At 39.7% G+C, this 46,213-nt stretch carries 43 protein-coding genes and 1 other RNA gene; 27 read left to right on the top strand and 17 right to left on the bottom strand.

Annotated elements, in window-relative coordinates; all coding sequences use genetic code 11:
* The first annotated feature begins 203 nt into the window (after nt 1-203).
* From WA249_RS18010 to rimI, 3 genes are all read left to right on the top strand, one after another.
* A complete protein-coding gene (locus tag WA249_RS18010) occupies nt 204-1,085 on the top strand; it encodes a metal-dependent hydrolase (RefSeq protein WP_336170758.1) in 882 nt (293 codons plus the stop codon).
* A gap of 240 nt (nt 1,086-1,325) precedes the next feature.
* On the top strand, nt 1,326-2,201 hold the full coding sequence (locus tag WA249_RS18005) for a metal-dependent hydrolase (protein WP_336170756.1): 876 nt from the start codon (nt 1,326-1,328) through the stop codon (nt 2,199-2,201).
* Between the two features lie 107 nt (nt 2,202-2,308).
* On the top strand, nt 2,309-2,764 hold the full coding sequence (gene rimI / locus WA249_RS18000) for a ribosomal protein S18-alanine N-acetyltransferase (protein ID WP_013198774.1): 456 nt from the start codon (nt 2,309-2,311) through the stop codon (nt 2,762-2,764).
* A 41-nt stretch (nt 2,765-2,805) separates the two neighbouring features.
* Here rimI and WA249_RS17995 read toward each other — a convergent pair whose 3' ends face one another.
* The 3 genes from WA249_RS17995 to trxB form a co-directional block, all read right to left on the bottom strand.
* Nucleotides 2,806-3,621: an arginyltransferase gene (locus WA249_RS17995; protein ID WP_336170755.1), complete on the bottom strand. Its 816-nt coding sequence runs from the start codon at nt 3,619-3,621 to the stop codon at nt 2,806-2,808.
* Between the two features lie 18 nt (nt 3,622-3,639).
* Nucleotides 3,640-4,371, bottom strand: a complete 732-nt coding sequence (aat, locus tag WA249_RS17990) for a leucyl/phenylalanyl-tRNA--protein transferase (RefSeq protein ID WP_336170753.1) — start codon at nt 4,369-4,371, stop codon at nt 3,640-3,642.
* 117 nt (nt 4,372-4,488) lie between these two features.
* Nucleotides 4,489-5,436, bottom strand: coding sequence for a thioredoxin-disulfide reductase (gene trxB / locus WA249_RS17985; protein ID WP_336170751.1), 948 nt, complete (start codon nt 5,434-5,436; stop codon nt 4,489-4,491).
* Nucleotides 5,437-5,705: 269 nt separating this feature from the next.
* Between trxB and WA249_RS17980 the strand changes: the two genes are divergently transcribed.
* A complete protein-coding gene (locus tag WA249_RS17980; RefSeq protein ID WP_336170749.1) occupies nt 5,706-8,750 on the top strand; it encodes a DNA translocase FtsK in 3,045 nt (1,014 codons plus the stop codon).
* 163 nt (nt 8,751-8,913) lie between these two features.
* Nucleotides 8,914-9,534 (top strand): threonine export protein RhtC, encoded by a 621-nt coding sequence (gene rhtC / locus WA249_RS17975; protein ID WP_336170747.1) that lies wholly within the window; start codon nt 8,914-8,916, stop codon nt 9,532-9,534.
* 41 nt (nt 9,535-9,575) lie between these two features.
* Here rhtC and WA249_RS17970 read toward each other — a convergent pair whose 3' ends face one another.
* The 6 genes from WA249_RS17970 to WA249_RS17945 form a co-directional block, all read right to left on the bottom strand.
* Nucleotides 9,576-9,863 carry a PA4642 family protein gene (locus tag WA249_RS17970; RefSeq protein ID WP_336170745.1) on the bottom strand — a complete coding sequence of 96 codons (288 nt, stop codon included), beginning with the start codon at nt 9,861-9,863 and terminating at the stop codon, nt 9,576-9,578.
* Nucleotides 9,864-9,947: 84 nt separating this feature from the next.
* A complete protein-coding gene (minE, locus tag WA249_RS17965) occupies nt 9,948-10,220 on the bottom strand; it encodes a cell division topological specificity factor MinE (protein ID WP_003653273.1) in 273 nt (90 codons plus the stop codon).
* A gap of 2 nt (nt 10,221-10,222) precedes the next feature.
* Entirely contained in the window at nt 10,223-11,035 is an 813-nt protein-coding gene (gene minD / locus WA249_RS17960) for a septum site-determining protein MinD (RefSeq protein WP_004794144.1), read from the bottom strand.
* Nucleotides 11,036-11,101: 66 nt separating this feature from the next.
* On the bottom strand, nt 11,102-11,830 hold the full coding sequence (gene minC, locus WA249_RS17955; RefSeq protein ID WP_336170743.1) for a septum site-determining protein MinC: 729 nt from the start codon (nt 11,828-11,830) through the stop codon (nt 11,102-11,104).
* Nucleotides 11,831-11,951: 121 nt separating this feature from the next.
* Nucleotides 11,952-13,004 carry a preprotein translocase subunit SecA gene (locus WA249_RS17950; RefSeq protein WP_336170741.1) on the bottom strand — a complete coding sequence of 351 codons (1,053 nt, stop codon included), beginning with the start codon at nt 13,002-13,004 and terminating at the stop codon, nt 11,952-11,954.
* Nucleotides 13,005-13,018: 14 nt separating this feature from the next.
* Nucleotides 13,019-13,945 (bottom strand): acyltransferase, encoded by a 927-nt coding sequence (locus WA249_RS17945; RefSeq protein WP_336170739.1) that lies wholly within the window; start codon nt 13,943-13,945, stop codon nt 13,019-13,021.
* Between the two features lie 245 nt (nt 13,946-14,190).
* Between WA249_RS17945 and WA249_RS17940 the strand changes: the two genes are divergently transcribed.
* From WA249_RS17940 to WA249_RS17895, 10 genes are all read left to right on the top strand, one after another.
* Nucleotides 14,191-14,844, top strand: coding sequence for an OmpA family protein (locus WA249_RS17940; protein ID WP_336170738.1), 654 nt, complete (start codon nt 14,191-14,193; stop codon nt 14,842-14,844).
* Between the two features lie 193 nt (nt 14,845-15,037).
* A complete protein-coding gene (locus WA249_RS17935; protein ID WP_336170736.1) occupies nt 15,038-17,077 on the top strand; it encodes a UvrD-helicase domain-containing protein in 2,040 nt (679 codons plus the stop codon).
* A 24-nt stretch (nt 17,078-17,101) separates the two neighbouring features.
* A complete protein-coding gene (dut, locus tag WA249_RS17930) occupies nt 17,102-17,554 on the top strand; it encodes a dUTP diphosphatase (protein ID WP_336170734.1) in 453 nt (150 codons plus the stop codon).
* Nucleotides 17,555-17,751: 197 nt separating this feature from the next.
* Nucleotides 17,752-19,170: a phosphomannomutase/phosphoglucomutase gene (locus tag WA249_RS17925; RefSeq protein WP_336170732.1), complete on the top strand. Its 1,419-nt coding sequence runs from the start codon at nt 17,752-17,754 to the stop codon at nt 19,168-19,170.
* 14 nt (nt 19,171-19,184) lie between these two features.
* The gene (argB, locus tag WA249_RS17920) at nt 19,185-20,093 is read left to right on the top strand and encodes an acetylglutamate kinase (RefSeq protein ID WP_336170730.1); all 909 of its coding nucleotides are present in this window, start codon (nt 19,185-19,187) and stop codon (nt 20,091-20,093) included.
* A 118-nt stretch (nt 20,094-20,211) separates the two neighbouring features.
* The gene (locus WA249_RS17915; RefSeq protein WP_336170728.1) at nt 20,212-20,994 is read left to right on the top strand and encodes a GNAT family N-acetyltransferase; all 783 of its coding nucleotides are present in this window, start codon (nt 20,212-20,214) and stop codon (nt 20,992-20,994) included.
* Nucleotides 20,995-21,101: 107 nt separating this feature from the next.
* Nucleotides 21,102-21,950, top strand: coding sequence for a class II glutamine amidotransferase (locus tag WA249_RS17910; protein ID WP_336170726.1), 849 nt, complete (start codon nt 21,102-21,104; stop codon nt 21,948-21,950).
* A 250-nt stretch (nt 21,951-22,200) separates the two neighbouring features.
* Nucleotides 22,201-22,656 (top strand): bacteriohemerythrin, encoded by a 456-nt coding sequence (locus tag WA249_RS17905; RefSeq protein WP_336170724.1) that lies wholly within the window; start codon nt 22,201-22,203, stop codon nt 22,654-22,656.
* Between the two features lie 151 nt (nt 22,657-22,807).
* A complete protein-coding gene (locus WA249_RS17900; RefSeq protein ID WP_336170722.1) occupies nt 22,808-23,875 on the top strand; it encodes a hypothetical protein in 1,068 nt (355 codons plus the stop codon).
* Complete coding sequence (locus tag WA249_RS17895; protein ID WP_336170765.1) at nt 23,875-24,186, top strand: RnfH family protein; 312 nt, start codon at nt 23,875-23,877, stop codon at nt 24,184-24,186. Before WA249_RS17900 ends, WA249_RS17895 begins: the two co-directional genes overlap by 1 nt.
* Before the next feature lie 67 nt (nt 24,187-24,253).
* Here the strand turns inward: WA249_RS17895 and WA249_RS17890 are convergent, their stop codons facing one another.
* Nucleotides 24,254-24,652, bottom strand: a complete 399-nt coding sequence (locus WA249_RS17890; RefSeq protein WP_336170720.1) for an outer membrane protein assembly factor BamE — start codon at nt 24,650-24,652, stop codon at nt 24,254-24,256.
* A gap of 111 nt (nt 24,653-24,763) precedes the next feature.
* Here WA249_RS17890 and fur point away from each other — a divergent pair, with 111 nt between their 5' ends.
* Entirely contained in the window at nt 24,764-25,201 is a 438-nt protein-coding gene (gene fur, locus WA249_RS17885) for a ferric iron uptake transcriptional regulator (protein WP_004794120.1), read from the top strand.
* 69 nt (nt 25,202-25,270) lie between these two features.
* Here fur and WA249_RS17880 read toward each other — a convergent pair whose 3' ends face one another.
* A complete protein-coding gene (locus tag WA249_RS17880; RefSeq protein WP_336170718.1) occupies nt 25,271-26,389 on the bottom strand; it encodes a PilT/PilU family type 4a pilus ATPase in 1,119 nt (372 codons plus the stop codon).
* Between the two features lie 19 nt (nt 26,390-26,408).
* Entirely contained in the window at nt 26,409-27,446 is a 1,038-nt protein-coding gene (locus tag WA249_RS17875; RefSeq protein ID WP_336170716.1) for a type IV pilus twitching motility protein PilT, read from the bottom strand.
* Between the two features lie 126 nt (nt 27,447-27,572).
* Between WA249_RS17875 and WA249_RS17870 the strand changes: the two genes are divergently transcribed.
* Both WA249_RS17870 and WA249_RS17865 read left to right on the top strand, forming a co-directional pair.
* Entirely contained in the window at nt 27,573-28,265 is a 693-nt protein-coding gene (locus WA249_RS17870; protein ID WP_336170714.1) for a YggS family pyridoxal phosphate-dependent enzyme, read from the top strand.
* Between the two features lie 107 nt (nt 28,266-28,372).
* The gene (locus WA249_RS17865; RefSeq protein WP_336170713.1) at nt 28,373-29,215 is read left to right on the top strand and encodes an undecaprenyl-diphosphate phosphatase; all 843 of its coding nucleotides are present in this window, start codon (nt 28,373-28,375) and stop codon (nt 29,213-29,215) included.
* A gap of 121 nt (nt 29,216-29,336) precedes the next feature.
* On the opposite strand, the gene WA249_RS17860 is transcribed toward WA249_RS17865, so the two are convergent.
* The gene (locus tag WA249_RS17860) at nt 29,337-32,933 is read right to left on the bottom strand and encodes an AAA family ATPase (protein ID WP_336170711.1); all 3,597 of its coding nucleotides are present in this window, start codon (nt 32,931-32,933) and stop codon (nt 29,337-29,339) included.
* A gap of 9 nt (nt 32,934-32,942) precedes the next feature.
* Complete coding sequence (locus WA249_RS17855; RefSeq protein WP_336170763.1) at nt 32,943-34,211, bottom strand: exonuclease SbcCD subunit D; 1,269 nt, start codon at nt 34,209-34,211, stop codon at nt 32,943-32,945.
* Nucleotides 34,212-34,374: 163 nt separating this feature from the next.
* Between WA249_RS17855 and WA249_RS17850 the strand changes: the two genes are divergently transcribed.
* The gene (locus WA249_RS17850; RefSeq protein WP_336170710.1) at nt 34,375-34,851 is read left to right on the top strand and encodes an OsmC family protein; all 477 of its coding nucleotides are present in this window, start codon (nt 34,375-34,377) and stop codon (nt 34,849-34,851) included.
* A gap of 72 nt (nt 34,852-34,923) precedes the next feature.
* On the opposite strand, the gene WA249_RS17845 is transcribed toward WA249_RS17850, so the two are convergent.
* On the bottom strand, nt 34,924-35,301 hold the full coding sequence (locus WA249_RS17845; RefSeq protein WP_336170708.1) for a VOC family protein: 378 nt from the start codon (nt 35,299-35,301) through the stop codon (nt 34,924-34,926).
* A 380-nt stretch (nt 35,302-35,681) separates the two neighbouring features.
* Here WA249_RS17845 and WA249_RS17840 point away from each other — a divergent pair, with 380 nt between their 5' ends.
* Nucleotides 35,682-36,134, top strand: coding sequence for an ABZJ_00895 family protein (locus WA249_RS17840; protein ID WP_336170706.1), 453 nt, complete (start codon nt 35,682-35,684; stop codon nt 36,132-36,134).
* An 83-nt stretch (nt 36,135-36,217) separates the two neighbouring features.
* On the top strand, nt 36,218-37,123 hold the full coding sequence (locus tag WA249_RS17835; protein WP_336170704.1) for a TIGR01777 family oxidoreductase: 906 nt from the start codon (nt 36,218-36,220) through the stop codon (nt 37,121-37,123).
* Here the strand turns inward: WA249_RS17835 and WA249_RS17830 are convergent.
* Together WA249_RS17830 and hemB are read right to left on the bottom strand one after the other, a co-directional pair.
* Nucleotides 37,115-38,230 carry an NAD(P)/FAD-dependent oxidoreductase gene (locus WA249_RS17830; RefSeq protein WP_336170702.1) on the bottom strand — a complete coding sequence of 372 codons (1,116 nt, stop codon included), beginning with the start codon at nt 38,228-38,230 and terminating at the stop codon, nt 37,115-37,117. The two genes, WA249_RS17835 and WA249_RS17830, sit on opposite strands and share 9 nt — an antisense overlap.
* Nucleotides 38,231-38,255: 25 nt before the next feature.
* Nucleotides 38,256-39,269 carry a porphobilinogen synthase gene (gene hemB, locus WA249_RS17825; RefSeq protein ID WP_004794101.1) on the bottom strand — a complete coding sequence of 338 codons (1,014 nt, stop codon included), beginning with the start codon at nt 39,267-39,269 and terminating at the stop codon, nt 38,256-38,258.
* A gap of 142 nt (nt 39,270-39,411) precedes the next feature.
* On the opposite strand from hemB, the gene WA249_RS17820 reads away from it, so the two are divergent.
* The 6 genes from WA249_RS17820 to WA249_RS18985 all read left to right on the top strand — a co-directional run.
* The gene (locus WA249_RS17820) at nt 39,412-39,909 is read left to right on the top strand and encodes a thioesterase family protein (protein ID WP_336170760.1); all 498 of its coding nucleotides are present in this window, start codon (nt 39,412-39,414) and stop codon (nt 39,907-39,909) included.
* A gap of 266 nt (nt 39,910-40,175) precedes the next feature.
* Nucleotides 40,176-41,327 carry an EmrA/EmrK family multidrug efflux transporter periplasmic adaptor subunit gene (locus WA249_RS17815; RefSeq protein WP_336170700.1) on the top strand — a complete coding sequence of 384 codons (1,152 nt, stop codon included), beginning with the start codon at nt 40,176-40,178 and terminating at the stop codon, nt 41,325-41,327.
* 6 nt (nt 41,328-41,333) lie between these two features.
* Complete coding sequence (locus WA249_RS17810; protein ID WP_013198748.1) at nt 41,334-42,860, top strand: DHA2 family efflux MFS transporter permease subunit; 1,527 nt, start codon at nt 41,334-41,336, stop codon at nt 42,858-42,860.
* A 305-nt stretch (nt 42,861-43,165) separates the two neighbouring features.
* Nucleotides 43,166-45,151 (top strand): gamma-glutamyltransferase, encoded by a 1,986-nt coding sequence (gene ggt, locus WA249_RS17805; RefSeq protein ID WP_336170697.1) that lies wholly within the window; start codon nt 43,166-43,168, stop codon nt 45,149-45,151.
* 160 nt (nt 45,152-45,311) lie between these two features.
* Nucleotides 45,312-45,670: a transfer-messenger RNA gene (gene ssrA, locus WA249_RS17800) on the top strand.
* Between the two features lie 426 nt (nt 45,671-46,096).
* On the top strand, nt 46,097-46,213 hold a 117-nt coding region (locus tag WA249_RS18985), incomplete at its 3' end, for a type I restriction-modification system subunit M N-terminal domain-containing protein (protein WP_442892006.1).

Here is a 46,213-nt window from a genome sequence, read left to right as displayed (position 1 = left end):
TCACTTTCAGTGAAAGAAAGCGCTCTTTTTAGAGCGCTTTTTTATATTTAATTGTCTAACAATTACTACAAAAGCTGGCCTTAACTGATATTCCAATGTCCTTATTTACACTTAATCCTTTTTATTAAATTTGTATGATAAGAATCAAGAAAACGAACAATAAAGTTTGAGTAACTTGGGTTACTTATTAAGGAGCTTTGGGTATGAATGCTAAAGTGAATATTACTAATCGTGCAGGGGCGAGCTTTCCTGTACGTCGTATGAATTTTGACTTTAATGATGTACCAGAATATTGGATGAATGGTTCTGCTGGACTAACACACTTTATGACAGCATTGTCAGCTTTGTTTCCGGCGGGTGAAAAATTCTTTATAGATAGTGTACGTGCGGTACGTTATCACCCTTCTATTAAAGATGATGAAGCACTTCAGAAAGAGATTAGTGCTTTTATTGGGCAAGAAGCAATGCATACTCAAGAGCATGTCAATTTTAATGCCTCTGCTCAAAAGTTTGGTCACGATGTAGACGCATTAGAGAAGTTTACTGACACAGCGATTCAAACAGCAATCAAAACTTTTGTAAAAATTGTCAAACCTTTTGGTATGACTAAAGATATGGTTGACCTGACAGCTACAACCGCACTTGAACATTTTACCGCTACGATTGCTTCACAGTTATTAGTCAATAAGCATATTCAAGAGTTGATGACAGACGAGACCATGTCAACCATGTGGTATTGGCATGCGATCGAAGAAAATGAGCATAAAGCCGTAGCTTTTGACGTGTACGAAGGTGTGTTTGGTAAGGGCATAAAAGCTTATGCATTACGTACGAGTTCACTAGTATTTGCTATGGCTTTGATTTTCTTGATTCAATCTTCTTTTGTACTTCGTCTATTGAAGCAAGACAAAAAATTAAATTTGGATGAGCTATCGGTGATTTATAAATACGCATATAGCCCGTCGAAAGGTATCATTACTGGCATGGCTAAAGAAATGCTGGCTTACTTTAAGCCTGGTTTTCATCCAAATGATTTAGATACAGTAGGTCTATTGAAAACGTGGAAAGCAAAATTAGGTTTGTAAGTTAAATCTATGTTGATTTGAAAGGGCTCATAAGTAGCCCTTTTTTGTTTTTAAGTATTATTTGCTAACTATAAATATAAGTAAGTCTATGCACCTTTATGGGGTGATTAATGACCTCATCTGATATTTCTCTGTCCTCATCTGCACTTAATTGGCACATTGAAAGACGTATGATTATAAATATTAAGAAAATAAATAAAGTTATATGTGAATTAGCTATTCACTTAAAAGGAGTCTGAGATGAATGCTAAAGTAAATATTTCAAATCGTGCTGGTGCTAGTTTTCCTGTGCGTCGTATGGACTTTGAGTTTGCTCAGGTCCCGCGCTATTGGGCGAATTATGATGCAGGATTAACTCATTTTATGACAGCATTATCGGCTCTTTTCCCAGAAGGTGAGCAGTTCTTTGTAAATAGCACTCGTGCGGTTCGAAATGATCCAAAGCTTGCAGATCCAGATCTTCAAAAAGAAATAAGTGCTTTTATTGGTCAAGAAGCAATGCATTCGAAAGAGCATTTAGCATTTAATGCCTCTGCTCAGGCTTATGGATATGATGTGCGTCATATGGAAAAGCAAACAGGAAAAGTCATTAATATGGGTACAGCTGTTGTAACCAAATTAATGAAACCTTTTGGCTACACTAAAGAAATGATTGATTTGACTGGAACATGTGCTCTAGAACATTTTACGTCTACGATTGCAGCTGAACTTTTACAGAATCCTGAAATCCAAGCAATGTTCCAAGATGACACGATGTATCATTTATGGATGTGGCACGCAGTTGAAGAAAATGAACATAAAGCTGTGGCATTTGATGTGTACACAAGTATGTATGGGCAAGGTCCGAAAGCCTATTTCATGCGTTCAACAGCTTTAATCATTGCAATGGCATTAATCTTTGCAACTCAGACACATTTCACTGCTAAGTTATTAAAAACCGATGGAAAATTAACATGGAAAGATACTAAGTACATGCTTAAGTTCATGTATGGTCGTAAAGGTTTTATGACCCGTCAAATTCCAGAGTTACTTGATTTCTTAAGACCAAAATTTCATCCAAATGATTCTGACACTACAGCATTGCTGGCAACTTGGCGTGAAAAACTAGGTCTCTAAAAAAAGAGGGTAAAAAGGGCAATTTAATTGTCCTTTTTTTTACTCGTTTTTTCTTGTGAAGTTTTTATAATACGCATTACTTTAGAACTTTGATTATGCTGGAACCCATGATTCGTATTATGCAAAACACTGATGTAGATATTGTGGTACAAATCGAAAAATCAGTGCAAACACATCCATGGTCAAGACAGCAATTTGTAGAATCTTTGAATTCTTATCAATGTACCGTCATTGAGTCACAAAATAGAGTGGTTGGCTTTTGTATTTTACAACCAGTGTTAGATGAAGCAAATTTATTGCTCATGGCAGTTGATCCTAAAATGCAAGGTCAGGGCTTAGGATATGAATTGTTAAATGCATCAATTGATCAGTTAAAAAATCAGCCAGTACAAATATTTTTAGAAGTTCGTGAAAGTAATAAAGCCGCTATCGGTTTATATGAAAAAACAGGTTTTCACCAAATCGACCTCCGTCGCAATTATTATCCTACCCCAGAAGGAGGGCGGGAACATGCAGTCATTATGGTAAAAACCTGTACTGATGATTTTGCATCTTTATTCTAAATTTTGATCTGACAGCTTTTCATCAGAAGGCAGGATCAACATTATTTAATAATTAAATTATTCCATTCAGAAGGTAATGTCGTCATCAGCGACGTACCTAACTGTTGAATTTCTTCTGGTGATAAGGATCTGTTTAACCGACGCCATTGTCCATCGAGTAAAAGTTCTAAAGGGGTATATTGCGATTTATAATTCATTTTGGCTGAGTGAGGCACCCAATAGCCTAAATAAAGATATTCTAGACCAAGCGATTTAACATATTCGATTTGGTTAAGAATTGAGTACACACCTAGTGATCTGCGATGCTCATCTGGATCAAAGAAAGTATAGACCGCAGACAGGCCATCATCCATTAGATCGCAGGTGGACACACTGATTAAGCGGTTATCTTTCCAAAGTTCAAGAAAAAAGCTATCTGTACAACTATGTACTAAAAACTTTTCAAACTGATCTAAGCTAGGTGGAAACATATCACCATCAGCATGGCGTTCATTAATATAGCGTTCATATAAATCATAATGAATTTGTGCAGCTTGCTGAGTCGGTAAAACAGTCATAGTCAAATCTTGATTTCGTTTCCATGCTTTTTTTTGCATGCTATTCATTTGGAATTCGGCAACTGGAACACGACAAGACAAACATTGTCTGCATAAGTGGCATTCAGGGCGATAAACGAAGTCACCGCTACGACGAAATCCTAAACGAGAAAGTTCTGAAAGAGTGACCACATCAATTCGATGAATAGGGTCTAAAAACACCATGCGCGCTGATTTATTTTCTAGGTAGCTGCAATCATGAGGTGGAGTAATGTAATACTGCAGATCATTTAAAAGGGACTTCGGGTGATATGATTTCATGATTGGTCCCTCCTGTTATCATTCCATTAATTTTGCATCTAATGCTATTGTTTTACTTGAAAATACACGTTCTTGATACTTTTTCCAATTGATAGAGGGGTGAATAATTACATCTTGTAACGATTTTAAGTAGTCTTGACGAGAAAGTGTACAAGCTCCCAAGCTAATTAAGTGACTATTTACAAGTTGACAGTCTACCCAAGGGAGCTGATTTTCTTGTCCAATCAGCATTAATGTATAAAAAGCCATTTTTGAAACATCTGTCTCATTACTAAACATTGACTCGCCGAAGCATCCTTTACCAATCGTAATGCCGTATAAACCTCCGACAAGTTTGTCTTGCTCCCAAACTTCCACGCTATAACCATAGCCAGCATTAAACATTTCACAGTAGCCCTGAATAATATCTTCGCTAATCCAAGTTTCGTCTGCATAACTTCTTGGTAGAGAACATGAGCGAATAACTTCTTCGAAGGCATGATTAACCGTAATTGCATAGTCATATTTTTTCATGTTTCTAAGCAGTGACTTGCTTGGCTTGTAATTTTGAGGATAAATCACACAACGAGGCTCTGGGCTCCACCAACAAATGGGTTCATCTTCATTGAACCAAGGAAATAATCCATGGGTGTATGCTTCATATAGGGTAGAAGGGGAGAGATCAGCTCCAATACAAATTAAACCATGACCATCTGGATCGGCTTCGATGGGATCAGGAAAAATGAACGGAGAGAGTGGAAGTGTATTCATAAAAATAAAATGAGCTTTAAGGTTATGCTATAAAAATTAATATATGTCAGCTAGTCATTATTCTAAAAAAACAGCCGTTATAAGAACGGCTGTTTTTAAACTCTAGAAATCTATTATTTAAAGATTATCTAGATATTTTTCAGCATCGAGAGCAGCCATACAGCCTGATCCAGCAGAAGTAATCGCTTGACGATAAATACTGTCAGCGACATCACCAGCAGCAAAAACACCAGCTACAGAAGTTGCTGTTGCATTACCAGAAGTACCGCTTTGTACTTGGATATAGCCATCACGTAAGTTTAATTGACCATCAAACATTCCAGTATTTGGTTTGTGACCAATTGCAACGAATAGACCATGAACCTCTACGTCTTGCTTAGTATCGTCTTGAGTTGACTTAAGGCGAACACTTGTTACGCCAGTATTGTCACCCAATACTTCTTCAACTTCATGATTCCAGATAATGCTGATTTTGCCTTCTTTTTCTTTGGCAAATAAATGATCTTGCAAAATCTTTTCAGAACGTAAGCTATCACGGCGATGTACTAAAGTTACATGTGCAGCAATATTCGATAAATAAAGCGCTTCTTCAACAGCGGTGTTACCACCACCTACAACCATTACTTTTTGGTTTTTATAGAAGAAACCGTCACATGTTGCACATGCGCTTACGCCTTGTCCCATAAATTTTTGTTCAGATTCTAGGCCAAGGTATTGAGCTGTAGCACCAGTTGCAATAATCAAAGCATCACATGTGTACTCTTCCATATCACCTTTAAGAACAAAAGGACGTACATTTAAGTCCACTTCGTTAATATGGTCATAGACGAGTTCTGTACCAAAGCGTTCAGCATGTGCTTGCATACGATCCATTAATGCAGGACCTGTTAAACCTTCAGGATCGCCCGGCCAGTTGTCAACTTCGGTTGTTGTTGTAAGCTGCCCACCTAGTTGTAAACCTGCAATTAAAGTAGGTTTAAGGTTTGCACGCGCTGCATAGACAGCTGCACTATAGCCCGCAGGGCCAGAACCGAGAATAACTAACCGAGAATGACGAACACTCATTGAGGGTATCCTTATTTATTTCGAGAATTTTGAAAATTATACGTGAATTTGCCGACCAATAGCGTTAAATCAATGTGGATAATATTGATCAGGTCAATCGAATTAAGTTATATAACAATGTAGAAGTGCCTCATGTTAACAACAACTGTAAAGAATCATGCACCTTTTTTGTAAGAACAGGTGCATAATATAAAGTTCATTCGTTGAAGATCTAAAATGTAGTTCTTCACATCTCTAAACCAATAATTAAATGGGTTACAGGACAGTATATGACTGCGGTGTCGAGTGTTTATGCACAGCGCTTATTGATGACATTATTCTTGGTTTCTTTTGGCATTTATATGTTTCTGGCGACAGTAACATATACACCATTTGACCCGGGCTGGATGCATATTTCCAGTGATACTCAGCAAGTATCCAATGCAAGTGGTATTGCGGGTGCATGGATTGCAGATTTGCTGTTTGGTTTTTTAGGATGGGCAAGTTTGCTTATTCCAATTTTCCTTTTTATTGAAGCAATTCAGGTGTGGTGGCCACGTAGTTTTTTAAACCGCCCATTTCGTTATGCTGCACAATTCTTTTTAATTTTGGTTGTGTCTAGCCTGCTTTATTTACATTGGAATGTGCCGGCAGATACTTTAGATAATGCAGCTGGTGGAATTATTGGTTACGAGTTAGGCCAGAGCCTATCTCACTTGCTAACAATTTACGGTGCGACTTTATTTTTACTGGTTTTCGGAGTGGTCTTGTTTACTCTTGCATTTGGGGTGCAATGGAGCAAAACATGGACCATGCTCAAAGCGACACCAAGTTATTTACAAGATTTATTTTATAAAAATGTATCACCGAACGAATCAGATTATGATTTAACAACTCAGCCTGCTCAGAAGAAAAATGCAGCGGTTAAAGTTGTAGAAAATACAGAGACAAATGCCTCAAGTGAGAAAGTAGCTTCAGTCCAATCTGAAAGTACTCAATCACAACCTACAGCAACACGACATGATGCGGTTGCTGAGCGCCTATTTGCAGATGTACTAGCGAAAGAGCAGAGCCGACCAGAACCTGTAGCAGATACGCCAGTTGCAAATACTCAAAACTTTGAGCATACGCTTGAGCAAGCTCATAAGCTTGAAAAAGATAGCCAACGTTTAGTGGCTACTGGTGAGGTATGGCGTGCTTTACAACGTGATGATGCGAGCCATAAGCAAGAAATTGATGCGCTTTTAAGAGCAGCTGACGATTCAACAGAACAAGCTCCTACACATGAGCAATTCCAGCAAACCATTTCTCAAGCTCATCAAACTCAATCTACAGCTAAACAAGACTTACATGGTCTTGACTGGAATGATGATGAGATTTTTGATGAATTGCTTGCTGCGGTTCCAAATAGTAAAACTGCAACAGATGTGCATACACCATTTGTTCAAGATCAGCATGTAGTCGCAGAACCTCCTTCGCAATCGGTAAATATTGCGAAAGAAACTTCTTCACCTTTGTCGAATGTAAATCAGTCACCTAAAAATTTAACAAATGAACAAGTTTTTGAAGACTTCGATGATTTATTAATAGATGAAGATATTGCGCCAGCAGAACCTGTCAGAGCAAGTAGTTATGCTCAGTCTTCAGCATTTGTAAAAGCTCCTATTCAAACGACTATTCAGGCCGATAAACTTTCAAAAGAAGAGTTTATTGAGGCGTGGCAGGAAACTGCTGGGAAACCTCAGGAAAATCCTGATATTGATGAAGACGATTTCGATTTAGATGCGCCATTAACAGATGCAGCTGGTCGACCAATGTCTCGTGCAATGCAGGTTGCCAAGAAGCGTTTAGATTTACCAACATTACCTGGCCTTGAGCTGCTCGATAATGTTGATCCAAATAAGAAAGTTAACTTCACTGAAGAGCAGCTTTCGCGTTTATCTGAATTACTTGAAATTAAGTTACAAGAATTTAATGTTAAAGCTCAAGTGGTTGAAGCTCAACCGGGACCTGTAGTCACGCGTTTTGAGTTGGATTTGGCACCGGGTGTTAAAGCATCTAAGGTCACGAATATTTCGCGTGACTTAGCCCGTTCAATGTCGATGGCGTCTGTTCGTGTAGTGGAAGTAATTCCTGGTAAACCATATATTGGTATTGAAGTACCAAACAGTGCCCGTGAAATGGTGCGTTTGATTGAGTTATTAGAAACGCCAACATATCGCGATCCAAGTGCATTAATTAGTATGGCAATGGGTAAAGATATTTCAGGTAATCCAGTATTAACTGATTTAGCGAAAGCCCCGCACATGTTGGTTGCTGGTACAACAGGTTCTGGTAAATCGGTTGCAGTAAACTCGATGATTTTATCGATGTTGCTTAAATATACACCTGACCAGTTACGTTTGATTTTAATCGATCCAAAACAGCTTGAACTTGCAAACTATAATGATATTCCGCATTTGTTAACTCCAGTCGTTACTGACATGAAAGATGCAGTAAACGCATTAAACTGGTGTGTGAATGAAATGGAACGTCGTTATAAGCTGATGTCATTCTTAAAAATTCGTAAATTAAGTGACTACAACCGTAAAGTTGAAGAAGCAATTGCGAATGGGGAAGATTTAATTGACCCAACTTGGAAGCCAAGTGATTCGGCGACGCAAGAGCGTGCCCCTCGTCTAACACCGTTACCATCTATTGTGATTGTGGCAGATGAGTTTGCCGATATGATTATGCAGGTCGGTAAAAAAGCAGAGGAAATGATTACGCGTTTAGCGCAAAAATCTCGTGCTGCTGGTATTCATCTATTACTTGCAACTCAACGTCCATCTGTTGATGTCATTACTGGTTTGATTAAAGCCAATATTCCAACGCGTGTCGCTTTACGCGTAAACAGTAAAATTGACTCACGTACTATTTTGGATGCTGGTGGTGCAGAAGACTTATTAGGTCATGGTGATATGCTGTTCTTGGGGCCTGGTAAAATCGAGCCAGAACGTGTGCATGGTGCATTCATTAGTGATGATGAAGTCAACCGCATTTGTGATGCTTGGCGTGAACGTGGTGAACCAGATTATGTCGACGAAATCTTGACACCATTTGACGAAGAACCGACTTCACGTGGTTTTGAAGACGGTGAGGGTGGTTCTGACCGTGATGCACTTTATGATCAATGCGTGTCATTTGTCTTAGAAACTCGCAAAGCTTCTACATCGTCACTACAGCGCAAATTTAGTCTTGGTTATAACCGTGCTGCCCGTATCATTGATCAAATGGAAGAGAATGGTATTGTGAGCGCAATGGGACCTAACGGTAAGCGAGATATTTTGGTTTAATAGCTCAATCTTTATAAAAAAAGCCTCTCTGGAGGCTTTTTTTATAATTCAAATAAAGCGAATCTATTTATAAAATGACTTAAATATTTTAACGTATAGTAAAAAATGCTAATGTATTTTTCCTAAATAAATAAATAACAATGAATTAAATCTGGAGGAAAACATGTTACTCGCTCTGATTACTTTAGCTTTTATCCATTTTTGTGCACTTATTACTCCAGGGCCTGATTTTTTCCTTGTGTCTCAAACAGCGATTAGTCGATCACGTAAAGACGCTATGTTAGTGGTTGCAGGGATAACAGCAGGTGTTATGTTCTGGGCTTGTTTAGCGCTCATGGGATTAAATCTAATTTTTGAGAAAATGGCTTGGTTAAAGCAAGGTTTGCTTATTGCCGGTGGCTTATATTTGTGTTGGTTAGGCTATCAGATGTTACGTTCGGCTTTTTCAAAAAATCAGCAAGAAGACAATGTTGCTGTAGAGCTACCAAAAGCACCTTACTTATTTTTTATTAAAGGACTGATAACCAATCTATCAAATCCTAAAGCTGTTATTTATTTTGGTAGTGTTTTCTCTTTATTTTTAGCCAACCCTCAACTTGATCAGGTTCACTGGCTACTCTTTATTATTGTTACGGTTGAAACGATTTTATGGTTCTGTTTTGTGACTTTTATTTTTTCATTACCGAGCTTTAGAGCAGCTTATCGTAATGTTTCAAAATGGATTGATGGTATTTCAGGTGGTATTTTTACTGTGTTTGGTATTTTCCTGATTGGCAATCGATAAGTCTAGATAAGAAAAAAGCCTCTTGAAGAGGCTTTTTATTTTTAAGCAAACTTTGCTAGAACTTCTAAAAATGGTGCCGATTGACGCGGAAATTTGGCAATCACATCATGGATGCGTTGGCCTTCAGGGTCTTTGGCATTAATATCGCGTCCGTCCGCAATAAATTGAATCAAAAGACGTTCATAGTCTGTTGGACGCATATGTTTGAATGCATGGTAGAGCACATGAAAATCTGCGTTCACACCCGTTGGCGGAAGTTGGTTGAGGTAGGCAAAAACACGCTCATCGGACCATTCTTCATTGAAAGTTGCTGGCTGTGATAATGCCATGACAATCTCCTCAGTTTTAAAAAAGGCAAAATAACTTGCGTTATTTTGCCTTGATTCTGTTTTATTGAATAGTCAGAAATAGAATTATCGTTCTTCAGGTAAATTGATATTCATTTCTAACATTTCGATATTTGCTTCAGAGCGAACCTGCATTTGGATATGCTGTTCACCTACACCGCTGACATAACGACTGACCACTTGCATGATTTCTTTCTTCATCTGATCAATCTTGTCTTGGCTTAAACGGCGGCCTAAACCTTGTTCAGAAGCAACAATAACTTTCAAACGATCTTTTGCAGTTTGAGCACTTGATGGCTTTTCGTCACTGCTAAATAATTTACTCCAGAATCCTGCCATAACTACGCTCCAAATAGTCGTGCTAACCAGCCTTTAGGTTGAGCTGTGATATGTCTATAAGGACGGTCTTCACCAAGAAAGCGAGCAACCAAATCATCATAACCCTGTCCAGCTTTAGTTTCTGAATACAGAATTACTGGCTTACCCTCGTTTGATGCTTGCAATACACTTGGACATTCTGGAATAACACCTAATGTCGGTACGCGTAAAATATCTTTAGAAATATCATCAATGGTCAGCATTTCCTGACGGTCTGCACGTTCAGGGTTAAAGCGTGTAATACATAAATGTTTACGTATACGTCCTTCGTTTTGTTCAACCTTTTTGGTTTTGCTATCTAACATACCAATAATACGGTCAGAGTCACGTACTGAAGAGATTTCAGGGTTTGTTACAATGATTGCTTCATCTGCATGATACATGGCTAAAATCGCACCACGTTCAATACCCGCAGGTGAGTCACAAATAATGTAATCAAATTCTTGAGATAGCTCATCAATAACACGAGCAACACCATCGTCGCTCAACGCATCTTTATCACGTGTTTGTGAAGCCGGTAAAATATAAAGGTTTTCGATATCTTTATCGCGAATAAGGGCTTGCTGCAGACGTGCTTCGTTGTTAATAACATTGACAAAATCATAAACAACACGACGCTCACAACCCATAATCAAATCAAGGTTACGTAAGCCTACATCAAAATCAATCACAACAGTTTTATGACCACGAAGGGCTAAACCTGTTGCAAAAGATGCGCTCGTTGTAGTTTTACCTACACCACCTTTGCCTGATGTTACGACAACAATTTTGGCCACCGAATCCACTCCTATTATGGTCATTCACCCTTAAAAGGGCTGTTTTTTGGTGATTTGCTTAATAAACTAAAGTTCAATCGCTTCGAATTCAAGCTCTTGCTTTTCATTTAAATAAATATGTACTGGCTTTTTTACCACATGTTTAGGGATATCATCTGCGACACAATACGTTCCGGCAATGGAAACGAGCTCAGCCTCTAAAGATTGGCAAAAAATGCGTGCAGCTGCGTGCCCGCCCGCACCAGCAATGACTCTACCACGAACTGTGCCATAAATATGTATATTTCCTGATGCAATCACTTCAGAACCACTATTCATGCCAGCTTTTAAAATAATATCGCCGTTATCTTGTACGAGGGATTGGCCTGTACGCAAAATTTCATCATGATAAGAGGTAATATGAGCAACCGCTATCTTGTTTAGTGGTTTTTTTGTTTCTGCTGAAGACGAGGCTGGAGCGGGAGCCGGTTTTTCTACAATCGCAACTTGTTCTGCGGTTGCTTTAATGCGCTGTAATGGCTGATCTGCTGGTAATACAGGGAACTGAATAGCACGTGCTTCATCACCTAATATACCGTCGATGACCGCCATAGGTTGTAAACCTAAACTTACTAACAGCTGAATTAAAGCAATCAACTCTTGTTCAACAGTACTATCTATAATAACGACAGTTCCTTGATAGGAACCTTCATTTAGAATATTTGATAATTGCTGGCGGATCACATCATGATCATTGGTATCGAAGGTTATCCTGCTAAAGTTAACCATTCTGCCGGTAATCCGGATATCAGCCATAAGTCTTCCTTCAAGGCGTTAAAACGAGCTGTAATATCGTTAAGTTTATTGTAAATAGAGCAAATGCTAGAACAATTTGTGCCAATTCTCTAGCGAGATTCATAAAAAATTAAGTAAATGCTTATTCTTTGATTCGATCATGCTCCGCAAGGGTTTGTTGCCACTGTTTGACTTTAACTTGTTTGCGAATTGCTTCAAGACTTTCGAATACGACAGACTCTACAAGTTGCTCAAGTTCACGGTTATTAATATTCACGTTACTAATTTTTTCTGAAATTAATTGATACGTAGGATTCGGATTCGGACTATTTGGTGAACCCTCAATTAAAGGTTCAATTAGACCTGCACTAATATTTTCACCGAGTCTTTGACCAATACTTTGAATTTGCTGTTCTATACGTCCACCTACTAGGGGGATGAGTCTTAACAACTGGGTGAGTTCAGGCGTGTTTTCTATTGCCTGATCAACAATTTGCCCAACCCCTTTTGTGATTGCTGGCTTTTGTTCTTTTAAAGCTGTTGCTAAAGATTCTTGCAATATAGAGGTAAGTGTAATCGTAAATTGTTCACGATGGTGATTAACCAGCTCATGAATAATTTGTTTGTGTGTTGAGCTGGTTTGAAGCTCATTTCGGATACCATCAATCACGGTAATAACAACACGGTCAGATAGCTCTTCCATAACGACACGGTAATAAAATAGACCGTTTTTTCTCCAGCTTTCAGGAATAATGGGATAGCCTAATTCATATAGACGGTATGCGATAATACCAGCGCGAAATAAACGTAAAAAACGCAATTGCGGAATGATGGCTAAAATTTCATATCCGTGAATGAAGGGGAAGAAAAACCAACGCTTATGGTGTTTGTAAATAATAGAAATGCCCCAGCGGACAACAAATTCGGTAATTAAAAAGCCAATAAACCAAGCTTCAGTCGTAATCACCCAAGGGTGTAAATAAGTTTTATAAAAGATGAGTACTTGGGGCAAGTGAATATGTTCAAAAAACCATGCCCCAATACTGCTCATTAGAAAGAAATTTGCTGCAAGACAGAACAGATTGAAAATAATGATAAACACCATAAAGATGTCATAAATCAAAAACAGCTTAAAAGAAATACTGCTTGAGTTGATATGGTGATATTTTGCTTGTTTTCCGGCACTGTTTTGCATGGCTATAAATGCTTTTAATGAGTTGAAGTAGTATATCGAGCTTTCATTTGTTCGATAAGTTGATCTTTTTCAGTCCAGAGCTCATGTACCCATTGTTGAAAGCGTTCACGGTAAATTGGATCATCTTCATAGTTACCACCGAGTACCCAAGAAGGTATTTCAAGTTTACGGAGATTTACAGCAATTTGTGAAACGTCACCTAACCAAAAATCACCATAACCTGGCACACCTTCAGGATAAACAATAGTCATATCAACCAAAGCATCAATTTTGTCACCCAAGATATTTAAAGCTAGTGCCAAACCGCCTGCTTTAGGTTTGAGTAAGTGTTTATAGGGTGATTTCTGCTGGTCATGTTTTTCTTGAGTGAAACGGGTACCTTCTAAATAGTTTAATAAGGTAAAAGGTTGGCTCAAGAGCTGTTCACACGCTTTACGTGCTTCCATCATATCGCGGTCTTTGAGTTCAGGATTCTTTGCAACCTGTTCTTTGGTATGACGTTTCATCATTGGAAAGCCTAAAATTTTAAAGGCCTGCCCCACGAAAGGAATAAAGATCAGTTCCCATTTGGTAAAAAAGCGGGTAAGTGGCATACGGGTTAATCCAAAATATTGATTCACCGTTGTATCAACCCAACTTTGATGGTTACAAGTCATGAGATAACGGCCTTGCATACTCAAATCAAGACCTTCATCAATGGTGATGTCCCATTTTAAATTAGGTAAAACATGGTCAATGAGCCAGTTATTTACCCCTAACCAGCTATTTGTAATTTGAATATTGGTTTCATCAACTTTTGAAGATTTTTTCAATAACTTGGTTAAACCTAAAGCCAATACAGGTGGCCCATGAAAAAAAGTGCTACCTGTGATGACTGTACCTACGGTGAGTCCACGTGTAATTTTTTTTAGCGTAGATTGTTTATTGGGTGCAGTTGACATATAAATGGCCCTGAATATCCAAAATCCATAGAAAGTTGTTCAACTATAACTATCATGAAATGAAATACAACGATATCTTAGACAACAATGAAGAAATTGTGATGAGTGTGCGTCTTAAAGTGCATCAAAATATTACAAAAAACTAACTAAACTGTTTATTATTAACAAAATATCAATGTTTTATACTTCCTTTTTGTTTCATTATTCATCCAGACAACAAAACACACAAAGTGAGGAGGCATGCAATGCGTGCATTAGTTATTTCAACAGTCGTAGGGGCAGCAGTAGTATTATCTGGTTGTCAGACAACAGGTAATAATCTTGGTGGAATTGAATACGATAAAGCCGCATTAGGTACTTTAATTGGCGCAGCTGCAGGTTATGGTATTTCTAAATCAAGTGCAAACTCTAGCCGTCAAAACAACCGTGCTGCAGCAATTGGTGCAGTTCTTGGTGGAGCTGGTGGTTTATACCTTGACCAAAAAGAGAAAAAATTACGTCAACAAATGGCAGGTACTGGTGTAGACGTTGGCCGTAATCCAGATGGTTCTGTTCAATTGATCATGCCTGGTAGCATTACTTTTGATACAAACAAATCAAACATCAAGCCAAACTTCTATGCAACTTTAGACAAAGTAGCTCAAACATTGGCTGAAGATAACAAGAGCGCGATTTTAGTTACTGGTTATACTGATAACACTGGTAATGACTCTATTAATATTCCTTTGTCAAATAGTCGTGCAATTGCTGTTAAAAACTATTTAGTAAATAAAGGTCTTTCATCAAGTCGAGTTAATGCTGAAGGACAAGGTTCTTCTAACCCGATCGCAGATAACTCAACTGCATCTGGTCGTGAACAAAACCGCCGTGTAGAAATCAGCATTTATGCTAAACAATAAGATTTAGTTTATTGTTTCAAAAACCACCTTCGGGTGGTTTTTTTATGGGTGCAGTACAAAAAACAATCACGACATTCTGCGGCGCATAAATTGCATTATTAGACATCATTTATACATATCCGTAGATTTACTATTGGGTTTCTAAAACAGAGATGACTATAATCATGCTCGAAAAATTAAGAGGTAATACACGATGTCATCTGCCAGTCAATTGAACAACAAGCAAGAAGAAGCCATGAAATATACTCAAGGCCCTTTATTGGTGCTTGCTGGTGCTGGTTCAGGCAAAACATCGGTAATTACTCGTAAGATTGCTTATTTGGTGCAGCAATGCCGTATTCCAGCGCATCGTATCACTGCGATGACCTTTACAAATAAAGCTGCACGTGAAATGAAAGAGCGTGTGTCCAAGCTTTTATCACGTGAAGAGTCAAAAGGGCTGTCAGTCTCTACTTTCCATACTTTTGGTTTAAATCTTTTACGTTTAGAACTTAAGAATTTACCTTTAAAAGCTAATTTTTCGATTTTAGATGCAGACGACTGTAAACGTATTTTGATGGATTTGATGCATCGTGATAATTTGTCGGGTGCAGAAAGCAAAGAATTAATTGCTAAGGCAATGAAGAAAATCTCAGATTGGAAAAATGATCTGATCGTGCCAGAGCAAGCGCATTCAACCTGTGAAACACCTGAAGACGTACAATTTGCCCATCTTTACCAGCTTTATGAACGTAATTTACGTGCCTACAATGCGGTCGATTTTGATGACCTAATTGTGATGCCAACACGTTTACTGCAAGAAAATGCAGAAGTACGTGATAAATGGCAAAACCGTGTTCGCTATTTATTGGTCGATGAATATCAGGATACCAACACGGCTCAGTATATTTTAGTCAAACTTTTAGTTGGGGTAATGGGGCAGTTTACAGCGGTAGGTGACGATGACCAGTCGATCTATGCATGGCGTGGTGCTAAGCCTGAAAATATGGCTTTGCTGAAACAGGATTTCCCAAATTTACATATTATTAAACTTGAACAGAACTATCGTTCAACCAGCCGTATTTTAAAAGCTGCGAACTGTGTCATCCAAAATAACCCACATATTTTTGATAAGAAATTATGGAGTGATAAAGGCCATGGTGAAGTCATCAGAATTATTACGTGTCGTAATGATGATGATGAAGCAGAGCGCGTAGTAAAAGACTTACTTACTCACAAGTTGATGAACGGTAAAAACTGGAAAGATTATGCAGTTTTATATCGTGGTAACTTTCAGGCGCGTGTCTTAGAAACTCAGCTTCGCCAAATGCAAATTCCCTATAAACTCTCTGGTGGTACTTCGTTCTTCGCTCGTGCTGAAATTAAAGACGTGATGAGTTATTTACGTCTCATTATTAACCCTGAAGATGACAGTGCTTTCTTGCGTATTATTAATACGCCTAAACGTGCAATTGGACCGGTTACTCTTGAGAAGTTAGGTTTATTCTCACAAGAAAATAATTTGTCTTTACTCGGTGCTTCTGCTGACCAACGTTTAAGTATGGTACTTCCTAAAAAAGCAGAAACCCAACTTCATGAGTTTGCCGACTTTATCGCGACATTTACTCGTGAATTGTTAGAAGATGATGAACCTGTGCCTAAAGTTCGTCAAATGATGAACGAAGCCGGTTATATGGATTACGTTCGTGAACAGTCTGCAACACCTGCACAAGAGAAAAGTAAATTCGATAATATCGAAAACTTATTTACCAGTATTCAAAACCTGATTAACCGTGCAGACGATGTTGATGAAAAAAACATTGAAAGTGTGATTCGAAAACTGGTTCTGCTTGATCTGTTAGAACAGCAGCAGGAAGAGGAAGATACAGACAAAGTTAACTTACTTACTCTGCATGCCGCAAAAGGTTTGGAGTTCCCATATGTGTACATTATGGGACTCGAAGAAGAACTATTGCCGCATAAGAACTCAATTGCAGCAGAAACCATTGAGGAAGAACGCCGTTTAATGTACGTGGGAATTACCCGTGCGCGCCAAGGTTTAACGTTAACATTGGCAGAACAGCGTAAAAATGGCGGACAGATGAAACAGATGACGCCTAGTCGTTTTCTTGATGAACTTCCGCAAGATGAGCTCGAGTGGTTAGGGCGTAAAAAGAAAATTGCGGCTAATGTTGACCCTAAAGAACAGGCTCAACAATATCTGGCAAATTTAAAAGCTTTATTGAAGCGTTAATTTTTTTAATTTTTAGGAAATCCCATGAAAGTTCAAGTGAAATTGCTCGATCCGCGTTTAGGTAAAGAATGGCCTTTACCTTCATATGCAACAGCAGGTTCTGCTGGTTTAGATTTACGTGCCTGCGTAGATGAAGCAATTGTTATTGAACCAGGACAAACTGTTTTAGTTAAAACAGGTATGGCAATTTATATTCATGATGTGAATTTTGCTGGTTTAATTTTACCACGTTCAGGTTTAGGCCATAAACACGGTATCGTACTTGGCAACTTAGTTGGTTTGATTGATTCGGATTATCAAGGTGAATTGATGGTTTCAGTTTGGAATCGTGGTCAAACAGCATTCCGTTTAGAACCAGGTGAGCGTTTGGCTCAGTATGTTCTAGTGCCAGTAGTGCAGGCTGAATTTGAGCAAGTAGAAGAATTTGAAGAAACATTACGTGGAGTTGGTGGCTTTGGCCACACTGGTAAACAATAATTTACTTATAAAAAATAATGAAAAGAAACGCCTGCTTTACAGGTGTTTCTTTTTATACCTTGAATGTTACAATGAATTATATTACAAAACGCTTTACTCATATTCTTTCAATTTTTTTAGCAAACACCCTTTTCAAATTTTGAATAATCTATGTTTTTTGCGATAGATCAGATTGATCTTTAAATAGAAGATACGCTATGAATGTAAGACACTCATTCCCAAAAAATATTTTCCGTGCTTACGATATTAGAGGCAAACTTTCTTATTTAACCACGGACGTTGTTCGTTCAATTGCCTACGGATTGGCGCAACAATATAAACAAGCAAAACAAACTCAACTGGTCATCGGTTATGATGCCCGCCTAACAAGCCCAGCCTACGCACATTTAATCGAAGAGTTTTTAGTAGAACAGGGCTTAAACGTTACAAACATTGGCTGTTGCTCAACCCCGATGATGTATTATCTCGCACGGGAGTTCGGTGGCAATGGTATTATGGTGACGGCTAGCCATAATCCTAAATCAGATAATGGTATTAAATGGGTTTTAAGAGGTGAGCCTCCATCTCCAGAAATGATTCAGCAAGTTGGCGAATTTGCTCAAACTTATACACCTAGTCATACAATTTCATTATTAGAATTAAAAACTCCTCAATTTAAATCAGAGTTTTGCAAAAAATACCAACAAGCCATTTTTAAAGACATTCAACTCAAGCGCCCTTTAAAAGTCGTATTGGATGGCTTACATGGTTCGGCAGGGCATTGTTCAAAATTAATCTTGGAAAAAATGGGCTGTAAAGTCATTGCTTTACGAACCAATCCAAATGGAGAATTTCCAGATCATGCTCCAGACCCATCACATGCTGCTCATTTGAAGGCGTTACGTAAAGAGATTGTTGAGCAAGGGGCAGATATTGGTATTGCTCTTGATGGTGACGGTGACCGTGTTGTATTGATTGATGAAAAAGCCAACATAATTACAGCTGATCGTCTATTGTCGGTATTTGCACAGATATGTCTTGAACAACAGCCAGATAAAGAAATTGTATTTGATGTGAAATGTTCACGTATGGTTCAAAGAACTATAGAGCAACTTGGCGGTCAGGCAAAAATGATTCGTACGGGAAGTAGTTTCCTGCGTGCATATTTATCTAAGTCTAAAGGTCATGCCATTTTTGGTGGTGAATATGCGGGACATTACGTTTTTAATGATGGACGTGGTTTTGGGTACGATGACGGTATATATGCGGCCCTTCGTGTAATGGAGTATTTCACTCAATCTAACGCTAAAACAATTTCTGATTTATTTTCTATTTATCCAGAAAGATGCTGTACCGAAGATACCTATATTAGTACGCATCAGTCTGACCCGAAGCATGTATTGCAAGATATTGAAATTTTGAGCCATCGTTTAGGGGCTGATATTAGTAAAATTGATGGAGTACGTCTTGATTTTGATGACGGTTTTGGCATTATTCGAGCATCAAATACAGGTGAATATTTTACTGTAAGATTTGATGCTGATAATCCTTTACGTTTAAAGGAAATCCAGCAAAAATTTATTGATATGTTGCAAGAGCGTTACCCGCAAATTGCACAAGAACTTTCTGAGTCCTAATAAGGAGAGGCGCAATGCCACAAGATCAGCATCTCGGCGTCGACAAAGCAAAAATTTTGATTGAAGCTTTGCCATACATCCAACGTTTTTCTGGTAAGACGCTAGTGGTGAAATATGGTGGCAACGCAATGACTGATCCGGAGCTGGAAAGTTCATTTGCCCGAGATATCGTTTTACTTAAAACTGTAGGTTTAAACCCAGTTGTTGTGCATGGTGGTGGCCCACAAGTTGACTCTTTTTTAAAACAATTAGGTCGAGAGTCTAACCGGATTGATGGTATGCGTGTTACCGATGCAGCGACCATGGAAGTGGTTGAAATGGTATTGGGTGGCAGCGTAAACAAATCTATTGTTAATTTAATTAATAAGCACGGTGGCCGCGCTATTGGTTTAACAGGTCAAGATGGCAATCTATTACGTGCTCGCAAACTCTTAATGGAAAAACAAGAAGAAGATGGTTCTATCAAACATATTGATCTAGGTATGGTAGGTGAAGTGACTGGGGTAAAAACTGATGTGTTAGAAATGTTTACCCAAAGTGACTTTATTCCTGTTATTGCACCATTAGGCGTAGATGAAAAAGGGAACACCTATAACATTAATGCTGATTTGGTGGCTGGTAAGGTGGCTGAAGCATTGGGGGCGGAAAAGTTAATTTTGCTTACCAATATTACTGGCGTATTAGATGAAAATAAAAATTTGTTAACAGGTTTAACTACTCAAGAAGTTGACCGCCTCATTGAAACAGGCGTGATCTATGGCGGTATGATTCCTAAAGTAGGTTGTGCACTTGATGCTGTAAAAGGTGGTGTTGTGAGTGCACACATTGTAGATGGCCGAGTACCACACGCGACATTACTTGAAATCTTTACAGATCATGGTGTAGGTACGCTGATTTCAAATCGTACAAATGCAACTCACTAAATTCGGTGTTTTTATTAAAAGATCACGCTAAGTGGTCTTTTTTTATGTCATTTAATTTTGGTCATTTTTTTGTCATGAGCTTTGACTAGTGTAAGGGATGTCACTAGGAGCGTTCATTATGCTGGAAAAATTTAATCAATATCGCCAAACCTGGACTTTACCTTTAAATCGTCATAAAGCAATAAATCAGACACAATTTCGTTTTGAATGGGTTGATAATTTAAAAGAATTACAAGATGTACAGCGGTTTCGTGCACAACAATTTAGCCAACAATTTGGAATTCATTTTGAAGATAATTTAGATCAAGATATTTATGATTTTGGTTGTGAACACGCAGTCTTACGTGAAAAGTGGACTGGAGAAATTGTCGCGTATACTCGTCTAAAATTATTTCAAGGTCATGAGATCGCACAAAGCTACAGCGCACATGAGTTTGATATTGTTCCTCAGTTATCGCATCTTCCTAATGTGTTAGAAATAGGGCGTACCTGTGTGCATCCACGATTTCGTAATGGTAAGGCTCTTTCAACGCTTTGGATGAATCTTGCACCTAAAGTGTTGTGGTCAATGCGTGCTAAATATTTGATGGGATGTGTCAGTATTCATCTGCAAGATAATTTGGCTAGAGCGTACTATACTCATCGCCAGATTCAGCAATTATCTGAAAGCAAAACAATTGATATTCGTTCGAAAAAAAATTATGAACCTGAATATCCTGAGTTTAGCTTTCCACAAGATGAACGTATGCCAAAACTGTTCCAAATGTATTTGAGCATGCAGTCAAAACTATCGAAACAGGCTTTTTTTGATGAAAAGTTTAATTGTCTAGATTATTTTGTATTTCTGGAAGTGAATAAAGTGGCGACTTCATTTGTCATGAATAAAATGGGGCAGCGTTAATTATATGTCCTATTTTCTAATAGCCAGCACATATTGAGATTTGCAAGCAATTTTACTCTCATGCACAATAGAGTAGATGGGGTAATTAGAAGTAGTTTAAAAGCGATATGTGCCAGCTATTAGGAATGAATTGTGCAACACCAACGGATATTACTTTTTCTTTCCGTGGTTTTTCACAACGTGCAGGAATTACCTCAGATCATTGTGATGGATTTGGTATTGCATTTTTCGAAGATAAGGCCTGCCGTTTATTTGTCGATAACCAATCGGCAGTTGAATCTCCAATTGCCGATCTTATCCGTAATTATCCTATTAAATCACGTAATGTGATCGCGCATATTCGTAAAGCGACTCAAGGCAAAATTACATTAGAAAACTCTCATCCTTTTATTCGAGAGTTGTGGGGGCGTCATTGGATTTTTGCCCATAATGGTGATTTACATGACTTTGACCCGCCACTGAGCGGACGTTTTACACCTGTGGGTAATACAGACAGCGAGCGCGCATTTTGTTATTTGCTCGATCAACTCGTTGAAGCTTTTGGCTATGAAGAACCAAGCCTTGAACAGATATTTGAAGTATTAGAAAAAATTTCGCCACAAATTGCTGAGTACGGTACATTTAATTATTGCTTATCGAATGGTAAGGCATTATTTAGTTATGCGATTACTAAATTACATTGGTTGGTTCGAGAATATCCATTTAATCAGGCTCATTTAATTGACTTAGATGTTGAAGTTGACTTTAGTCAGGTAACAACCCCTGAAGATCGTGTAGCAGTAATAACAACTGAACCTTTAACGCATAATGAAAATTGGACAGCTTATCAACCTGGTGAAATGATTTTATTTCAACATGGTGAGCCGATTAAAAAAGCAATGACACATGTAGAAAGATTAAAGCGCGAGCAGGAAAATCCCGAACTTAAGCGTATTACTCGTGCAGATCAATATTAATATAAAGTATATTTAAAATATATAAATGAAAATATCTATATATTTTAAATGTTTAATAATAAAGTATTTTGTTTAAAAAATACTTTATTATTTTAGTTGGTTAATTTTTTAAAAATAAATAAAAACAATAACTTATATTGAATATTAATTTTATATGATAAACCCGACAAAATAGCTTTGTTTTTATTTATATTCTTTAAATATAAGATGCAGTTTATGCAACAGTCATTGAACATCATTGGGGAGATGTATGAAAATGAAATGGGCTTCAGAATATAATACGGGTATTGATGTTATTGATGAGCAACATAAACGAATACTTGATTATATTAATGAAATTGATGATGTAAAAGATGATGAAGATAGACGTCGAATTAAAGATGTTTTAGATAATATTATTGATTATACGCAATCGCATTTTACTTTCGAAGAAAGTTTACAAGAGGAAGCAGATTATAAATATCGTGTACCACATAAACGTGTACATGACTTGTTTATTAAAAAAATAGAGTTATATCGTGAGCGTTTTGAAATGGGGCATACTGTTGAAAAAGAGCTACAAGAAATTTTAGCAAAATGGTTAATTAACCATATTCAACATGATGATGCTGATTATGTGGGGGCAGTAAAAGAAAATATGATGGGAATTATTAAAGAAAAAGAAAAGAAGAAAGGGAAAAACTGGTTTGCTCGGTTTTTCGCATAACTTAAATAACAAAACTTATAATTTTAGTTAGCGCAGCAAACTATCGTTTCGATAGTTTGCTTTTTTTATTGAGCAAACTTTGATTTTCAGGCATGAGACGGGCAAAATATCTATAGTCTTTTTCAAGGAATGCATAATGCAGGACATACCTATGTCACGATGGTTATCGCCCCTGATGGCGTTTTGCTTATCTTTTATCATTATGGCGACATTGGCACCCGCTATGGGAATCCAGATTGATCGTCAAATCGATTTCTGGTTATTGTGGTTAGGCACAATGCTGTTATTGGCTCTGCCAGTTTGTTATTTAGAAATTGCTTTAGCAAAACGGTCGAAGACTACTGCATTAAATGCTTTATCAAGTTTAACTCGTGAAGCAGATAGTTCACCAAAATGGCGTTTGGCTGGTTGGTTGGCAGTTATTTTTATTCCATTTTTAGCAGGGAATGTACTGAGTACTGCTGGTAATTTACTGACAGTACAGCTCAATAATAGCGTTTCTGGGCAAATTGTTTTTGCTGGCCTTGCGGTTGTGGCTTTAATTTTATCTTTTATTCCGCGTCAGATTTTAATTCTGCTAATGACAGTCGGTGTAATTGCTTCTCTTGTTTTAGCTAATACAATGGGAACTGCTTTACAGCCTTGGCATTGGACAAATGTTGAGTTTAAAGAATGGGGTAATGCAACTGTACTTGCTCTTGTTGCGAGTGGTTTAGGCTTAGGACTTTACTGGCAAAATAGCTTGTCTGTAATTCACTCTCAAGAAGGCGCTACAAAAACTGTACTTCCAATCTGGTTGGCTCAATTAATTGCTGTCGTTGCGTTTGGTTTCTTTTCTCTTCAAGCACAGCTTCCTATTTTTACCTGGATTTTTACTGCAGTAATGACAACAGCTCTGTTTATTCAACTTGCTAAAGAACAGCTCGCTCAACGTCAACTGATGTACATTTTACAATGGGTGATCATTGTTGTAGCAATTGCGGTTTGGGCTGTGCCTGAACTTCACGGCATCTTTACGCTGATTTTGATGGTTTGGGGATTACTCATTTGCCTGATCTATGCAATTTTTGCTGGTTGGATTATGAAAATTAGCCACTTGCGTAAATCAATGAATTTTAGCAATGAGTTGTTCTATAATTTGTGGCGTATTGCAGTGCGTATTGTTTTACCGCTTTCAATCGTAATTGCCATGATTGCGGTAGTTGGACAAATGATGTGATGGAAAAAGCTCAGCAAGTGTGGGTTGCTTTTGCAGCCCCAGAGCAACAGTTTTTAGTTGCTGTTCCATTTGAAGCTGGAATGACAGCGTTACAAGCAGTTGAAGCGAGTGGCTTGCAGACACAGGTAAGTTTGCCAGAGCCATTACAACTTGGCATATTTGGTGCAAAAGTTGAGACACATGCGATTTTACAAGTAGGCGATCGGGTAGAGGTTTATCGACCTTTAACGATTAATCCTAAGGATATACGCCGTAACCGCGCCGAGAAAAATCCTGTGGGGCGATATATTAAAAGTAATCGCTTAAAGTAATAAGCCCCATAAATAAAACCCCTCGAAGTATTTCACTTGAGGGGTTTATTTTTATTAGAAAAAACGATTATAGTGGTGGGGCAGTTAAAATCGCTTCTTTAGAAGCAGGTAAACCTGGTTGCGATTCTGGAATAGTTTCTAAACCTTCAATTTTAGTTACAGTTCCAGTTTCATCAAAGTAAATTTTTAAATGCTGACCATGTGCTGCGGGGATTTTTGCCTTTTTAGCATAAGTTCCTGGGATATAGTTGTAAATATAGTCCCAACGTTGAGGATTGAGAGGATCAGTCACAGTTGGACTACCAAGCAAAAAACGCACTTGCTGGAAATTCATGCCGACTTGTACTTGAGAGGCCTGAGCTTTGGTCAAAGGAGTCCCTTGAGGAATATCAACCTTATATACACCAAAGATTGAACAACCAGCAAGGAGTGAAGTGACTAATAACGTCAGCACGAGTTTTTGCATTTTGCTACACTATCCCAATAAATTATGATGCATTTGATCAAAGGATAGATCATACTTCATCTAAATTCTATTGCCTATTCCAACTTGAGATTTGTTGAGAGACCTTTTTTCATGCCTATTTCCAATCAAGATTTGCGCAAAGCTGGACTTAAAGTTACCCTTCCACGAATTAAGATTTTGGAATTATTAGAAAATTCAAAACAACATCATCTTAGTGCTGAAGATATTTACAAGACTTTGTTAGAACAAGGGGAAGATGTCGGTCTTGCGACAGTTTACCGTGTGTTAACACAATTTGAAGCTGCGGGTATTATTCAGCGCCATCATTTCGAAAATAATCATTCTGTTTTCGAAATCATGCAAGAAGATCATCACGATCATTTGGTTTGCCATAATTGTAACAAAGTTATTGAATTTACTAATGATGTTATCGAGAAGGAACAGCATGCTGTAGCAGACCAACATGGGTTTACCTTAACGGGTCACTCATTAAACCTCTACGGTTACTGTAACGAACCTGAGTGTCAGGAAGTACTGCGCAAGAAATAATCGTTTTCACACAAAGAAAACAAATAAAAAAGGAAGGTTACGTTTAACCTTCCTTTTTTTATGAAGAAATTACTGTCTATCGAAGGTTAAATGCTGGTTTGTGCCTGAAGTTTGATCAGATCCTTCTTCGGCAAGCTTAATTGTCAAACGTAAATCGTTAGGTGAGTCGGCATGTTTTAAAGCATCTTTGTAGGTAATTTCGCCCGCTTTATATAAATCAAATAAAGCTTGGTCAAAGGTTTGCATACCGAGTTCACGCGAGCGTTTCATTAAGTCTTTAATTTCATGAATTTCGCCTTTACGAATGTAGTCTGAAATTAATGGAGAGTTAATTAAAATCTCAATTGCGGCGCGGCGCGAATTGCCATCAGGCGTTGGAATAAGTTGCTGTGCAATCATGGCTTTTAAGTTAAGTGATAAGTCCATGTAGAGTTGACTGTGGCGGTCACTTTCAAAGAAGTGAATAATACGGTCGAGTGCTTGGTTAGCGTTGTTAGCGTGCATTGTGGCCAATACAAGGTGACCTGTTTCAGCAAAGCCAATCGCGTAGTCCATAACCTCACGAGATCGAATTTCACCAATCAAGATCACATCTGGCGCTTGTCGCAAAGTATTTTTTAAGGCAATTTCAAATGAGTCTGTATCAATTCCGACTTCACGTTGGGTAATGATGCAGCCCGCATGTTCGTGAATAAACTCGATTGGGTCTTCAATGGTAATGATATGACCTTTAGTATTGTGATTACGATAGCTAATCATTGAGGCCAAAGACGTCGATTTACCCGTACCTGTCGCACCAACAAAAATAATGATGCCGCGTTTAGTCATTGATAAATCTTTAAGAACAGGCGGTAATTGCAAGTCATCAATTGAAGGAATTTTAGTTTCAATTCGACGTAGTACCATGCCTGGCATGTCACGCTGCTGAAAAGCGCTCACACGAAAGCGAGCAGTTTTATCACGGTTCATAATGGCAAAGTTACATTCACGAGTGTCCGCAAATTCTTTGCGTTGCTTTTCGCTCATGATGGAATGTAAGAGTTGACCAATAACATCCCCTGAAAGACTATTTTTTGAAATTGGAACAATTTGTCCGTTAATTTTCATAGATGGTGCAACACCATCTGTAATAAAAAGATCGGATGATTTTTTTTCAACCATCAGGTTGAGTAGGTCATTAAAATCCATATTGATTCTCTAATTCTTTTTATAGGAATGATTCAGGTTGTTTTGCAGCAGTACGAGCCGTTTGTGGACTAATCACACCACGAGAAACTAGACCTTTTAAGCTTTGGTCGAGTGTCGTCATGCCATGATTTGCGCCAGTCTGGATTGATGAATACATTTGTGCGACTTTGTTTTCACGAATTAAGTTACGAATGGCAGGAATACCAATCATGATTTCATGTGCTGCGACACGTCCACCACCATTCTTTTTAAGTAGAGTTTGGGAAATAACAGCCTGTAAAGATTCTGACAACATGGCACGAACCATGTCTTTTTCTTCGGCAGGGAATACGTCAATCACACGGTCAATGGTTTTTGCAGCAGAAGTCGTATGGAGCGTACCAAACACCAAGTGACCCGTTTCGGCAGCGGTAAGTGCTAAACGAATGGTTTCAAGGTCACGCATCTCACCGACTAAAATAATATCGGGGTCTTCACGCAGTGCCGAACGTAGTGCTGCATTAAAGCCATGTGTATCACGATGCACTTCACGCTGGTTAATCAAGCATTTTTTTGACTGATGTACAAATTCGATTGGGTCTTCAACCGTTAAAATATGGTCATAACGATTTTCATTAATATAGTCCATCATCGCTGCAAGTGTCGTGGATTTACCCGAACCAGTTGGACCTGTGACCAGTACAATCCCACGTGGGTAATCACAAATATCTTTAAAGATTTGACCTAAGCCTAAATCTTCCATGGTGAGTACTTTAGATGGAATGGTACGAAACACGGCACCAGCACCACGGTTTTGGTTAAATGCGTTAACACGGAAACGAGCAACATTTGGCACTTCAAAAGAAAAGTCGGTTTCGAGCTTTTCCTCATAGTCACGACGCTGTTTATCGTTCATGATGTCATAGACAAGACGATGAACATCTTTGTGTTCTAAGGCCGGTAAGTTAATGCGGCGAACTTCACCATCAACGCGAATCATTGGCGGCATGCCAGCAGATAGATGTAAATCGGAAGCGCCATTTTTCACAGAGAAAGCGAGTAGCTCTGTAATATCCATAATTTCCCCAAGTAAATCAAAATATGTCATTATTTTGTAGAATAATATACGGCTTTCACCGAGGCTTACCAACACCTCGCTTTAGGTGAAAAGCAAAAAAGTTTTTTGAAAATGAGAACCTTGTCAATGAATTACCTGCAAGATGCGCGACAGCACGTATTACAGCAAATCCAACGTGCTTGTGAACATGCTCAACGTGCGCCTGAAACTGTGCAACTTTTAGCCGTATCAAAAACACATCCGAGTGAAAGTTTGCGTGAAATGTATGCAGCAGGGCAAAGCGCATTTGGTGAAAACTATTTACAGGAAGCTTTAGACAAAATTGAAGCTTTACATGATTTAGAAATCGAATGGCATTTTATTGGCCATGTTCAGCGGAACAAGACTAAACATTTGGCTGAAAAGTTTGATTGGGTACATGGTGTAGATCGTTTAATTATTGCTGAGCGACTGTCTAATCAAAGGCTTCAAGATCAATCTGACTTGAATATTTGTGTGCAAGTGAATATTGACGGGCAAGATAGTAAAGACGGTTGCGCACCAGATGAGGTTGCCGAGTTGGTTGCTCAAATTAGTCAACTGCCGAAAATCAAGCTACGTGGCTTGATGGTAATTCCAGCACCAGAAAATACAGCCGCTTTTGCAGATGCCAAAAAGTTATTTGATGCGGTGAAAGAAAAACATGTCCACCCAGAACACTGGGACACATTAAGCATGGGAATGTCAGGTGATTTAGATGCTGCAATTGCTGCAGGTTCAACCATGGTACGTGTAGGAACTGCTTTATTTGGAAAACGTGACCCGATTGAGAAAAAATGACTTTTACAATTTAGATAAGTATTTTGTGGTGAAACTGTAATCGATTAATTTAAATTTAATTTTCCTCGTTTATAAACCAGATATTTTAATATTTGAGTGTGTAATGTATGGATTTGTTGCATGTTTTCATTCTGGCAATTATTCAGGGATTCGCTGAATTATTGCCGGTTTCTAGTTCCGCACACGTTATTTTAGCTGAAAAGTTAATGGGGTATGATCCATCTGCACCCGATATGACATTCTTACTTGTTATGTTACATACAGGTACGATGTTTGCAGTGATCGTTTACTTTTGGAAATCTTGGAAAAAGACCTATTTTTCGTCATGGGAAAGCTTTAAAAAACAAGCCTTCTATATCATTTTGGCAACGCTTATTACAGGCGTGCTCGGCTTAGCGCTTCAATCTATGATTAAACATGTGTTTTTCGGTGGCGCGAGCAGTTTCGAAATTGAGCATTTGTTTAGTAACTCAAAATTAATGGCGGCTGCGCTGATTTCGGCAGGTGTTCTGATTATTTTATCTTCGCGTTTAGATCGTGGTCAGCAGGGTGAAATCAGTTTGCGTAGCGCTTCTATTATTGGGGCAGTACAGGCTTTGTGTTTACCTTTCCGTGGCTTTTCACGTTCTGGTGCAACGATCTCTACTGGGCTATTTTTAGGGGTGTCTCGTCAAAAGGCTGAAGAATTCAGTTTTGCATTAGCTGTTGTATTAACGCCAGCAGTTATTTTAAAAGAATTATATCGTTTAATTCACGCTCAAGGTTTACAAACCGTTGCGCATGGACAAGTGTTCCATTCGATGGTTCCAAGCTTATTGGGCATGTGCTTTAGTTTTGGTGCTGGTCTTTTGGCATTAAAATGGTTGTCATCATGGTTAGAACATGGACGCTGGCATTTGTTCGGTATGTACTGTATCGGTTTTGCAGTTGTGGTGCTCTGCGTTAATTAATTTTTTGATATTTTAAAAATAAAAAATTAGTACAAGACTATACAAGAAAAAAGGGGCGTAAATGATATGCCCCTTTTTTTATATAAAATTAAATAAAGTTTGAGATAAAAAACTTACTTAATTAACCTACGACTTCAATTGTACTTGCACCCGCACCAAGCGGTTTCACCTGAATTTGTACAGGAATACGTTCGTGCATTTCTTGAATATGCGAAATGAGAATGACCTGACGTCCCTGATTTTGCAATTGATCTAAAGCATTCATGACCATATGCAAAGATGATGCATCTAAAGTACCAAAGCCTTCATCAATAAACAGCGATTCAATTTTCATTGAACCCGATGCCATATTGGCAATGGCTAAAGATAAGGCAAGGGCAGTTAAGAACGACTCACCGCCAGATAGCGATGCAACAGAGCGGGTTTCTCCATCCATGTCGTGATCAATAATCGCAAGACTTAACGATTGCTCTAGACGTTTGAGCGTATAGCGCTGAGACAGCATTGCCAATTGCTGGTTGGCATGTTCAACTAAAATATCTAAATGATATTGCTGGGCATAGTCACGGAACTCTTTACCTTTAGCATCGCCAATGAGACCTGAAATTTTGCTCCAGCGATGTTCTTCTTGCTGAATATTTTGAATTTGCTCAGCGTATTGTTGCTGTTTAGCTAGATTTTGCTGATGCACTTCGAGCTTAAGCTTAAGCCGATCACGTACTTCAAGCTGTGCTTTAAGCTCTGCAATATTGTCTTGAATGAGGCTAACAAGCTTTTCATGTTCAATATCTGGCTGAGTTTGTAAATGCTCACTCAATTGCTCTTGCATGGTCTTAAGGGCAGAAGAAGCTTCACTTAATAAACGCTCGGCATGATTAAGGCGGTTACGAATATCTTGTTCTTGGGCTGAATTAATCTGCATGAGCGCTGTAAGGTCAGATGCTTGAAAATCAGCGTGAGCTTTTAACCAGTTTTGAATTTGTCCATCAATCTGCTGCTGATGTTGTGAGGTGTGTTGATGTTGATGCTTAAGTTGATCGAGCGCCTGTTTTTGCTGCTCAAAATGCTGTCTAGTTTGTTCGAAACGTTGTTTAGCCTCATGATACGTCGTTTGTTGCTGCTGACGTTTAGCATCGTGCTCAATTAACCATTCGTGCGGTTTAATGTCAGCGCGGCCTGTCATTTGTTGAATGAGCGACACCGCTTTTTCATTATTTTGTTGGCCTTTAAGCGTAATGTCTTTGAGATTTTGATCGATCTCATCAATTTGCTTGGTCATTTGCTCAAGATTAGCAGCTAACATTTTAAGCTCTTGTTGCTGCTGTTCAAAACGCTGTGAAAGCTGTTCTTGTTGTTCAAGCTGCTTAGCACGTGCATCGAGAATAGTCCAAGTCTGCTTAGCTGTTTGGCTACTCGACTGCTGCCACGCGTGCTGTTCGGTTTCAGATAGACACTCAACAATATGTTGAACTTGTTGTTGCCATTGCTGTGCTGTATTAAGCAAACTTTCATTACGCTGAATAGATTGAACGAGCTGATTGTGTTGTTTAATCGCTTGGGTTAAACGCAAGTTTTCTGAATCAAATGAACTTATCGCAGTTTGCGCGGCTTGTCTGAGTTCGTTAAGCGTTTGCAAGATTTGTTCAGGAGCTTGATTAAGCTCAATCTGTAACTGATTGAGGCTAAATTGCTGCTCAAGCTCTTGTTGCAAGCTTGATTGTTTTGCTTGAAGTTGAGCTAGATATTTCTGAACTTGTTCAAGCTCGGCACGACACTGGGTGAGGCCATGCTGTTGGCTTTGCCATGCGTTAAATTTAGTTTGCTCTAGCGCTACCGCCTGTTGTTCTTGCTGTTGCTGTAAATCGAACAACGCCTTGGAGATTGCACTGTCATCAACACGATAAGGATGCTGTGTGCTTCCACACACTAAACACGCTTCGCCGTCTTTAAGATTGGCTCGTAACTGCTCAATATTTTCGGTGTGTAATAAACGTTGCTGTTGCAGGATGTGCTGTAACTTTTCACGTTCAGTTTTTGCTGTTTGATAATCTTGCTCAATTGACTGGCAAAGGGTTTTAAGCTGCTGTTCTTGCTCTGAGGCTTGAGTATGTTTTTCGGTGAATTGCTGAAGCTCAGCATATAATTCATGATAAATTTTTATTTTTTGCTGAATCAGATCTAACTGCGTGATTTGAGCAAGCTTCTGATCTTTGTCTTTACGCTGTTGCTCAAGTTTTAACTCAATTTGTTCAACTGTGCCGAGTGAAGCTGTCAGTTGTTCAAGTTCACTTTTAGCTTCCGATAGCTTTTGGCGAGCAAGGGTAGGGTTTCCAAGCTGTTGTTCAATCGCTTGGTAATTTTGAATAAATTGCCCAAGCTGATGCAGATGTGCTGAAAGGCCTTTATCTAACGCAGCATATTGCTGAGTTTGGGTAAGTTGCTGTTGAAGATGAGTTTGGTTCTGCTCAAGCTGTGCAATGTGCTGTTGCACAGTGTTTTGTTGCTGTTGCAGTGGACTGAGTTTCTGCTCAAATACATGTCTTTTTTCTTTGCACTTTTTATATTCATCGGCAATAAAAGCACGTTCTTGAATGGACTGTCGAACTTGATTTAAAGCATGTTGATGCTGTTGCTCAAAATCGAGCGTTTGTTTGAGCTCTTGTTCTGCAAGTTGATATTGTTTTTGTCCCGTTTCAAAAATTTGAACCAACTCATTGAACTTGGTTTGAGCTTGCTGAATTTGCGGCTCAAGTTGTTGTAGGGTTTGTAAATTTTGAGCTTGTTGAAAAACCTGTTGACGTATTTCAGAGAAAACTTCGAGTCGTTTTAATTGCTCACGCTCACCAGTCAATTGTTGATAGCGATTTTGCTGGGTTTGAAACTGTTGCTCTTTAGCTTGAACTTCTTGCTCAAGTTTTGCTTTGCGCTCAAACCATTGTTGTTGTTTGTCTAAGACATTTTTTTGTTGTTCTAACTGTTGATGATTTTGTTCAGCTTGCTGATATTGTTCGGTAAATGCAGCAATCTCTTCATCAGACAAAATTTCAATGTGGCCTAAGAACTCTTCAAGCTGTTTACGCTGCTTTGCAATATCTGCTGTTTTACGAAAAGCCAACTCACCAATTTTGGCGAAAATGCTGGAGTTAGTTAGGTACTCAAGTAACTCACCGCGTTCGCTATCTCGTGCTTTTAAAAATGCGGTTACTTCTGATTGGGCAAGTAATACGGCACGCGTAAATTGTTCAAAAGAAAGCTGTGTAATTTGTTTAACTTTTTCATCAACTGCTTTGGCTTTGTCGGCAAGTACCACGCCATCGGTCAGGCATTTTAAGTGGCGTTGCACACTTTGTAATTTACCATTCGGATTTTCACGCGCACGTTTAATTTCCCAGCGTGCCAAATAGCGTTTTTGATCTTGTGCAATAAAACAAAGTTCAGCAAAACCATGTCCTGTACCACGGCGTAATACAGTTAAAGGCGAATTGGTCAGTAACTCTGAACCATCGACATCTTTTAATTTACCATCGCTGTCTTTAAGACGTGGAACCCGATTAAACAGGGCTAGGCACATGGCATCTAAAATGGTCGACTTACCAGCACCCGTTTTTCCCACAATCGCAATGAGACCCGCATGGGCTAAGGGCGCGCTTTCAAAATCAATAAAGTGTTCATCAGAAAGAGATGCCAGATTTTTTATTCGAATGGATAAAATTTTCATGACATATCCTTAAGGGGTTGCATCATTTTCAAGATGTTTTTGTGCTTCTTGTACCAAGCTTAGAAAATCTTTTAAGACCGCATCATCGGCGCTGTAACCTTGTTTTTCCCAAATATTCTGAAAGAGTTTTTCTGGTGTAGGAGGTTCAAGAGCAATTTGCTGAGTGGCATTTGAATCGGTGATGTCTTTATTCACATATTGACGTGAAATACGTACTAAACGATAGCGATCAGGTGGTAGGGCTGCTTCAAACTGTTGCCGTAAATTCGGCTGTGGCGGCGTTAAACTATAATATTCAATATCGACATATTCACGGTGGTCAATATTTTCAATCACGCCGTGAGGTAACGCTTTGAGTTGTTGCAAGACCTCATTTAATTCACCACGAATACGGTGCAATTGTATGCAACGCGGAATTTCTACAGCTTCAAATTGCAAACGGTTGTCTGTCTCTTGAGCTGGGTCAATTTTGACCTCAACCACTTGGTGCTTATAGTTAATTTCACTAAAAGAAAGTGGAATGGGTGAACCGCTATAACGAATGTGCGGCTGACCTACTTTTTGTGGTTTATGTAGATGTCCTAAAGCCACATAGTCGACAGCATCTTCAAATAAAGTCGTTGAAAGCGCTTCTTCATTACCAATAATAATTGGGCGTTCAGAGTCGGATGTTTCCCCACCTTGCATGTGCGCATGCGACATCAAAATAAGCGCTTGGTCTGGCGTTTTACGACGTTTGGCTTCGGCAATGAGTTGCTGGTGCAAATAGGCAATCGCATTTTTGCTGTTAGTAGTATGTTCATTAAAGCCCGTGATTTCGGCCGAACGTAGAAAAGGTAGGGCAAGGCACCACGCTACAATATCTTTATTTTGATTATAAATAGGTAAAAGTAGTCGATCGAGATCTAGGGTTTTATCTTCATTCCAGCGAACCACGCCCACGGTTTTTGCATTATATTTTTCTAAGAGTGGTTCGACCTGTTCAATACGGTAGCCTGAATCATGGTTGCCTGCAATCATAAGCGTTTGCATGTGCGGCGCAATACGATGGGCATCTGCTAAAAATTGGTAGAGTTGTTTTTGTGCTTGAGAACCCGGGTTAATCACATCAAAAATATCGCCGGCAATGAGCAGAGCATGCGGTTGTTTTTCTTGAATTTGAATGAGTAACCAGCTTAAAAATTGTTGATGTTCGTAGTGGCGTGAATGATTATAAAAAAACTGCCCCAAATGCCAGTCAGAAGTGTGTAGAAAATGTACGGACATAGAAACAGACATCAAGCCAAAATAAACACAGATACGTTAGCATAAATTGACAGGAGATTTTATCAAGACATTTTAAAGTGCTCGTTATTTAAGCCTAAGTTGAAACTTAAATTAATTTTTCACTTTAAACTTTGCTTTGTTACTATCGACTTAAACCATGAACTTTGAGAACAAAATGACCATTCATAAATACGAAGTAAAAATACAGTGGGAAGGCAATACAGGAACTGGCACTTCTTCTTATCGTTCATATAAAAGAGACTTTAGTATTCAACATCCTCAGAAAGCCACGATTCAAGGTTCATCAGACCCTGCCTATTTAGGGGATGTGACCAGATGGAACCCAGAAGATTTATTGGTTGCATCAGCTTCAGCTTGTCATAAGCTTTGGTATTTGCACCTATGTGCAGTCAATCATATTCACGTTGTGAGTTATGTCGACCATGCACTGGGGTGTATGGAAGATGCAGATCCAGTTAAACGCGGCCACTTTACTCAAATTATTTTAAGACCAGAGATTGTGTTAGAAAAAGGTGCTGACCAAGCGCTTGCTGCAAAATTGCATGAAGAAGCACATCATGAATGTATGATTGCCAATTCGGTAAATTTCCCAATTACATGTGAAGCCAGCTTTAGTTTTGCCGAAGAATAAATAGTAAATAGCCACCGATAAAAATGCGGTGGCTATAAATTAGAAAATAAATAAATTGGTTAAATAAGATCTTTAAGCAGCATTTTCATCAACTTGGAAAATACCAAAAACGTTATGGTCTAAATCGACAAAGTAACCATGCCAAGCGCGACCGGGAATGGCGAATTTATCCATCGCGATTATGCCACCTTGCGCTAAAATTTTTGCAGTAACTTCATCAAAGTTTTCGACATGAACCGAACAAGTAAATGCATTGGTGCCATATTCCATTGGCGGTGTTTGAGCGGGGCGTTTTAATAGTCCACCCATGATTGATGGTGTTTCGATACGATAATATTCAATCGGTAAGTTTTCATCGAGTTTAAATTGCCAGCCAAACACGGCTTGATAAAACTGGGCATCGCGGGCAGGGTTTGAAGACTGGATTTCAAAATAGGCAATGTTGTTCATATTATTTAAAACGTATTTTTATGGTGTAAAAAGTATACGCATAGCCTTTATAGCCACGAAAGGACTATTGTGTATGCTGAGCGTAAAATAAATGAAAGTGCCAGAAAATAAAAACCGACGATTCGAGTGATGAGAGAATCGTCGGTCAAAAACTTCATCAAGGGTTTCGGCTGCTAACAAAACCTAATCTGAAGGAAGAAAAGAGTCGTAATGAAAGGTCACCGAAACAATTTTGCGGATGCCGTGCAAAGGAAGTATTCGGTTGCTGCGACCTTATTACTCTATATAACGTCAAGAGTTTCGGATTGGTTGACATAAAAATGAAAAAAAATCGAAAAAAATTTATAATTATTTTTTAAACCCATAAATTAGGCAAAAATATGACCAAATTACGTTCTTACTTTCTCTGGTTTTTTGCTTTATGCATCGTACTTACCTTAGTTGTTGGTGTGGTTGCAGCACTATTACCAGCGAGTGTAGGCGGTATTTTAACAGCCGTTCCATATTTAGGCGCAATGATTTTTGTCTTATTTAAATTTTTAAAGAAAGAACGCCGTGCACCGACTGTACAAGAAAAAAAGAAATTTACTTTAGGTTTTACCCTGATTTTTTGGGGCTATAACTTGTGTGGCGTTTTATTTGGCCTGTTTTTATTTGCCAGAAAAGACCCTGAGATTTTGCAGAACTTTATGCTTTACCTCAAACAGCCTCAGTTCTTGAGCATTATGGTGATTATGTTTTTAATGTTAGCTATTCCGCTTTATTTAATTACCTATTGGTTTTATGGCAAACAGGCACAGCGAATGGCAGACAAAATGTTTAATGTGCAATAGATCACTATATAAACAGCTACGATTAAATATAAATGAGTCTTATATAATTAAATAAAACTTGTGTCCTCAGCTTAGGAGGAAATATGAATAAGAATGTATTAATCACTGGTGCCAGTGGTTTTATCGGAACGCATTTAATTAAGTTCCTGCTGCAAAAAAATTATAAGGTGATTGCTGTGACACGGCAGGCTGGAAAGAAATCTGACCATCCTGCCTTACAGTGGGTGCAAAAGTTTGAAGATATTACGACACGTCAAATTGACTATGTGGTGAATTTGGCAGGTGCAAATATTGGCGAAAAACGCTGGACCGAGTCACGTAAAAAACAACTCATTGAAAGCCGTATAAATACGACCCGAAAGTTATATGCATGGCTCAAGCAATCTGAAATTTTTCCAGAAGTGATTGTTTCTGGTTCAGCGATTGGTTATTACGGGATTGATGATCAAGAAAAGTGGGCAGAGGTGTGCACAGAACAAAGCCCGCCACAGCCTATTTTTATGTCCGAGCTTTGCCAAGAGTGGGAACATGCAGCTTTAGCAGATACTCAGCAAAATACTAAAATTATTCGTTTAGGTGTGGTGTTTGGGCAGGGCGGTGGCATCTTGCCTAAAATGTTGCTTCCGATTCGACTCAATTTAGTCGGTCAAATTGGTCACGGTCGTCAGCCTGTGGTTTGGGTACACATTGAAGACGTGTTAAGTGCAGTCGAGTTTATATTTAAGCATCCTCAATCTGCCCAAATTCATAATTTAGTAGCGCCAGAAAATGTGACTCAAAAGGTATTTGTTGAACAAGCTGCTGTGGTACTCAATAAGAAACCACTGTTGTCGGCGCCAAGCACGGTTTTTCGCTGTTTGTTAGGGGAACAGTCGCAATTGATCTTAAATGGTCAATACGTCAAACCCGCTGCTCTGCAAGCAGAAGGATTTGAGTTTGCTTATCCGCAATTAAAAATGGCTTTAGAGAATATATTGGCGTCAGGCTAAGATTTTATTTTGCAAACGCTCTGGGGAATATGCTTTGGCATCCACTAATGTCGGTTGACCCAGCATAAGCTGACGGAGCAATTGTGAAGAGCCTGCACCCATACATAACCCATTTCTAAAATGACCAAAGTTTGCCCACAGGTTGTCCATTTCAGGCATTTTGCCAATGTAGGGAACACCATTTGGTGAGCTTGGTCTGAGGCCTGCCCAGCGCTGTACAATCGGGAAATCGGCCAGTTCAGGCACTATTTCTAAACAAGCTTCTAAAATATTGTGCTGGGTGGTTTCATCGGTAGACGTGTCAAAACCACGATGTGCCATGCTTGACCCACACACAATATGTCCGTCCATACGTGGAATCAGATACATGACTCGATTCATACACATGGTTGGTAGCCAGTGGGCAGGGGTTTTAAACAATAGCATTTGACCTTGCACAGGTTCGACTGGAATTTCGAGTTGTAATTGTGAGTTCCAGTAATGGCTCCAAGCCCCCGAAGTTATTACAAAATGATCTGCTGTGTGTTTGCGACCATCTTCGGTTTGGAGCGCCTGTATCACATCACCCTGTTGAATTAGTTTTTTGACAGCAGCGTGTTCGAAAAACTTAACTTTTGGATGTTGTTTTAAATAGCTAATCAGGGACTGTAATACGCGTGGATTACGAATATTAGACAGTTCAGGGAAATAAATCGCTTCTTGAAACTGATCGGAAATATGTGGGTTGACTTGCTCTAGGGCATCTCGCTGTAAATATTCACAGCGTTGCATGGGTTCTTGATGTTGATTTGCGTAGGAAAGTCCGACGTCAAAATCTTCTTCATCAAAAATCAGCATGCCTGTGTCATGAATTTCAAAATCAATCCCTGTAACAGGGGAGAGTTTTTGGTTCCATGCTTGATAAGACGCTTTGCCAAATTGAGCAAGTTGGTTCACTGCATGCACATAGCGCCACGGGTACATCGGAGAGAGAATACCTCCGCCAGCCCAAGAGGCTGCTTGTCCCGCTTGTTGTTGATCAAAAATGCTGATGGTACAGCCTTGTTCAACCAACTCCAGCGCAGACATTAACCCACTAATGCCTGCGCCAATGATTGCAATATGCATGCAGTGTTATCCTTTCTCTGCGAACTTAGTTCATTTCCTTGAGTTTTTCAGCAGCGGTTTCTGCAAAGTAAGTCCAGATCCCATCTGCACCAGCGCGGCGGCAGCACATGAGTGATTCTAAAATCACCGAGTCTGATAACCAGCCATTTTGAATTGCGCCCGCTAACATTGCGTATTCGCCACTCACTTGATAAATGAATGTCGGAACACCAAAGGTATCTTTCACTTCACGTACTACATCCAGATATGGCATGCCCGGTTTTACAATCACCATGTCGGCGCCTTCTTGAATATCAAGCGCGATTTCATGTAAAGCTTCGGCACGGTTGGCAAAGTCCATCTGGTAGTTATATTTATTACCACCTTTAAGGTTGGATGCAGAGCCAACAGCATCACGGAACGGGCCATAGAAGCTAGACGCATATTTTGCAGAGTAGGCCATGATGTTGGTATAGATGTGACCATTGGCTTCTAAAGCTTGACGAATTGCGCCAATACGGCCATCCATCATGTCACTTGGTGCAATCACTTCGGCACCTGCTTCTGCGTGACTTAACGCTTGTTTAATCAAGCACTCTACAGTCTCGTCATTCAGCACATAGCCTGTCTCATCAATAATGCCGTCTTGACCATGAGTCGTGTAAGGGTCAAGGGCACCATCAGTAATTAACACCATTTCTGGTAATTCTTTTTTAAGCAAACGGCAAGTGGTTTGTACTAAACCATCTTCATGCCATGCAGCTTCTGCGGTCAGGCTTTTATCTTCTTGAGGGGTGACTGGAAAAAGAGCCAGTTTTGATACGCCCAATTCCAGAAGTCTTTCAGCTTTTTTCAGTAATAAATCTGCCGACAAACGCTGAATGTTTGGCATACTTGGAATATCTTGGGTCTGATTTTGTCCCGGTAATACAAATACTGGATAAATCAAGTGATTGGTAGTGAGCTGTGTTTCGCTGACCATCGCACGCAACTGGTCATTTTTACGAATACGGCGCATGCGAGTGGCTGGAAATGCAGGACGATTGAACGTATAAGTCATAACAATCTCGATGTTCGGTATTACACTAGGATAGGTTGGCGGATATTCCATTACTGTCAACCGACTGCTGTATTGTAGCCCCATAATGCTGGATTTGTACAAAATTATGGGTGTTTATCATGCTTTTAAATTTAGGCAACGTATGAGTGATGAAAAGAAAAATTGGACTGGGAACATCCATTTAGGTGCAAAAACTGACCTGAATGTAGTTCTTAAGCAATTATGTAAGGCGTTTAATAGCTCTCCTTTTTTTAAGCATAGTGGAATGATTATGCGTGTGGTGGACGGGCAGATTGAAGGTTATATCGAGATGCAACCCGACCTGATTGGCAATCTGGCATTTCAGATTTTGCATGGCGGCGTTGCTGCAACTTTGCTCGATAGTATTGGCGGAATTGTGGCAATGGAACATCTATATCGTCGTTCAACCCCCGAAACTTTAACCGAGACCATTAAGCAAGTGTCGCGTTTGGCAACAGTCGACATGCGTGTAGATTATTTGGCGCCGGGGCGTGGTAAGTATTTTATTGCACGCGCCGAAGTGTTACGTTTAGGGCGTAAGGGCTGCACTATGCGCATGACAATGGTTAATGATGAAGATAAAGCCATTGCTGCGGGTATCGCTTCATATGCCTATTAGGCGATGAATTGAACGATTTAAAAGCACCACGTGTGCTTTTTTTGTGTTTAAAAAGCTAGAACTTTTATAAAAACCTTGAGATAAACATTAATTTAATTAGAACGAACGCATGAGTTATAAATTTTTATTCTCATATTATGAGGTTTTAGCGTTAAAATTGACTGCTTTGACAATGCGATATGTCTTGTTCATAGAATAATAAAAACTCTATAGCAAGGTGTAGTGCAAGATTGATGGCAAAGCCAACTCAGCTTTAGGAACATACCATGACTGATGCACAAAGCAATGTACAAGAAACAGTGCCAACAACATCTGCCTCGGATGACAACAATCAAAACAAGCGCAAAAAATTTCTTGGTTTTTTTGCGCTGATTTTATTGATCGCCGCTATTTTATATGCAATTTGGGCATTATTTTTAAATCATTCTGTGAGTACGGATAATGCCTATGTCGGTGCTGAAAGCGCGCAAATTACTTCAATGGTGAGCGGTCAGGTCGCTCAGGTTGTCGTAAAAGATACCCAAACGGTACATCGTGGGGACGTGCTGGTTCGTATTGATGACCGTGATGCTAAAATTGCATTAGCGCAAGCTGAGGCGGAACTCGCAAAAGCAAAACGCCAATACAAACAAACTGCGGCAAACAGTAGCTCTTTAAACTCTCAAGTTGTGGTGCGTGCCGACGAAATTAACAGCGCGAAAGCACAAGTTGCTCAAGCACAGGCTGACTACGACAAAGCTGGGTTAGAGCTGAACCGCCGTGCGCAGCTTGCTGCCTCTGGTGCAGTATCTAAAGAAGAACTGACCAAGGCACAAAGTGCAGTTGAAACAGCAAAAGCAGGCTTAGAGCTAGCAAAAGCAGGTTTAGCACAAGCGTCTTCAAGCCGTAAAGCTGCCGAAAGTACTTTTGCAGCGAACGAAGCTTTAATTCAGGGTGTAAGCGAAGTTTCAACACCTGATGTACAAGTTGCTCAGGCACATGTTGAACAAGCTCAGCTTGATTTAGAACGTACTGTTATTCGTGCGCCAGTCGATGGCGTAGTAGCGCGTCGTAATATTCAAGTCGGTCAACGTGTTGCACCGGGCACCAGCATGATGATGATTGTGCCGATTAATGATTTATATGTAGATGCAAACTTTAAAGAAAGTCAGTTGAAAAAAGTCCGTCCGGGTCAAATCGTTACGCTTACTTCAGATTTATATGGCGACGATGTTGAATATCACGGCAAAGTGATGGGCTTCTCTGGTGGTACAGGCTCTGCCTTTGCCTTAATTCCGGCTCAAAATGCAACAGGTAACTGGATTAAAGTAGTTCAACGCTTACCAGTTCGTATTGCACTTGACCCGAAAGAACTTGCTGAACACCCACTGCGTGTTGGCTTGTCGATGGAAGCAAAAGTCGACTTATCTGCGAAGTAAACGCTTATGAAAACGCAAACACCTTTTGCCGAACTAAGCGGTGGCCGTTTATTACTGGCAGCGTTTGTTATTGCCTTGTCGAACTTTATGGTCGTGCTCGATACGACCATTGCCAACGTGTCTGTGCCGCACATTACCGGTAACCTTGCTGTTTCAAGTACACAAGGAACATGGGTCGTCACGTCGTATGCGGTTGCAGAAGCGATTTGTGTACCTTTAACGGGGTGGCTTGCGGGCCGCTTTGGAACTGTTCGGGTTTTTATTTTTGGCCTGATTGGTTTTACCATTTTTTCTTTCTTGTGCGGCCTAGCAAATTCGTTAGGCATGCTGGTGTTTTTCCGTATTGGACAAGGTCTATGCGGCGGTCCACTCATGCCACTCAGCCAAACCTTGCTGATGCGTATTTTCCCTCAAGAAAAGCATGCACAGGCGATGGGCCTATGGGCAATGACCACCGTCGTTGGGCCAATTTTAGGACCAATTTTGGGTGGTCTGATTAGTGACAACCTGTCTTGGCACTGGATTTTCTTTATTAATATACCGGTCGGCATTGTTTGTGTTTTAGCGGCAATCCGTTTGCTCAAACCAGCCGAAACAGAAACCATTTCGCTAAGAATCGATACCGTCGGTTTAGGTCTGTTAATTTTGTGGATTGGTGCGCTACAGCTCATGCTCGATTTGGGGCACGAACGAGACTGGTTTAATAGCACCAGCATTGTGGTATTAGGCTTAACTGCCGCCATAGGCTTTGTGGTGTTCCTCATATGGGAGCTGACCGACAAGCATCCTGTGGTGGATGTGAAAGTCTTTAGGCATAGGGGCTTTGCAATTTCGGTACTGGCCTTATCGCTCGGCTTTGGAGCGTTCTTTGGCAGTATTGTACTGATTCCACAGTGGCTGCAAATGAACCTTTCCTACACCGCCACGTGGGCCGGCTATTTAACTGCAACCATGGGCTTTGGTAGTTTGACCATGTCACCGATTGTGGCAAAGCTTTCGACTAAACATGACCCACGCGCACTAGCCAGTTTTGGTTTGATTTTGCTGGGTGGGGTGACCTTAATGCGGGCATTCTGGACCACAGACGCCGACTTTATGGCGCTGGCTTGGCCGCAAATCTTGCAAGGTTTTGCTGTACCGTTCTTCTTTATTCCACTGTCGAACATTGCACTCGGTTCGGTACTCCAGCAAGAGATTGCATCTGCTGCGGGCCTTATGAACTTCTTGAGAACCATGGCAGGGGCGATTGGTGCTTCAATTGCAGTGACCGTGTGGGACGACCACGCTAAAGTTGCCCGTAGTGAAATGGTGTCAAACCTAAATACTGCCGAAGTTCAAAATAACCTTGCGCAAAATGGTTTTTCGGCTGACTCGACCTTAGGCATCATTTCAAACCTCGTCGATAAAGAAGCGATTACCATGTCGGCAAACCATGTATTTTTGCTGTTTGCGATGGTGTTTGTCTTTGCGGGGCTGGTCATTTGGCTGTGTCCGAAACCCAAAGGAGATGTCAGCGGAATGCCATCCCACTAAACACAAAAAAGCATCTCTTCGGAGGTGCTTTTTTTAGATCTATTAAAAAATAGAGCGAGTCTATAAATGGTAGATTTTGCCTGTATTTCGCTAAATAAAGCATGCCAGAATCGGGCAGATCGGTTATAAAAGCATTTGATATCAAGCAAGGAGGCTTAATACAGGGCACAGGAAAAAACGCCCTTAAACATTCGATATTATAAAACCTTATTTTTATCAAAGATTAAAAAAACTTAATACCTGAAAACAAAGAAGCTTGCATGGCAATTGCATGGATAGGCAGGCGTATATATTGGAGTTATCACGTGAATAAAAGATATTCATTTTTGTTCAGTAGTTTATTAGCAGTCGGTTTATTACAAGGATGTGGAGATGACTCCTCGTCAGATCAGCCCAAGGATGATTCAAATACAACCCCGCCCAATTTAATTGTAGATAATGACCCCACCAGTTGTAGCAAACTGGCACAAGACGGATCAAGCGTGGTGGTCGGTTCAAACCAAAATGGTGACCCAGCAGCGCCTGAGGGTGCGTCGGGTTATAGACTCGGTAACACGGTTAAATACGCAGATAAATATATGGTGGTGGCAAATACACCACTTGCGGTAAAAGCTGGCTGTGATGTTTTAAGAGCAGGTGGCAGTGCAGTCGATGCAGCCGTTGCGGTACAAGCGGTGCTCGGTTTAGTAGAACCTCAATCGAGCACCATTGCTGGCAGTGGTTTTATGATGTATTACGATGCCAAAACCAAAAAAGTCACGGCTTACGATGGTCGTGAAACCGCACCAGCAGCAGCCAACGAATTTTATTTAATTCGCCAAGATATATATGATCCAAATTCACCTGCACCTGTACCAAGTGCACGCCGTAGTGGTCGCTCGATTGGTGTACCGGGTGTGATGCGTTTGCTTGAACAAGCACAAAAAGAACATGGCAAGCTTGAATGGAAACAGCTTTTTGGTGAAGCGATTGGGTTAGCTGACAACGGTTTCCGTATTCCGAGTCGTTTGGCAGATGCAATTGCAAGTAATGCAAACAGCTTAGCGCTTGATGCAAATGCAATGGCAACCTATTTTCATTCAGATGGTTCACCACGTAAAGTCGGTGAGACCATGACCAATAAAGCCTATGCAAAAACCCTAGAAGCCCTTGCCACACAAGGCGCAAATGCGCTGCACACTGGTCCAATTGCCCAAGCGATTGTGGAAAAAGCTGCACAACCATTTGGCGATGACCCAGCAAAAACTCCAATTACTCCAAGCTTGATGACCTTGCAGGATTTGTCGAACTATCAGGTTAAAAAACGCGACCCGATTTGTACGACGTATCGTGACCGTTACTATGTATGTACCATGCCACCTCCATCTTCGGGAGGGATTGCAGTTGCGCAAACACTAGGTATTTTAGAAAACTTTGATATGTCGCTCTATCCACCTAAAAACCCTGAAAATGAAGGTGGTGTGCCAGATGTGATGGGCGTGCATTTAGTGTCTGAGGCAGAACGTTTGGCCTACGCTGACCGTGATAAATATGTAGCAGACACCGACTTTGTCGCTTTACCAGCACAGGGTATTGCAAGCTTTATTGATAAAAATTACTTGAAACAACGTGCAGCACTGATTAACCCGAACCAAAGTATGGGCGTTGCGCCAGCGGGCAATTTCAACCCAGCTTCGGGTGTCGACACCACTGTTGAACACGGTACAACTCAGTTCACGATTGTAGATGCCTATGGCAATGTGGTTTCAATGACATCGACTGTTGAATCGAGCATGGGTTCATTCCACATGGTGGATGGTTTCTTGCTGTCGAACCAGTTAACTGACTTTAGCGCCAACCCGCTTGATAGCACTGGGGCACTGGTTGCTAACCGTGTGGAAGGTGGCAAACGCCCACGGAGTACCATGGCGCCAACTTTAGTGTTTAAAGGCACCACGCCAGATGATTTTTATATGGCAACAGGTTCACCAGGGGGCGGCACCATCATTCAATATGTGGTTAAAACTTTGGTGGGTGCGCTGGACTGGAACTTAAATGCACAGCAAGCCACCTCGCTTGTTAACTTTGGTGCGACTAATAGCAAAAACACTAATGTGGATAGCTCGAATGTGCAGCTTTCTTTGCTTGATTTGATTGAAGGCTTAAAGGCAAAAGGGCATGGCGTTGCCAACACTGCGCAAACCAGCGGTATTTCTACGATTATGAAAGTAAACATTAATAATCAGAGTAAATACGCAGGAGGGGTAGACCCACGCCGTGAAGGTATTGTGTTAGGCAATGGTGCTTTATAGACCAAACTTTAAAAAAAGCTGTCATGTTTGGCAGCTTTTTTATGTGGCCCTTGAAAAAAACAAAAGACACTCAATTATGTAAATATGTTCATCAGTAGCGGACTGTTGATAAAATGCACAGTATTTTATTTTAGTTATGCTATGATGTTCAGACATTCATGGGGATGTTATTGGCTTCGACGCTGGTGATGAAACTCATAGATGCATGCCGAGAGCGCATTTTCTCTCGTAAATCAAATTTGCATATTTTAGTCGCAAACGACGAAACTTACGCTCTAGCTGCCTAAGGGCAGTTTGTCCGCTTCCTAGAATACTTGTGGTTTAGGAACCCGACCGTAGCGCACGCACACAAGTCCGTATAGAGTCAAGCCTCGGGGCTTTATACCAAACTTAGAGGATCGCAACTTGTACCCTGTTCGTCGGGTCACAAGGTGTTAAAACAATAGACGATATCTAAGCATGTAGTATTCTCGAGCGTAATGCTGGCGGACGCGGGTTCAACTCCCGCCATCTCCACCAAAATTCGTGAAAAGCCCTGAAACGTAAGTTTCGGGGCTTTTTCTTTTTAATAGATTAGTAGGATATTCACAGCTCAAATTAATCTTTATAAATTTAAATATGAATCTTTTTTAGAGTTATCCTACTTGTGAAGCGTAAGAAGGCTAAAATTTTGAAATATATGTAAAAATTTTATTGTTTAATATTATTGTGTCGAATGTAAAGTCATTTTTATTCATAGAAGCGTTAAAAAATGATAGAACCGTTATATCTGTCTTGATTCCTTAAACTTTCTACAAATTATAGGTTGAGAAGCTCAATCAAATTAGTAAAAATACCATGGACCAAGCACCTATTTAAAATCGAAATCTAATCCTAATAAAAGTACTCATGTCTATTCTAGAGCTATAGAGGCTTTTATCAGCTGTAACTAACTGTAGAGAATCTATGAACAAGCAACAACTCGCCTCAAAAATTTGGGAATCCGCAAATAAAATGCGCTCAAAAATTGAGGCAAATGAATATAAAGACTACATTTTAGGGTTTATGTTCTATAAATTCTTG

It is taken from the genome of Acinetobacter sp. 161(2023) (genome assembly GCF_037027805.1).
Lineage (GTDB): Bacteria > Pseudomonadota > Gammaproteobacteria > Pseudomonadales > Moraxellaceae > Acinetobacter.
This window is presented reverse-complemented; position numbering and strand designations above follow the sequence as displayed.

What these genes read in the sequence shown, in the direction of transcription:
- WA249_RS18010 (WP_336170758.1), top strand. Translation starts at nt 204, where the DNA reads ATGAATGCTAAAGTGAATATTACTAATCGTGCAGGGGCGAGCTTTCCT.
- WA249_RS18005 (WP_336170756.1), top strand. Translation starts at nt 1,326, where the DNA reads ATGAATGCTAAAGTAAATATTTCAAATCGTGCTGGTGCTAGTTTTCCT.
- rimI (WP_013198774.1), top strand. Translation starts at nt 2,309, where the DNA reads ATGATTCGTATTATGCAAAACACTGATGTAGATATTGTGGTACAAATC.
- WA249_RS17995 (WP_336170755.1), bottom strand. Translation starts at nt 3,621, where the DNA reads ATGAAATCATATCACCCGAAGTCCCTTTTAAATGATCTGCAGTATTAC.
- aat (WP_336170753.1), bottom strand. Translation starts at nt 4,371, where the DNA reads ATGAATACACTTCCACTCTCTCCGTTCATTTTTCCTGATCCCATCGAA.
- trxB (WP_336170751.1), bottom strand. Translation starts at nt 5,436, where the DNA reads ATGAGTGTTCGTCATTCTCGGTTAGTTATTCTCGGTTCTGGCCCTGCG.
- WA249_RS17980 (WP_336170749.1), top strand. Translation starts at nt 5,706, where the DNA reads ATGACTGCGGTGTCGAGTGTTTATGCACAGCGCTTATTGATGACATTA.
- rhtC (WP_336170747.1), top strand. Translation starts at nt 8,914, where the DNA reads ATGTTACTCGCTCTGATTACTTTAGCTTTTATCCATTTTTGTGCACTT.
- WA249_RS17970 (WP_336170745.1), bottom strand. Translation starts at nt 9,863, where the DNA reads ATGGCATTATCACAGCCAGCAACTTTCAATGAAGAATGGTCCGATGAG.
- minE (WP_003653273.1), bottom strand. Translation starts at nt 10,220, where the DNA reads ATGGCAGGATTCTGGAGTAAATTATTTAGCAGTGACGAAAAGCCATCA.
- minC (WP_336170743.1), bottom strand. Translation starts at nt 11,830, where the DNA reads ATGGCTGATATCCGGATTACCGGCAGAATGGTTAACTTTAGCAGGATA.
- WA249_RS17950 (WP_336170741.1), bottom strand. Translation starts at nt 13,004, where the DNA reads ATGCAAAACAGTGCCGGAAAACAAGCAAAATATCACCATATCAACTCA.
- WA249_RS17945 (WP_336170739.1), bottom strand. Translation starts at nt 13,945, where the DNA reads ATGTCAACTGCACCCAATAAACAATCTACGCTAAAAAAAATTACACGT.
- WA249_RS17940 (WP_336170738.1), top strand. Translation starts at nt 14,191, where the DNA reads ATGCGTGCATTAGTTATTTCAACAGTCGTAGGGGCAGCAGTAGTATTA.
- WA249_RS17935 (WP_336170736.1), top strand. Translation starts at nt 15,038, where the DNA reads ATGTCATCTGCCAGTCAATTGAACAACAAGCAAGAAGAAGCCATGAAA.
- dut (WP_336170734.1), top strand. Translation starts at nt 17,102, where the DNA reads ATGAAAGTTCAAGTGAAATTGCTCGATCCGCGTTTAGGTAAAGAATGG.
- WA249_RS17925 (WP_336170732.1), top strand. Translation starts at nt 17,752, where the DNA reads ATGAATGTAAGACACTCATTCCCAAAAAATATTTTCCGTGCTTACGAT.
- argB (WP_336170730.1), top strand. Translation starts at nt 19,185, where the DNA reads ATGCCACAAGATCAGCATCTCGGCGTCGACAAAGCAAAAATTTTGATT.
- WA249_RS17915 (WP_336170728.1), top strand. Translation starts at nt 20,212, where the DNA reads ATGCTGGAAAAATTTAATCAATATCGCCAAACCTGGACTTTACCTTTA.
- WA249_RS17910 (WP_336170726.1), top strand. Translation starts at nt 21,102, where the DNA reads ATGTGCCAGCTATTAGGAATGAATTGTGCAACACCAACGGATATTACT.
- WA249_RS17905 (WP_336170724.1), top strand. Translation starts at nt 22,201, where the DNA reads ATGAAAATGAAATGGGCTTCAGAATATAATACGGGTATTGATGTTATT.
- WA249_RS17900 (WP_336170722.1), top strand. Translation starts at nt 22,808, where the DNA reads ATGTCACGATGGTTATCGCCCCTGATGGCGTTTTGCTTATCTTTTATC.
- WA249_RS17895 (WP_336170765.1), top strand. Translation starts at nt 23,875, where the DNA reads ATGGAAAAAGCTCAGCAAGTGTGGGTTGCTTTTGCAGCCCCAGAGCAA.
- WA249_RS17890 (WP_336170720.1), bottom strand. Translation starts at nt 24,652, where the DNA reads ATGCAAAAACTCGTGCTGACGTTATTAGTCACTTCACTCCTTGCTGGT.
- fur (WP_004794120.1), top strand. Translation starts at nt 24,764, where the DNA reads ATGCCTATTTCCAATCAAGATTTGCGCAAAGCTGGACTTAAAGTTACC.
- WA249_RS17880 (WP_336170718.1), bottom strand. Translation starts at nt 26,389, where the DNA reads ATGGATTTTAATGACCTACTCAACCTGATGGTTGAAAAAAAATCATCC.
- WA249_RS17875 (WP_336170716.1), bottom strand. Translation starts at nt 27,446, where the DNA reads ATGGATATTACAGAGCTACTCGCTTTCTCTGTGAAAAATGGCGCTTCC.
- WA249_RS17870 (WP_336170714.1), top strand. Translation starts at nt 27,573, where the DNA reads ATGAATTACCTGCAAGATGCGCGACAGCACGTATTACAGCAAATCCAA.
- WA249_RS17865 (WP_336170713.1), top strand. Translation starts at nt 28,373, where the DNA reads ATGGATTTGTTGCATGTTTTCATTCTGGCAATTATTCAGGGATTCGCT.
- WA249_RS17860 (WP_336170711.1), bottom strand. Translation starts at nt 32,933, where the DNA reads ATGAAAATTTTATCCATTCGAATAAAAAATCTGGCATCTCTTTCTGAT.
- WA249_RS17855 (WP_336170763.1), bottom strand. Translation starts at nt 34,211, where the DNA reads ATGTCTGTTTCTATGTCCGTACATTTTCTACACACTTCTGACTGGCAT.
- WA249_RS17850 (WP_336170710.1), top strand. Translation starts at nt 34,375, where the DNA reads ATGACCATTCATAAATACGAAGTAAAAATACAGTGGGAAGGCAATACA.
- WA249_RS17845 (WP_336170708.1), bottom strand. Translation starts at nt 35,301, where the DNA reads ATGAACAACATTGCCTATTTTGAAATCCAGTCTTCAAACCCTGCCCGC.
- WA249_RS17840 (WP_336170706.1), top strand. Translation starts at nt 35,682, where the DNA reads ATGACCAAATTACGTTCTTACTTTCTCTGGTTTTTTGCTTTATGCATC.
- WA249_RS17835 (WP_336170704.1), top strand. Translation starts at nt 36,218, where the DNA reads ATGAATAAGAATGTATTAATCACTGGTGCCAGTGGTTTTATCGGAACG.
- WA249_RS17830 (WP_336170702.1), bottom strand. Translation starts at nt 38,230, where the DNA reads ATGCATATTGCAATCATTGGCGCAGGCATTAGTGGGTTAATGTCTGCG.
- hemB (WP_004794101.1), bottom strand. Translation starts at nt 39,269, where the DNA reads ATGACTTATACGTTCAATCGTCCTGCATTTCCAGCCACTCGCATGCGC.
- WA249_RS17820 (WP_336170760.1), top strand. Translation starts at nt 39,412, where the DNA reads ATGAGTGATGAAAAGAAAAATTGGACTGGGAACATCCATTTAGGTGCA.
- WA249_RS17815 (WP_336170700.1), top strand. Translation starts at nt 40,176, where the DNA reads ATGACTGATGCACAAAGCAATGTACAAGAAACAGTGCCAACAACATCT.
- WA249_RS17810 (WP_013198748.1), top strand. Translation starts at nt 41,334, where the DNA reads ATGAAAACGCAAACACCTTTTGCCGAACTAAGCGGTGGCCGTTTATTA.